This is a genomic window from Mucilaginibacter sp. P4_C11, from assembly GCF_056402115.1.
Map to the genome: position 1 here is coordinate 57,672 of NZ_JBFUIA010000026.1, position 43,037 is coordinate 100,708.

General features: G+C 44.0%; 37 protein-coding genes (1 of these 37 only partly in view). 15 read left to right on the plus strand and 22 right to left on the minus strand.

Annotated elements, in window-relative coordinates; translation table 11 throughout:
* Nucleotides 1-1,499, minus strand: the 5' portion of a protein-coding gene (locus AC1DU2_RS21970; protein WP_477386886.1) for a WG repeat-containing protein. 397 nt of this gene lie to the left of the window's left edge; only the first 1,499 of its 1,896 coding nucleotides appear in the window; it begins with the start codon at nucleotides 1,497-1,499; its stop codon lies beyond the left edge, outside the window.
* A gap of 326 nt (nucleotides 1,500-1,825) precedes the next feature.
* Here AC1DU2_RS21970 and AC1DU2_RS21975 point away from each other — a divergent pair, with 326 nt between their 5' ends.
* Both AC1DU2_RS21975 and AC1DU2_RS21980 read left to right on the plus strand, forming a co-directional pair.
* Complete coding sequence (locus AC1DU2_RS21975; protein ID WP_477386888.1) at nucleotides 1,826-2,371, plus strand: peroxiredoxin; 546 nt, start codon at nucleotides 1,826-1,828, stop codon at nucleotides 2,369-2,371.
* A gap of 482 nt (nucleotides 2,372-2,853) precedes the next feature.
* Nucleotides 2,854-3,438, plus strand: a complete 585-nt coding sequence (locus AC1DU2_RS21980; RefSeq protein ID WP_477354499.1) for a carboxymuconolactone decarboxylase family protein — start codon at nucleotides 2,854-2,856, stop codon at nucleotides 3,436-3,438.
* Nucleotides 3,439-3,704: 266 nt separating this feature from the next.
* Here AC1DU2_RS21980 and AC1DU2_RS21985 read toward each other — a convergent pair whose 3' ends face one another.
* The 4 genes from AC1DU2_RS21985 to AC1DU2_RS22000 are packed head-to-tail and all read right to left on the minus strand — an operon-like array spanning nucleotide 3,705 to nucleotide 8,346.
* A complete protein-coding gene (locus AC1DU2_RS21985; RefSeq protein WP_477354502.1) occupies nucleotides 3,705-5,255 on the minus strand; it encodes a DHA2 family efflux MFS transporter permease subunit in 1,551 nt (516 codons plus the stop codon).
* Between the two features lies 1 nt (nucleotide 5,256).
* Nucleotides 5,257-6,321, minus strand: coding sequence for an HlyD family secretion protein (locus tag AC1DU2_RS21990; protein WP_477386890.1), 1,065 nt, complete (start codon nucleotides 6,319-6,321; stop codon nucleotides 5,257-5,259).
* Between the two features lie 20 nt (nucleotides 6,322-6,341).
* Complete coding sequence (locus tag AC1DU2_RS21995; RefSeq protein WP_477354508.1) at nucleotides 6,342-7,715, minus strand: TolC family protein; 1,374 nt, start codon at nucleotides 7,713-7,715, stop codon at nucleotides 6,342-6,344.
* Complete coding sequence (locus AC1DU2_RS22000; RefSeq protein ID WP_477386892.1) at nucleotides 7,699-8,346, minus strand: TetR/AcrR family transcriptional regulator; 648 nt, start codon at nucleotides 8,344-8,346, stop codon at nucleotides 7,699-7,701. The genes AC1DU2_RS21995 and AC1DU2_RS22000 overlap by 17 nt, the downstream gene beginning before the upstream one ends.
* Nucleotides 8,347-8,841: 495 nt before the next feature.
* Here AC1DU2_RS22000 and AC1DU2_RS22005 point away from each other — a divergent pair, with 495 nt between their 5' ends.
* The gene (locus tag AC1DU2_RS22005) at nucleotides 8,842-9,006 is read left to right on the plus strand and encodes a hypothetical protein (RefSeq protein WP_477354514.1); all 165 of its coding nucleotides are present in this window, start codon (nucleotides 8,842-8,844) and stop codon (nucleotides 9,004-9,006) included.
* Between the two features lie 9 nt (nucleotides 9,007-9,015).
* Here AC1DU2_RS22005 and AC1DU2_RS22010 read toward each other — a convergent pair whose 3' ends face one another.
* The gene (locus AC1DU2_RS22010) at nucleotides 9,016-9,813 is read right to left on the minus strand and encodes an NIPSNAP family protein (protein ID WP_477386894.1); all 798 of its coding nucleotides are present in this window, start codon (nucleotides 9,811-9,813) and stop codon (nucleotides 9,016-9,018) included.
* A gap of 184 nt (nucleotides 9,814-9,997) precedes the next feature.
* On the opposite strand from AC1DU2_RS22010, the gene dinB reads away from it, so the two are divergent.
* Nucleotides 9,998-11,119, plus strand: a complete 1,122-nt coding sequence (gene dinB / locus AC1DU2_RS22015) for a DNA polymerase IV (protein ID WP_477386896.1) — start codon at nucleotides 9,998-10,000, stop codon at nucleotides 11,117-11,119.
* Nucleotides 11,120-11,167: 48 nt separating this feature from the next.
* On the opposite strand, the gene AC1DU2_RS22020 is transcribed toward dinB, so the two are convergent.
* The 6 genes from AC1DU2_RS22020 to recJ form a co-directional block, all read right to left on the minus strand.
* The gene (locus AC1DU2_RS22020) at nucleotides 11,168-12,058 is read right to left on the minus strand and encodes a hypothetical protein (RefSeq protein WP_477386898.1); all 891 of its coding nucleotides are present in this window, start codon (nucleotides 12,056-12,058) and stop codon (nucleotides 11,168-11,170) included.
* 53 nt (nucleotides 12,059-12,111) lie between these two features.
* On the minus strand, nucleotides 12,112-13,335 hold the full coding sequence (locus tag AC1DU2_RS22025) for a family 16 glycosylhydrolase (RefSeq protein ID WP_477386900.1): 1,224 nt from the start codon (nucleotides 13,333-13,335) through the stop codon (nucleotides 12,112-12,114).
* Nucleotides 13,336-13,586: 251 nt separating this feature from the next.
* A complete protein-coding gene (locus tag AC1DU2_RS22030; protein ID WP_477386902.1) occupies nucleotides 13,587-15,461 on the minus strand; it encodes a glycoside hydrolase family 30 beta sandwich domain-containing protein in 1,875 nt (624 codons plus the stop codon).
* Between the two features lie 645 nt (nucleotides 15,462-16,106).
* The gene (locus tag AC1DU2_RS22035; protein WP_477386904.1) at nucleotides 16,107-17,630 is read right to left on the minus strand and encodes a GH3 auxin-responsive promoter family protein; all 1,524 of its coding nucleotides are present in this window, start codon (nucleotides 17,628-17,630) and stop codon (nucleotides 16,107-16,109) included.
* Between the two features lie 12 nt (nucleotides 17,631-17,642).
* A complete protein-coding gene (gene lptB / locus AC1DU2_RS22040) occupies nucleotides 17,643-18,383 on the minus strand; it encodes an LPS export ABC transporter ATP-binding protein (RefSeq protein ID WP_147053774.1) in 741 nt (246 codons plus the stop codon).
* Nucleotides 18,384-18,852: 469 nt separating this feature from the next.
* A complete protein-coding gene (gene recJ / locus AC1DU2_RS22045) occupies nucleotides 18,853-20,553 on the minus strand; it encodes a single-stranded-DNA-specific exonuclease RecJ (protein WP_477386906.1) in 1,701 nt (566 codons plus the stop codon).
* 85 nt (nucleotides 20,554-20,638) lie between these two features.
* Between recJ and AC1DU2_RS22050 the strand changes: the two genes are divergently transcribed.
* A complete protein-coding gene (locus tag AC1DU2_RS22050; protein WP_477386908.1) occupies nucleotides 20,639-21,415 on the plus strand; it encodes an MBL fold metallo-hydrolase in 777 nt (258 codons plus the stop codon).
* Here the strand turns inward: AC1DU2_RS22050 and AC1DU2_RS22055 are convergent.
* Nucleotides 21,412-21,831 (minus strand): response regulator, encoded by a 420-nt coding sequence (locus AC1DU2_RS22055; protein WP_147053777.1) that lies wholly within the window; start codon nucleotides 21,829-21,831, stop codon nucleotides 21,412-21,414. The two genes, AC1DU2_RS22050 and AC1DU2_RS22055, sit on opposite strands and share 4 nt — an antisense overlap.
* 605 nt (nucleotides 21,832-22,436) lie before the next feature.
* Here AC1DU2_RS22055 and AC1DU2_RS22060 point away from each other — a divergent pair.
* Complete coding sequence (locus AC1DU2_RS22060; protein WP_477386910.1) at nucleotides 22,437-23,171, plus strand: acyl-CoA desaturase; 735 nt, start codon at nucleotides 22,437-22,439, stop codon at nucleotides 23,169-23,171.
* A 226-nt stretch (nucleotides 23,172-23,397) separates the two neighbouring features.
* A complete protein-coding gene (locus AC1DU2_RS22065) occupies nucleotides 23,398-24,654 on the plus strand; it encodes a pyridoxal phosphate-dependent aminotransferase (protein WP_477386912.1) in 1,257 nt (418 codons plus the stop codon).
* 127 nt (nucleotides 24,655-24,781) lie between these two features.
* Here the strand turns inward: AC1DU2_RS22065 and AC1DU2_RS22070 are convergent, their stop codons facing one another.
* The 4 genes from AC1DU2_RS22070 to AC1DU2_RS22085 form a co-directional block, all read right to left on the minus strand.
* Complete coding sequence (locus AC1DU2_RS22070; RefSeq protein WP_477354546.1) at nucleotides 24,782-25,783, minus strand: glycoside hydrolase family 43 protein; 1,002 nt, start codon at nucleotides 25,781-25,783, stop codon at nucleotides 24,782-24,784.
* A gap of 99 nt (nucleotides 25,784-25,882) precedes the next feature.
* Nucleotides 25,883-26,869 carry a helix-turn-helix transcriptional regulator gene (locus tag AC1DU2_RS22075; protein WP_477386914.1) on the minus strand — a complete coding sequence of 329 codons (987 nt, stop codon included), beginning with the start codon at nucleotides 26,867-26,869 and terminating at the stop codon, nucleotides 25,883-25,885.
* A 384-nt stretch (nucleotides 26,870-27,253) separates the two neighbouring features.
* Nucleotides 27,254-27,757, minus strand: coding sequence for a cupin domain-containing protein (locus AC1DU2_RS22080; RefSeq protein WP_477386916.1), 504 nt, complete (start codon nucleotides 27,755-27,757; stop codon nucleotides 27,254-27,256).
* Between the two features lie 46 nt (nucleotides 27,758-27,803).
* Nucleotides 27,804-28,877, minus strand: coding sequence for an alkene reductase (locus tag AC1DU2_RS22085; RefSeq protein WP_477386918.1), 1,074 nt, complete (start codon nucleotides 28,875-28,877; stop codon nucleotides 27,804-27,806).
* Between the two features lie 236 nt (nucleotides 28,878-29,113).
* Between AC1DU2_RS22085 and AC1DU2_RS22090 the strand changes: the two genes are divergently transcribed.
* Both AC1DU2_RS22090 and AC1DU2_RS22095 read left to right on the plus strand, forming a co-directional pair.
* Nucleotides 29,114-29,782, plus strand: a complete 669-nt coding sequence (locus AC1DU2_RS22090; RefSeq protein WP_477386920.1) for an MgtC/SapB family protein — start codon at nucleotides 29,114-29,116, stop codon at nucleotides 29,780-29,782.
* Between the two features lie 171 nt (nucleotides 29,783-29,953).
* Nucleotides 29,954-31,903: a hypothetical protein gene (locus AC1DU2_RS22095; protein WP_477386922.1), complete on the plus strand. Its 1,950-nt coding sequence runs from the start codon at nucleotides 29,954-29,956 to the stop codon at nucleotides 31,901-31,903.
* Between the two features lie 102 nt (nucleotides 31,904-32,005).
* Here the strand turns inward: AC1DU2_RS22095 and AC1DU2_RS22100 are convergent, their stop codons facing one another.
* The 5 genes from AC1DU2_RS22100 to AC1DU2_RS22120 all read right to left on the minus strand — a co-directional run bounded on the left by AC1DU2_RS22100 (nucleotide 32,006) and on the right by AC1DU2_RS22120 (nucleotide 35,870).
* Nucleotides 32,006-32,860, minus strand: coding sequence for a hypothetical protein (locus AC1DU2_RS22100; RefSeq protein WP_477386924.1), 855 nt, complete (start codon nucleotides 32,858-32,860; stop codon nucleotides 32,006-32,008).
* 74 nt (nucleotides 32,861-32,934) lie between these two features.
* Nucleotides 32,935-34,233 carry a DUF3570 domain-containing protein gene (locus AC1DU2_RS22105; RefSeq protein ID WP_477386926.1) on the minus strand — a complete coding sequence of 433 codons (1,299 nt, stop codon included), beginning with the start codon at nucleotides 34,231-34,233 and terminating at the stop codon, nucleotides 32,935-32,937.
* Between the two features lie 25 nt (nucleotides 34,234-34,258).
* Nucleotides 34,259-34,480 carry a DUF4266 domain-containing protein gene (locus AC1DU2_RS22110; protein WP_477354571.1) on the minus strand — a complete coding sequence of 74 codons (222 nt, stop codon included), beginning with the start codon at nucleotides 34,478-34,480 and terminating at the stop codon, nucleotides 34,259-34,261.
* A gap of 12 nt (nucleotides 34,481-34,492) precedes the next feature.
* The gene (locus AC1DU2_RS22115) at nucleotides 34,493-35,446 is read right to left on the minus strand and encodes an FAD:protein FMN transferase (RefSeq protein ID WP_477354574.1); all 954 of its coding nucleotides are present in this window, start codon (nucleotides 35,444-35,446) and stop codon (nucleotides 34,493-34,495) included.
* Entirely contained in the window at nucleotides 35,433-35,870 is a 438-nt protein-coding gene (locus AC1DU2_RS22120; RefSeq protein ID WP_477386929.1) for a thioredoxin family protein, read from the minus strand. Before AC1DU2_RS22120 ends, AC1DU2_RS22115 begins: the two co-directional genes overlap by 14 nt.
* Before the next feature lie 852 nt (nucleotides 35,871-36,722).
* Here AC1DU2_RS22120 and AC1DU2_RS22125 point away from each other — a divergent pair.
* The 6 genes from AC1DU2_RS22125 to AC1DU2_RS22150 form a co-directional block, all read left to right on the plus strand.
* A complete protein-coding gene (locus AC1DU2_RS22125; RefSeq protein WP_477386931.1) occupies nucleotides 36,723-39,482 on the plus strand; it encodes a glycoside hydrolase family 2 TIM barrel-domain containing protein in 2,760 nt (919 codons plus the stop codon).
* A gap of 167 nt (nucleotides 39,483-39,649) precedes the next feature.
* Entirely contained in the window at nucleotides 39,650-40,288 is a 639-nt protein-coding gene (locus tag AC1DU2_RS22130) for an O-methyltransferase (RefSeq protein ID WP_477386933.1), read from the plus strand.
* A 3-nt stretch (nucleotides 40,289-40,291) separates the two neighbouring features.
* On the plus strand, nucleotides 40,292-40,828 hold the full coding sequence (locus AC1DU2_RS22135; protein WP_477354586.1) for a glycoside hydrolase family 73 protein: 537 nt from the start codon (nucleotides 40,292-40,294) through the stop codon (nucleotides 40,826-40,828).
* Between the two features lie 48 nt (nucleotides 40,829-40,876).
* Nucleotides 40,877-41,737, plus strand: coding sequence for a glucosaminidase domain-containing protein (locus tag AC1DU2_RS22140; protein WP_477386935.1), 861 nt, complete (start codon nucleotides 40,877-40,879; stop codon nucleotides 41,735-41,737).
* A gap of 248 nt (nucleotides 41,738-41,985) precedes the next feature.
* Nucleotides 41,986-42,744, plus strand: coding sequence for a hypothetical protein (locus tag AC1DU2_RS22145; protein WP_477354592.1), 759 nt, complete (start codon nucleotides 41,986-41,988; stop codon nucleotides 42,742-42,744).
* Nucleotides 42,745-42,920: 176 nt separating this feature from the next.
* On the plus strand, nucleotides 42,921-43,037 hold a 117-nt coding region (locus AC1DU2_RS22150), incomplete at its 3' end, for an IS1/IS1595 family N-terminal zinc-binding domain-containing protein (RefSeq protein ID WP_477356830.1).

The window sequence follows — 43,037 nt, forward strand, 5'->3', positions numbered from 1 at the left end:
TAAGGCCCCTCTATAATAGTCCCGTCGTTTAGGAGGCCCTGGTCAAATTCCGATGTTGTTTTAAACTCAAACAAAGAATCATTAATTGCTTTCAGGGAGTTTTCGTTACAATTACCAGACAGGTTTCCGCCGCTTTCTGCTCCCCCATAATAAGTACCCGCTCTAAATCCCATGATCCGGTTTTGCTTTTTATCTACTATCAATAAATTCTTGTTTGTATATAGGCCTCCGCGAGCGCCCAAATATTCACCAATAATCGAATAAAATGCACTTTGAAACCAGCTTTCATCTTTGTTCTTGGCCCCCTCAAAACTAATAGAGATGCTTACATCACCTTCCCCGTCATCGTTCATACTTTGCACGTTTTTTCGCAAGGGGTTTTGAAAATCAATAACCTTAGATAATATTTGCCAGTCAACAAGGTACGAAGGAGGAATTACTACACAATTTGTACTTTCCCTATCGTTATACTCCATTATATTTTTCGAAGATTTATCAGAAAGGTCAAACGATTTACCATATGCTTTTATTTGAGGAAGTACATCTGCTATTTTAAAGTCGGCTAACTTATCGGTCACGGTTAAATCTTTTTTCAAATAAAAAAAGTCGCCGTTGATTTTAAGCAGGGCGAGGTTTTCGTTATCCTTTAAAGGATAAAGCTGATCATAAATTACCGGCACTACCAATTTACCCTGTAAATCATAAAAGCCCCGCTTACTTCCTTTTTCAACTTCAATTAAGCCTTCAATGGTACCCCCAATGTTGTGGATAAGGTCATATTCGGGCGGTATAATTTCTTTCAACCCGGGGTTTACCAAGCCCATGGTATGAGTGGGTATTTTTCCGGTCTCGTTTTCATAAACCCAGGAAACACGCTCATCTATATTTTTTACCACATAAAAAAAACTTTTGTTGTTTATATGTTCAAACCACAAAACACTATCGTACCTGGCCTTTAATTGCCCGGCTGTTTTAAATGCAGCAAGCGTTATAGGATCAAAAATATCCTTTTCAGGTACTGTTTTGTTTATTACTTTAGTTTGGTAAGCCATGTATCCTTTTACAAACCCACCGGCGTTTACAGCAGATATTTTATATTGTTTACCGGCAGCTTTGTGAATGGTAAGTATGATAACTGATTTTACTGCCGGCATGCCATCATAACTAAAGGTTGCAGTTACAGTTGCTTCGGCAAAGTCGTTATTGATCCCTTTAATCCTGCCGTCGTCTGTATTCAGGGTTACTTTAAAAAGGGGCTTGCCCTTGCCCAGGTTAGTTTTATTGGCAAGCACGCCCAGCAATATTTTTACGGCCTTGCTATCCCTGCCCACCTCAAAATAATTACTTGCCGAATCGGCATTGCCCGCTTTCAGTTGGGCGTTAAAGGCATTTAAAAAATGTGTAATGTCGCCCGTTTCCGCATTCGATTGGCCTTTACAACGGATAAATACTATCGAAGCAATCAATGCTATTATAACCAGAATAGGTTTGGTTTTCATAGTACCAATATATCAATAATTTGAAATACAATAGCAAGCACTTTTGTTGTGATTGTGCAGCACTCGGCATTTTTAAAATTGTAACCGGGCATCCTTTTAAAAAATGGATTCAAGTAAAAAAACACCGGGGTAAAACTTTAAATTTCGACTTCGTCCTTGTTTAATCGCGCATATATTGAAGTATATCAATGGGCATTTTACCTAAATAGACAAAACAAATTTCTTAAAAATTAACTATCAATAAAATCTATATGGTATAGATTTTTAGAATGAGAGGCTGACTTTTAAATCAGTATATTTGCATAAATAATAACAAAAAGACACTTATGTTAACGATAGGACAAAAATTCCCCCAGTTTTCTAAAACGGCCGTAGTTAGCCTTGAAAAAGGAAAAGAGTTTGAAACACTTACTTCTGAGTATTTGGTGAATGATGATAACGTTTGGACAGTAATGTTCTGGTGGCCAAAAGATTTCACTTTTGTGTGCCCAACTGAAATTGCTGAGTTCAACAAAAACTATGGCGAGTTCCGCGATCGCGAAACCCGTTTAATTGGTGCTTCTACAGATTCGGAATTTGTACACGCTGCCTGGAGACGCGATCATGACGACTTGCGCGATTTGAAATTCCCGATGCTTGCCGATACTTCAAAATCATTAGCCGAAGATTTGGGCATATTGGAGCCAACTGAAAAGATTGCTTACCGCGCTACTTTCATTGTTGACCCTACCGGCGTTATCCGTTGGGTTTCTGTTAACGATTTAAGCGTAGGCCGTAACGTTAAAGAAGTTTTACGTGTGCTTGATGGTTTACAAACCGACGAACTTTGCCCATGTAACTGGGAAAAAGGCCAGGAAACACTAACTGTTTAATTCCCCCTACTACATATGTCCCCGTACAGTTAATTTATTGTGCGGGGATTTTTTGTAAGCCGGGAATAAGCTGAAAGCTTAAGGCGTAAAGCCTAAAGCTAAAACAGACCGTCAAAAAGCAGACCGTGATGGCGAGTGCCCACCAGCCTATGCTTGAAAAAAAAGGAATGACATAATTGTAAACGGGGCTTTTGTAGAGACGCAACATTTTGCGTCTGCCGCATGCAAATCACACATGCAAATTGAGCCTGTAAATTTTGAATATCCTGGGGGAGACGCAAAGTATTGCGTCTTTACATTAAAAAACAACTCTGATAATCAACAGCTTAAAATCATGCCATTATAAGGCACGAAGCAATCCCGAACTATGTGGGACTTAGCATGTAGGGGATTGCTTCGTACCTCGCAATGACGACACGGATTAAATTCACTTTAAAGCTTTAAGCCTTCGGCTTTCTGCTTTAAGCATAAAAACAAACACCATGAACGAAAGTACCGAAGTGATCCAGGAAATACTGGAAAGTATTGGATTAGATAAAGATTACCGTACAACCAGCCTTACCCTGTTAGAAAAAGGCGAATCTCGTTATTTACGCGACTTGAAACTGAATTTTACCAGCACACTTACATCGGCCCATTTAACGGCTAAAGAATGCGCCTTATTAGGTTTAACTATAGCGGTTAATAACAATAATACGCCGCTTACCAGCTACTTTACCAAATACGCCGAAGTACAGGAAGCTACCGCCGCCGAAATTGGTGAAGCGGTAGGGTGCGCATCATTGCTGGCTTCAAATAATGTATTTTACAGGTTCAGGCATTTTACGCAGAAAGAAAAATACACTCAAATCCCGGCACGCATCCGCATGCAGCTGATGATGAAACCCGTTACCGGAAAAGAGTTTTTTGAGTTGATGAGCCTGGCTGTTTCCGCTGTAAATGGCTGCGAAATGTGTGTAAACGCCCATGAAGATTCGCTGATCAAATTAGCCACAACCGAAGAGCGGATTTTTGATGCGGTACGTATTGCGTCGTTAGTTACAGCTACCGGGAAAGTTATTTTTTAAGTATCAACAGTATTTTAGCATAAAAAAAGCATGAGATTTAATAATTTCATGCTTTTTTCATAAATAACAGTTTATTACTTAATAAAATTTGCGTTTGTTAATTAAAAACTTCTAAATTTATGCCTAAGATTAAACAAACCTCGATTACACTTATTTTTATTGAAAATCAATTGTATCTCGGGGAGAGTTATTAAATTTTAATTGTTAATTTTTTTTGGGGAAAGCCGTTCCAGGTAATAGTGGAACGGCTTTTATCGTTATGAATTTTAATGCGCGTCTACCGGCATTTTTGCATTCGATTTCCTGAATGGCTGCAGGTACAGCAAAGGGATTGAAAACAACATCACCAGTCCCGATATCCAGTAAGCATCGTCATAAGTCAACAACAGCACCTGTTTGGTTAACGCGCCTTCAATGGCGCCATACGCCATACGGGTAGCATCAATTAATGAGTGCCCCTTGGCCATAAAGTTGTGTAACGAAGCGTTAAACCGCTCAATAAATGCCGGGTTGGTTGCCGTAATATTTGTTAACAGGTTACTACGATGCACGCCCTGGCGTACGTGGATAATGGTAGTTAGCGTAGCGATACCAAAAGAACCGCCCAGTTGGCGCATCATGTTGTTTAAGCCTGTTCCTTGCCCTACCTCGGGCCCTTTCAAGTCGGCAATGGCCAACGTGGTTAAGGGTACAAATAACAAGGCCATACCTACGCCCCGGATCATTAACGGCAAAAAGAAATTAGACGGCCCCATTGCCATGGTGGAGTTACTGAGCATTGTGGTAAATACAAAGAACAGAAACATACCCGCGGTGGCCATAAACTGTGCCGGAATACCCTTATTGAGCATCTTACCAATAAAGGGCATCATTACAATGGTACACAACCCACCGGGGAAAAGGATCTCGCCTGTTTGTTGTGCTGTAAAACCTAACAAATTCTGGCAAAATACCGGGAACACAAACACCGACCCATACAACCCAAAACCAAGCACAAAGGATGTAAACATCCCCACAGCAAAGCTTCGGTGCCTTAATATTGCAAAATTTACTATCGGGTAGTTAATACTCATCTCGCGCCATATAAACAGGATCAATCCTAATACTGCAGAGATAGTTAATACCGTAATGTAAGGAGTTGCAAACCAATCTTCCGATTCACCTTTCTCCAAAATGGTTTGCAAGCTGCCTACAGCTATAGCCAGTAAGCCAATGCCCCACCAGTCAACAGGTTTCCCTTTTTCGTCTTTAGGCGTTTCGCGCACAAAGGTGTAGGCAAAAAACGCTGCCAGGGCACCAACCGGAATGTTCACATAAAATATCCACCGCCACGATGAGTGATCGGTAATATAACCACCAATGGTAGGCCCTACAGTTGGCCCTACTACCGCACCTAAACCAAATAGCGCTGTGGCGGTTCCAATTTGTTCGCGTGGCCATGTTTCAATTAATATGGCCTGTGAGGTTGATATTAGCCCCCCACCTGCAATACCTTGCAGTATCCGGAACATAACCAGCTCATTAAGGTTTGTGGCATTACCGCATAAAAACGAGGCGATGGTAAACACGATAATGGAAGTTATGAAATAATTTTTGCGCCCGAACCTGCTTCCCAGCCATCCCGACATAGGGAGCACAATTACGTTTGCTACAGCGTAACCGGTAACCACCCAGGCAATATCTTCAAGGGTAGCACCAAGGTTACCCTGTATATCGGGCAGGGATACGTTCACAATCGTGGTATCAATAAGCTCCAGCAATGAAGCTATGATAACCGTGATGGTGATGATCCATTTTTTAAAGCCTGTTTCAGCCATTTTATTCTCCTTTAATTACAGAAACTTTTACGCTCATACCTGGGCGCAATTTGTCAAGTACGTCTTTTGAGGCGTTTAATTTAATTTTAACAGGTACACGTTGCACTACTTTTACAAAGTTACCGGTAGCATTATCTGGCGGCAGCAATGAAAATTTGGCGCCGGTTGCCGGGCTAAAGTTGTAAACTGTACCTTGTACCTTCATATCAGGGTAGGCATCAACCTCAACATCAACCTTCTGGCCGTTTTTCATATCATTCAGCTGGGTTTCTTTAAAGTTGGCGGTTATGAATAAGCTGTTATCATTAACAACGCTAAACAAGGTTTGCCCTGCCTGTACCAACTGGCCTAACTGTACGCTTTTTTTGGCGGCTAAACCGCTTGATGGCGCTTTTATAGTGGTGTAGCTTAATTGCAGTTTGGCATAATCAATATCAACCTGCTTTTGGCTTACGCCGGTATTAGTAACCTTTAACTGGCTGCGGGTGGTGCCAATTTGCTCAACCGCTGCTTTGTATTGGTCTTGCGATGCCCTTAAGTTTGCTTTAGCCACATCCAGATCGGCCTTAGCCTGGTCAAATTGTTGCTGGGTTACCGATCCGTCTTTTATAAGGTTTGCATAACGGGCATAATCTTTCTGCACTTTATCTAAACGGGCAGCATTTGATTCAACCTGCGCTCTTGCGCTTGATGAGTTTGCCTGTGTAGCGTAAATCTGCGATTGATTTACATTGATACCTGCGCTTGCACCAACCTGGGCTGCCTGGGCCTGTTCTAATTTCACTTTGTAATCGCGGTCATCAATTTTAACTAAAGTTTGACCAACAGTTACGTGGCTGTTTTCTTCAAAATAAATAGAGTCAACATATCCGCCTACGCGGGCAACTACCGGGCTTATGTCGCCATCAACCTGCGCATCATCTGTATCAATGTGCTTGCCGTAGTATATGTACTCTTTGATACCGAAAATGATACCACCAAGAAGCAATACGCCTAATATGATAGGGATAACTTTATTTGGTTTCTTTTTTGGTTCCTGTTCCTGTGTTTCTTGTGCCTTTGCCATTTTATTATCTGGTTTAAGTATTATTTGTTGTTGATTTTTCCTGTTGATTTTAGTAAAGTGTAGTAAGCCAGGCCTGCATCGGCTTTAGCTAACTCCAGGTTTATTTGTGCCTGGTAAAGCAATGTTTCGGCGTCGGCCCTATCGGTAGCTGATGCTATATTGCTTTTGTATTTTGATTCGAGTATCTTATTATTTTCGCCCGCTTGTTCAATTGAGGTTTGTAAAAGCTTAATCTTATCCAAAGCCATTGTCCAGTTCTGGTAGTTTTGGTTTACTTCGTTTTTAATGCGGTCAACCGTGATGGTTTTGTTGATGGTTACCTGCTCGCGCTGAATTTTAGCTTCGGTAACCTTGTTTTTGTTTGTCCACAAGTTGCCAAAGTTCCAGGAAAGGGTTAAGCCAACTGATATTGGGGTTATAAACTGCCCGCTTTTAGGAATCGGGTTTGAGTTTACATCCACATAATAGGCGCTTCCTGATGCTGCCAATGTAGGCAAAGTGTTAGCCTGTATGTTTTTGATGCTGGTTTCGGCAACTTTGCCACGTAAATCTGCCTGCTGCAATTCAACACGGCTTGCATAAGCTGTATCCAGGTAATTGCTTAAAGGGGCAACAGGCCTGTCAACCTCGGTTATCTGATCTATATTAAGCTGGGTGCCTTCGGGTAAGCCTAACAAAACATTCAGACTATAGTTGATGATACGACGATTAGTTTCCAGGTCGATACCATTCAGCTCAACATTTGAACGTTGCAACTGAAAACGTAACACATCATTTTTGGTAACCAATCCCTGGTCAAAAAACCTTTGCGATTGTTTGATCTGCGCATCGATGGTTGCTAAATTTTGCGCTACTACTTTTTTGCTTTGCAGCACCTTATAAAGGTTGTAGTATGAGTTGATGATATCGTAAGTAATCTGGTCTTTATCATTAACCACATCCAATCGGGCAGCCTGGGTAAGCAAATCTGTCGATTCGCGGGCATATTTGTATTTACCACCTGCGTAAAGCACTTCGCTTAATGATAGTATACCCAGGTAAGCATCGGCCCTATCAGGCAAATTGAAGCTGCTTTCGCCAAGCGAAAGTTTATTGGCAGGTATTTCGGCGTGGTTGTAACCATAGCTTACTTTACCGGTAGGCAAAGCCTGGTCTTTAGCCTGGTTGTATTGCGATACAGCCTGGTCAATTTTGGCCTGCGATAGCTTTAATACTTTGCTGTTATCAAGGCCCAGCTTAATGGCCTCATCTAAAGTAATAGTACGGTCCTGGGCCGTTGCTGTTCCTGCAAACAGCAAACCTGATACCGCCAGGGCGGTGCCATACCTCCAAAACGCGCTAACTGTGTGTTTCAACAGTTTAAGGTGGTCGGTTTTATTATTTTGAGTTGTCATGTTCATTTACTAAATAAGCTTTTAAAAGTCTTTTCATGTATATTTTAATCCTTGGCTTCAGATCTTCTTCCATAAATTTTTCGTCACGAACATCGTGGCCCAATATTAAGGATGATAACTGCGGCATGTTGATCACGTAATTTTTTGTGCCGAATATGGTTGCTATTACCATCGGGATATCAATGTCCTGATAAAAGCTGCCATTATTAACGCCCTCTTCAATTATCTTCCTGATCTCGACAACGTTTACCATCAGAATTTCGATTATCTTATCGGTAAGTCCCCAGCGTTTGTTCATTGATATTTCGCGGCTGATCAATTTTTGAAAGCAGTTGTTCACAATAATGCGCTCTACATAATTGTCGATGCATTTATCAAGCTTACACCAGGCTGTCATGCTGTCGTCATTACCAATATTTTGAAGCAGTGTGCGGAATGACGAGATTTTGCGTTCAAAAATTGCCAGGAAAAGGCCTTCTTTTGAACCGAAATAATAATTGAGCATAGCCATATTAACACCGGCCTCGCCCGAAATTGTCCGGGTAGAAGCCCCATCAAATCCATAGTCGGCAAACACGCGTTCGGCGACGTCAAGGATGTGGTCTTTTTTGTCTATTTTATCTTTGTCCATTGTTTTAACGGCACAAAATTAATCAAACGATTGATTAATCAAAGAGGTTCAGGGCCAAATCATTAATCGATTGATTAATGATTACTATCGAATGACAAAATTGTTTTTAAAGCAATTAAAAATTTCGAGCGTAGTAGTTATATGTTTAAACTGCTATGTTTTATAAAACAGAAGATACCCGATTTTTCGGCTTGCCTTTTCTGAACTTTTGCGCAAAAAATCTCCGTTTTATTTTTGTGTAAATAAATGTACTATTTGTATCAATAAATATCGCATTTGTTACCGAAAAGTGTGAATTAATTACCTTTTTGTAAGCATTTGTGCATGAATTAAAGGCGGTTTGGAAATACAAAAGGAAGCCGGTAAATTTGTACTATATATCAACATAAAAAACAGTTTCTACATTGTTTTCCACAGCATTATTCGTGGAATTCGTTTTATTTGTATGAATTATTGCCTGTTAATTTTCACCGCCCACACTAAAAAACAACTGTTTTGAACTGCTCAAATACGCTGAACCCTGAATGGATTCCATTAGCTTATAAAGCAACTGATGCAGATAATGTTAGGCCGGTTAAAAACGGCACCCGGCAAGATCACCAATTAATAAAGCCGTTGGTAAGGCATACTTATTCAAAAAAGAAAACCAGCGGCAGGTAACTTATTGCCTTATATCTGCGAATAAGCTGTGGGCGCCAGCATAGTTGATGTTATTTTGCTTACGAGTAGGGCATCCGCATATTCGGGTACGCTGCTTATCTTTTTCCATTGCGGGTCGCTGCCGAAGGCTTTCCAATGGGTATCTTTAGCGGCCAGGTCATCAAAGGTAATCATGTACGTGAGGTTGGGCCGCTGGGGGCCGATCACTGTTTCGCCCCAGAAAACGGGGTTGAAACCAAGACGTTTAAAAATATCTATTTCGCCCTGGTCGGTAAACATTTCTATCTTTTTTTTGCCGGCTGCTTCGCTGGCGCTCTGGTACTGGCGCAATTCAAAAATACGCGGCTTCCTTCCGGGCGCAGCAGTTAGTATCGTATGAGGAAATGCTTTAAAAAGGGAGCTTTCTATCCGTTCATAAGCAGGCGCGGTGGCCGGGGCATTAAGGTAAGCGGCAGCGCTGGCAATATAGTCTTTATCACCGCTGATCAGTTTTTGAACCCTATCAATTTGGGAAGTGGAGACATAAGGAATAAGTACAAACACTTTAGTTTGCCCCTGGGGTTTTAGTTCGGTAAATACACCGGCCCGCTTTATGGTGTGACGATTTAACGCTGGTATTAATGCATTTTGCAAATAATCTTCCACCAAGCTCTGCTGACTTGCATCTTTTAAACTATAAACCCGGAGTTCATAATATTCTTCTATTGGCACTTCGGTATGCATGGTATCAGCGTTACTTACAGCGGGTAAAACGGTTGCGGTTACAGCACCCATTAGGGTTGATTTTACAAAAGAGCGTCTTTTCATGAAGGTATAATTGAAAGTTTAAATATAGTATTAATCCTCCGTCTGTTCACCGCTAAAACTATATGTTTTACAAATTTGAGTCCATCGCCTGCCGGCAACTACAGGAAGCAACAAGACCAGTAAAAACTACTATTTACTATATTTACATTTGGTATACTTCTGTGTAACGGCCACTAAATTATCCATGCAAAATCAACCCACACAAATCATCCGCAAAATTATCCATATTGATATGGATGCATTTTACGCATCGGTTGAGCAGCGGGATTTCCCGGAGTACAGGGGTAAGCCTCTGGTGGTAGGCGGTTTACCCCAGGGCCGTGGCGGTGTGGTGGCCACGGCAAGTTACGAGGCCCGTAAGTTTGGGGTACGTTCGGCAATGTCATCAAAAAGGGCTTTACAGCTTTGCCCGGATGCCCTGTTTGTTCGGCCGCGGTTTGCCGCATATAAAGAGGTTTCGCAACATATCAGGGAGATCTTCAGCCGGTATACCGATCTGATTGAACCCTTATCTTTAGATGAGGCCTACCTTGACGTTACCAACGATAAACTCAACATCGGCTCGGCAATTGATATAGCCAAACAGATAAAACAAGCTATAAAGGATGAACTTAACCTTACGGCCTCCGCCGGTGTATCTATCAATAAATTTGTAGCCAAAATCGCTTCGGATATTAACAAGCCCGATGGATTGAAGTTTATCGGCCCGTCAAGCATAGAAAGCTTTATGGAGCAATTACCTGTCGAAAAGTTTTTTGGTGTAGGCAAAGTCACCGCACAAAAAATGAAGCAGATGGGCCTGCATACCGGAGCCGACCTTAAAAAACTAACCGAGGATGAAATGACCCGGCATTTTGGCAAACCAGGCCGCTTTTACTACCAGATAGTGCGCGGGATTGATAACCGGGAAGTACAACCCCACCGCGAAACCAAATCACTGGGTGCAGAAGATACTTTTGCCTATGACCTTACCACCCTCCCCGAAATGGAAGCCGAACTGGATAAAATTGCATTGGTGGTATATGACCGCCTACTCAAATATGAACTAAAGGGCCGAACGCTCACCCTCAAAGTAAAATACAGCGATTTTAAACAGATCACCCGAAACCAATCATTCACCACGGCTTTTAATGATTTGGAGACGATATGCAATACAGCAAAACAATTGATGGCAGCCACCAATCCAGGCGATGATACCCGCATCCGGTTGCTGGGGATTTCGCTGTCAAATTTTGGTGATATTGTGCCGAAGCAAAGAGAAGAAAAAGAGGCCGGGCCAGGCGATCAGCTTGCACTGCATCTGTAATTATTTACCCCACCTGCGCCACACTGCCGGCATACCGTTGATGCTCCTTTACCACCCCAAACTCACCCCTCCGGATACCCCGAAACCAACCCGCGACACACCATTCAATTGCGTTTTGTCAATTTGGCTGTTATTGAGGTAAAGTTGATCGGTGCCGTTGCCGGTTTGCCAGGTAAAATAGCTGCCGCTAATTTGGATGGCAAGGTGACTGGTGATATTATAACTCAATTTGCCACCGGCTTCAATGCCATAACCATTGGCATGGTGGCGATAACTTACCGGGTGCTGAAAACTGGTGATCAAATTCCAGTTGCCGTTGCTGTTGTAACTTACCTGGTGGTAGGTAACATCAGCCTTGAACTTTAATTTGGGAGCCATTATTACCGACGATACAACTTTAAAAAAGCCGCCTTTCCATTGAGGGGAATAAGAACTGTTCAAATCCGGAAACATGCCGGCCCGGTTAAGCAGGCGGAGAAACTCTTTATTCTCGCCATAACCAATATAAGGGGTTATGCTAAAACAATATTTATTAAAAATGATATACCCCGCACCCAGGTTCCACAAACTGGCGCTGCCTTTATTGGCATTGAAGGTTTGGTTGTAGGTATTGTTGCTGCGGTTATCGGAGCCGTAATCGCTATCGTTTACCGTGCCCGAGGATATGAACTGCCGCGAGTAATCGCCGTAAACAACAAATCGTTTCCAAAAGTTATAGCTGATGGATGCGGCTGCATTTTGGCCGCCAACCTTCATCCATTTAAGTTCCGAAAGCACGTTGGGGTTTTGACCGCTGATATTGCCCGATATAGACCATCGAAAGTTCTCCTGCCGGTAACCGGTGCCAACATCAACTTGCAGTTTGTTTGCTACCTGTTGCGCATGAACCAGGCAGGCGCTAATCATCAGTATAAAATAAAAGCTTGTAAACTTTTTCATCAGGTAAAAATTGGCCTGCCCTACGCAAAGGAACAGGCCAATATAAATGTTAACTATTGATTTATGCCAAATGATTCCCAGCCCGATGCCGTTGTACGGGTACAGGTCATGGCCTGCGTGCCATTTTCGCTCGAAATAAATTTGCCATTATTACCTCTCAGGGTAACCTTCCCATCCGAAGTAGGTACCCAGTCGAATTTTTCCCAATCGCCAATGGTGGTACGGTTACAGGTGATGGCTTGCGTACCGTTTTCGCTCGATACATATTTGCCCATGCTTTGCAGGGCTACCTTGCCGCCGCCTGCGTCCACTACGGTAAAAGTTTCCCAGGCCTGGGCGGTTGGGCGGTTGCACCACATGGCTTGTGTACCATTCTCGCCGCTTACGTATTGGTTGTTAAATCCTTTCAGGGTGATGTTCGATCCAATTGGCGGCGATGTGCTGCTGCCCGAAAGATTGTATACCCGCACATAGTCAACCACCATATTGCAGGGCAAAGCGCCATCGTTAATGGTGTTGCCGGGCAGGTCGCCGCCTATGGCCAGGTTAAGGATAATAAAGAAGGGGTTATGGAAAGCGCCTGTATTGTTGATATTGCCTGCAATATTACCGGTAACATACAGCGTATTATCTACATACCATTTGATAGAATTGGTATCCCACTCTACCGCGTAGGTATGGAAACCGGTTGGCGTAGTAGTAGTACTGCCACCATATTGCGAGTGGCCGTTAACATACCAGTGCATGGTACCCAATATGGTGTTGGAGGTGTTAACTTGTTCCATAATGTCAATTTCGCCGCATTGGGGCCATCCTACGGTGCCTATATTGGCGCCCAGCATCCAGAATGCCGGCCAGGTACCTTGTACTGCAGGCAGCTTTATACTGGCTTCAATACGGCCATAAGTTGGCTGAAATTTACCGGCAGTAGTCAGCTTAGCCGAGGTATAGGGCTGGCCGCCCACGGTTTCTTTACGGGCGGTAATGGTTAAAAAACCGCCGGATACTGTAGCATTTGCCGACTGATAATACTCCTTCTCGTTATTAACATTGGGGTTACCATTGTCAATATTCCAGTTTGCGGTGTTAACGCCGGTGCCGTTAAACTCATCGCTCCAAACAAGTGTTGCCGCCCTGGGTGTGGTAGTTTGATTAGTTTCGGCAGCGGCGATGGTGGCGGGTGTTTGCTTGTTGGCATCCTTTTTACAGGAAATGGCCAAAGCAGCCAGGGCAACTATTGCGAAAGCGCCCTTTTTTAAGTTTAGAATTGATTTCATTAGATTGGTATTTGTTTATAATTGATTGATTGCGTATTGTTAGTACTAAATGAAAAGATTGTCATTTCGAACGAGCCAGCGTCGGAATGAGCACAGGGGCGAGGAGAAATCTTGTACGCCCTGCATCCAAAAAAGCCTATCGGAATGCACAGCGTACAAGATTTTTCGCTATCGCTCAAGAGACAGTTTCTCTTTCGCGCTCCCGCACATCCCCACCCCGCTCTCTCGAAATGACAATTTTTATACGTTTTCTACTGGTTCACCCCAAAAGCTTCCCAGCCCGATATCGTGGCGCGGTTGCAAGTCATCGCTTGCGTTCCGTTTTCGCTGGATACATACTTGCTGTTATTGCCCCGTAGTGATATTTTGCCGTCGGCGTTAACTACCCAGTCAAATTTTTCCCAATCGCCAATAGTGGTGCGGTTACAGGTGATGGCTTGCGTGCCGTTTTCGCTGGATGCATATTTACCCATCCCTTGTAAAGCTATTTTACCGGCACCGGCATCAACCACGGTAAATTGCTCCCATGCCGATGCGGTAGGGCGGTTGCAGTTCATGGCGGCTGTGCCGTTCTCGCTGCTTACATACTGGTTGTTTATACCCTTCAGCGTAATAACCGAGCCTATTGGAGCACCTGATGAACCGCTTGACTGGGTACCACTCCATTTAAAGGTAGCCACCGCGCCGGCTGCCAACGAGTAGGTAAATGACTCGGCACCCCATTTTACCTTAAAGCTAACCGCAGATGAGCCGGTATTAAGGGCGATAAGTACCTTGCTGCCGTCGGAGTTTTTAAAAGCTACGTCCTGGATGCTGCCCGATACGTTTGATGAAATGCGAACAGCGCCCGGCCGTACAAAACGTGCCGCGTGGCCAATAATGTAATAACCTACGTTGCGGGTTATTGATGTTCCGCTTACGGTAATGGCGCCCAGGCAAGTGCTGCAGCCTCCGGCTGTATGCGGGTTATAATTAACATCGGCCGCCAGGTTCCATTCCAAAACGTTGCGGCTCCAGTTGCGGGTAGCACCAATAACCAGGTTATTAACATGCCATGACAAGTCGCCGCCAAAATTGCTTGGCGCGCCAACCCATTGCTCGGTGAAGTACACATTTTTGTTAGGGTATGCATTATGCACATCGGTTAAAGAAGCAATTGAGCCCGCATATAAGTGAAACGCCGATCCATCAACATAAGGGTTTGCACCACCATCGGCCAAAACAGCCTCCGGATAGTCAATCCTATCGGTATTATGGTCATAAGCGATGATCTTGGTAGCAAAACCGGCCGCCCTTATCTGCGGACCAAGGTTATTTTTTATAAAAGTAGCTTCCTCGCTGGCCTGCATCACCATACTTGGGTTATTGTATGGGTTAAGCGGCTCGTTTTGCGGTGTAATGGCGTCAATGGTGATACCCTGTGCCTGCATGGCCTGCAGGTATTTTACAAAATAACGGGCATAAGCGTCGTAGTACGCAGTGTTTAAGCTGCCGCCGGTATAGCCGTTGTTGCCGGTTGTATTAACCTTCATCCAGGTTGGGGCCGTCCAGGGGGTAGCTATAATTTTGATGGATGGATTGATGGCGATAATCTTCTTGAGGATGGGCAGCATATCGGTATTTTCCTGGCTGATGCTGAAACTGTTCATGTTTACATCGCCCGCCACCTGGTCGTAAGTAAAATCGCCCGAACTAAGGTCAGATGCGCCAATGCTGATACGTAAATAGCTGATACCTATCTGGCCGTTTGCCGTGCCAAAAAGCTCGCTTAAAACGGCAGCCTGGTTGCCGCCCAGCCCGTTCAATAAACTGGCGCTGCCGCCGGTTAGGGTAAAACCAAAGCCATCTATGCCCTGGTAGGTGGTATTTTCGTCAACAGTTACGGTCGTGGCGTTGGTGCCTGCATCGGCAGCAAAATTGAAGCTCGCCTGCGCCTGTAACAGTTTTGACTGATCGGCCGTGGTTACCCAGGCGTTTACAACTTCGTTGGCGGCGCGGGCTACCGTGCTGTTGGTTTGTTGTGCTTTGGCTTCGCCGGTGTTGGCATCCTTTTTACAGGAAAACAGCAAGGCCGCAGGTAGCAGGGTGAGGGCTGCAAGCCGCTTTAAATAGTAGTTAATGTTCATAAAATTTATTATTTGGTTTAATTGATTGCACAAAAAATCCAAGGCAAAAGGCCTGTTACGCATTGCTAAATCGCTTTACCAACTTAACTAATGTTTAAAACACCCTCAATTGAACGCAGGCAAAACAGCATCGTTCAAACTAGTTTTTCAGGAATACAGGCTTATGTATGGTTTATTATTACAAATCAAAAATAGGCTATTTAAAATGTAATAAACAAATAAAACTTACATAAATAACTGATATATAGTATATTACATAAGTTTTGATACGCTTGTATCACATGAACAATAAATTAAAAATATAGGTTTAAGCGCGGGGTTAAAGGATTTTTAAAACGTAAAAAATAATTATGATACGCTTGCGTCACAGTTTAATTTTAACAGCGATATTTCTATGACCTAAGGGGGTAAATTGGGCTATAAGATTTAACGACGTTTTGGGAGGGATAAGTCCGAGGGAAAGGGCGGGGCAGGTTTTACGAACTGCCGCGATGTTCAAACTCGTGGCTAAGCATGATTTCAGCTTTTAGTTCAACTGAAGCCAAAGGCTTCAACCAGTTTTACCCACGAGTTACGCAACGCTAACTTCGCGGGAGATTCAACTATTTATTTTTTGTCTTGCCTCTTGATTCTAACTTCTTGGCTCTATTCCACCACCAGTTCCATCACCTTTAAAATGGCATCCACGTACTCGCGGTCGTTAGCCAGGCGGGGTACTTTGTGCTGGCCGCCTAACTTACCTTTTTCTTTCATCCAGTTAAAAAAAGTGCCTTCGGGGGCGCGGCGTACTATGGGGCGGCGCAGGGCCAGGTCTTTAAAACGCTTGGCATCGTAATCGGAGTTAATGCGGCGGAGGGTTTCATCAAGGATATCCACAAAACGTTCAAACTCGTTAGGTCTCTTTTCAAACTCAATTATCCACTCGTGGGCGCCACAATCTTTACCATTAAAATAAACAGGCGCGGCAGTATACTCGCAAATGACGGCGCCGGTTTGCTGGCAGGCCTCTTCCAGGGCCTGCTCGGCATTGTCAATAATCACTTCCTCGCCAAAGGCATTAATAAAATGTTTGGTACGGCCGGTTACCCGGATGCGGAAAGGCGTTAAAGAGGTAAACTTAATGGTATCGCCTATCATATAGCGCCAAAGCCCGGCATTGGTGCTAATGATGAGCGCGTAGTTTTTATCAAGCTCCACCTCATCCAGCGTAAGGGTATGCGGGTTTTCATCGTGCAGGTTTTCCAACGGTAAAAACTCGTAAAAAATACCATAGTCAAGCATCAGCAGCATGTCGCCCGGTTCGCGGGTATCCTGGATGCCGAAGAAGCCTTCGGATGCATTGTAATTCTCCAGGTAATACATGTCATCGCTGGGAATTAACGCTTTAAACTGGTCGCGATAAGGGCCAAAATTAACCGCACCGTGAAAATACATTTCCAGGTTGGGCCAAACTTCCAGCATGTTTTTTTTGCCGGTTATTTCCAATATGCGTTTAAACAGCACCAAATTCCAGGTAGGTACGCCGCCAATGCTGGTTACGTTTACATCCTTGGTGGCCTGGGCTATTTTTTCTAATTTTTCTTCAAAGTTATCCAGCAGGGCAATTTCCAGTTGCGGTGTACGGTGAAGCTCGGCCCAAAGGGGTAGGTTCTTCATGATCACCGCCGATAGGTCGCCAAATGAAGCATCCGGGTTTATGGTGCTCACCTGGTGGCTGCCGCCCAGCGTAAGTACCTTGCCGGTAAACATGCGGGCATTGGGCTGGTTGTTAAAATAAATGGTAAGCACATCCTTTCCGCCCTTAAAGTGGCACTCCTCCAGGGCTTCCTCGCTCACAGGGATAAACTTGCTCCTGTCGTTAGTTGTCCCCGATGATTTGGCAAACCAGCGGATCTCTGACGGCCACAACACATTTTTTTCGCCTTTGAGCATGCGCTCAATATAGGGCTTCAGCGTATCGTAATTTTGGATAGGTACCCGCTCCTTAAACTGGGTAAGGTTTTCGATGCTTTTGTATTGATACCTGCGGCCCCACTCGGTACTCTCGGCCATAGATATCAGCTGTTCAAACCATTCCTCCTGTACTTCGTTGGGATATTTCATAAAAAGCTCAATCTGGTGAATGCGCTTTTTCATGAACCATGTAAATACGGAGTTAAATATTGTCATACAGCTGGTTTATTATTGGGGGAATACTTTTCTCTTCAGAACAAAGTTAGCACCTAAATATACTTTCCGCACCATCTCATTTTCGGCCAATACCTCGGGCACGCCTGATTCTAATATTTTACCTTCAAAAAGCAGGTAAGCGCGGTCGGTTATTGACAGTGTTTCCTGTACATTGTGGTCGGTAATCAGGATGCCTATGTTGCGGTGCCTTAGCTTGGCTACCATCGCCTGTATCTCTTCTACCGCAATAGGGTCAACCCCGGCAAAAGGCTCATCCAGCAAAATAAAGTTAGGCTCGGCTGCCAGGGCGCGGGCAATTTCGGTACGGCGACGCTCACCGCCGGATAGCAGGTCGCCCCGGTTTTTGCGCACTTTGTGCAGGCTAAATTCGTCAATTAATTCTTCCAGCTTGTCTTTTTGCCTGTCTTTAGGCATGCCGCCCATCTCCAGCACAGCTTTAATATTATCCTCAACAGATAGTTTGCGAAACACCGAAGCCTCCTGTGCAAGGTACCCTATACCCTTTTGCGCCCGGCGGTACATAGGGTCCTGGGTTATATCTTTATCATCCAGAAAAATAGTGCCTTCGTTAGGTTTTATCAACCCAACTATCATATAAAACGATGTAGTTTTCCCGGCGCCATTTGGCCCCAACAAACCCACAATTTCGCCCTGCGCCACATCAAACGATACATCGTTAACAACGGTGCGCTGTTTGTACTTTTTTACTAAATTTTCTGCTCGTAGTATCATTTTTCAAATTCAAAAGTCAAAATTCAAAAGTAAAAACCTGTCGCTTTACCTTTGCTTTCAACCTATATCTTGTAATCCTCCAGCCAAAATTTTTGACTTTTGAATTTTTAATTTTGACTTTAACCCGGGCGTTCCTCCGGCCGGGCTTTGCGTTCATACGCCTGCAGGCCTTAGTCACGGCCCGGTATCCACTTCAATCCCTAACGCGTTTTACTCCGACTTGAACGCTGGTCACAACTCAACCCGGCTACGCTGCGCTGGCCGACCCTCTCTCCGGCTTACGCCGCAAAGAGGGTAAAACCCATTTTTTATTTTTTCGCCGCTCTATGCGACGCAGTCGGAGATAGGGGCAGACGCCCCGATATTTTATCGGGGTTGTCGGGGAGAGTCGTCGCCGCCATGCGATATCCGCCATTCGTTCGCCAATCCCCAGCCAAAATTTTGACTTTTGAATTTTTAATTTTGACTTTTAAAACCTTATCCCCTTTATATTCAACTGTATGTTTCTTCGTTCGCGCCAAATGTTTTCTTCAATACTGTAGCAAATATCAAAGGGCACGCCTGGTTTTAATTGCGGCAGGTATTCGCCGTGGTTAAAGGCAATACAATCAAAGACTGCCGTACCTTCCTGCATTACAGCCATTTTAATATGTGCCTGCCCCACCAGGCCTGCATTACCGCTAACATACACATTTTTACTTATGAAAACCGGCGCCATGTTTTCGGGCCCGAAGGGCGCAAACTGGTTCAATATCCTGAAAAATTTCGGTTCTATCTGGCTTAAACGTAATTCGGCGTCAATTTGTATCTGCTGAATCAATTGTTCAGGAGATATCGTAGCGCTCACCACTTCTTCAAACCTGTCTTTAAACGCCTCAACGTTTTCGGGCAGCATGGTTAAACCGGCCGCGTACTTGTGCCCGCCAAACTGAATGAGCAGATCTTTACACTCGCAAAGCGCCTCGTAAAGATCATAACCCAGCACAGAGCGTGCCGAACCGGCCACATGCCCGTTTGATTGGGTAAGCACAATAGTGGGGCGATAATATTTTTCGGTAAGGCGCGATGCCACAATACCAATAACGCCTTTATGCCAATCCTTATTAAATACCACTGTTGATTTTTTGCCTATCAGCACCTCGTCACTGTCAATTATCTCCAGGGCTTCGTCGGTAATATTTAAATCGTGGCCTTTCCGCTCCTGGTTACGGGAGTTTATCATCATGCCTTTTTCTTTAGCCGCTTTTTCATCGCAGGCTATCAGCAATTCAACCGCGTGTTTGGCATCATCAATACGGCCGGCAGCGTTAATTCGGGGGCCTATCAGGAACACCACATCAGATATGGTTAGGTTTCCCGGAGTTTTACCAGCAACTTCAATCAGCGTTTTTACGCCAATGCATGGGTTGGTATTTATTTTTTGCAGGCCAAAGTGTGCCAGCACCCGGTTTTCACCGGTGATATGTACAATATCGCACGATATGCTGATGCAGGCCAGGTCGATGTATTCGAGCACGGCTTCAAACCGGATGCCATTTTTTTCGGCATAAGCCTGTATCAGCTTAAAGCCAATGCCGCAGCCCGATAATTCTTTATAAGGATATTCACAATCGGCACGTTTGGGGTCAAGCACCGCTACGGCGGCAGGTAACTGAGCACCGGGCAAGTGGTGGTCGCAAATAATAAAATCTATCCCCAGGGTATTGGCGTAGTCAATTTTATCAACCGATTTAATGCCGCAATCAAGTGCTATAATAAGGCTAAAACCATTCTGGGCCGCATAATCAATCCCCTGGGTTGATATGCCATAACCCTCTTTATACCTATCCGGAATATAATATTCCATGTTTTTATACTGCTTGCTAAAAAAGCTATAAACAGTGGCAACGGCGGTAGTACCATCTACATCGTAATCACCATAAACCAGTATCTTTTCGCCGGCGGCAATGGCGGTTTCAATACGTATAACCGCTTCCTCCATATCCTTCATCAAAAAAGGATCATGCAGATGCCGCTGATCGGGCCTGAAAAAGTACCGGGCACCTTCAAAATCACTTATCCCCCTGTATACCAGCAGGCTGCTTAAAACGGTATCAATATTCAGTTCGGCAGATAATTTGCTTACCAAATCCTCATCGGCATTATCCCTTATCGCCCAACGTTTATTCATATCTTTGCAGCTTTTATAACAGTAAATATAATTTTTGGCATTTTAAACGGCCAAAGTTACGTTCAAAATCTGACACATCGCAGCTATGGAAATTTTCGCGTTAGGAGAAGGCTCATATTCAGTTGATTCGACTAAAAAATTCATCCCCTTTAACCCCGAAACCGACAATTTCAGGGACCGCCCTGGTTCATTGTTCATCCATGTAAACCCATTCCTGATAAAAACCACGCATCACCTTATTGTGCTGGATACCGGCCTTGGTTTTAAAGATACCCGCGATGAATTGCTGCTGCACCAGAATATCCGCAACGCGGGGTTCGATCCGGATGATGTAACGCTGGTGTTGATGTCGCACCTGCATTATGACCATTCGGGTGGTTTGGTGGTTGAGCGCAACGGCAAACTGGAACCCAGCTTTCCGCAGGCCAGGCACGTAATACAAAAAGGAGAATGGGAATTTGGCATTACGGGCAAATCATCATCATACCATAAAGAGATTTTTGAAGCCCTTGATGGCACCGTAGATATAACGTTTTTAGAGGGCAGCGGCGAATTGATTCCCGGTATCCGTTATGAGCTATCAGGAGGGCATTGCCCCAATCACCAGGTATTCTGGATAGATATGGAAGGCACGAAAGCGCTGTTTGGCGGCGACGAACTCCCCGAACCAGAGCAACTGATACGAAAGTTTATAGCTAAATATGATATGGATGGGCGCAAAGCGATGGAACTGCGCCAGGAATATGGAAAATTAGCATCCGAAGAAGGATGGACCTGCCTGTTTTATCACGCCAAAACATTTGCTATAGGCAATGTAAGCAGTGAAGATGGTGGCGAACACTTTAAAGTAACGCCTGCTTAGTCTTGTGGCTGAACTTCAAAAAGCTCTTTAATTTTTTCGACGTTTAGGGGTTTGCTTATAAAATCCTTTACCAGTGGGTATGAGCGTGCTTTGTTGATATCGTTGCTGAAAACTGATGATGAAATAATAAAGATTTTGCTTTTGCCCAGCGGATCGAGGTTTAAACGTTTGTACTCGTCTAAAAACTCCCAGCCGTTCATAATAGGCATGTTAATATCCAGCAAGATATAATCGGGCAGCTTGGCCGGATCTTTTCGCTGAATTTCAGACAACTGATCAATAGCAAATTTACCATTTAAACAGGCCATAATCTCGGTATTTAATAAAGCTTTCTTTATTAATTTGATAGAGATAAAATTATTGATCTCATCATCATCAACCAATAATACGCTCACGGATTTAGTGTTAATTGTCATAATTCGCTTAAATCGATACGCTTTATACGCAACGTTAAATTAAAAGGTTATCCCCGGAAAACGGTATTTTTACAAAATATTTCATGCCTCCATAATATCCCGGCAATAATGACGATTATTTGATAAACAGGGCTTCATTGAGGAGGTAAATAGTTGATTCATAGCGCGAAATTACAATACCGCACTCCCGGGCAGCATCCGGCATGGCTCAGAATGATCTCAAAGATCGTTGAACGATTGCATTTTAAAGCAGCAAAGTTCATTCAATAGTAAGTAATAAATTTGTTACAATTATTTACACATAAGCAAAGCAACTGCGAGGGCATACAAATTAAACTACAGTAACGCCCCCCAATTATGACCGTTACCATTTGCGAAGATTTTGACGACAGGTAATAAATACGCCAATTGCCGACTCAACAATTTGAATTACAGCAACAAAGCAAAAAAAATATTTCAGGCAAAAAGGGCGTTTATATATACGTGAGCAACCTTTATTGGATATAAAATAATTTCAAAAACAAATAGGGTAAAACTTTTTATGCGTTTTAATCGTATCTTTGGAAAGATTATAAATAACAGTTCATTCTAATCATTCTAATTCAGTGGTAATAATAATTTTCTTCATCGGGCACTGGTTCCTGTCGCTCTTCTTCCAAACGTTCTTTTTACACAGGTATGCATCTCATAAAATGTTCACTACCAACAAATTTTTTGAGGGAACATTTTATCTGCTGACGTTCATTTGTCAGGGTTCATCGTTTTTAAACCCGCGTGCTTATGCTATTATGCACCGCGAGCACCATGCATACAGCGATACCGAGAAGGATCCGCATTCGCCACATTTTTTCAGGGATGTTTTCCAGATGATGGTGTATACGGCCAAAAGTTACCGCATGCACGAAAAAAGATTAAAAGATCCCGAAGAACGCTTTAAAGGAAACATTCCGGAATGGCGTACGGTTGATTACATTGGTTCGTCAATGGTTTCGCGCCTGGCATTCGGCGTTTTATATATTGCTTTTTACGTGGTGTTCGCTACTTCACCTTGGTTTTATCTGTTAATTCCGGTTCATTTTTTAATGGGCCCTATACATGGCGCTATTGTTAACTGGTGCGGTCATAAATATGGTTATGCCAATTTTGATAACGGCGACAAATCAAAAAACACCACTCCGTTTGATTTTTTAATGCTTGGCGAATTGTTCCAGAACAACCACCACAAACGCCCTAACCGTGCCAACTTCGGCGCCAAATGGTTTGAAATTGACCCGGTTTACCCAGTAATGAAAGTAATGCACTGGATGCATATCATCAGGCTGAGGAAAGCATATTTATAGAAGGTAAAAGGATAAAGGCGAAAGGTAAAAGGTTTTTTGCCCATATATAAAAGCGAAAAGTGATCTGGTTGGATTGGCTTTTCGCTTTTTTGTTTTAAGCCAATTTTAGCCTGATCCCCTAATAACCACCTTTAGCCTGCTGACTTTCACTTTTTTCACCTTTCGCCTTTAACCTTTAGCCTTTCACCTTTTTCCCCCTATATTTGCCGCTCATAAAATCCACAACATGCGTGTTTCTAAATTAGCTCAAAATTTACGCGGCTCGGAGATCATTAAGATTGCGGGCGAGATAAATGAATTAAAACGCCAGGGGCAAAATATTGCCAACCTAACTATTGGCGATTTCGACTCCAATATTTATCCCATCCCTGCCGACCTAAAAGACGGTATTGTTGATGCTTATAACCACAACCAAACTAACTATCCGCCGGCTGATGGTATGCTTAACCTGCGCGAAAGTGTATCGGCATTTTTAAGCAGCCGCATGGGTTTAAACTATAAAGCTAACGAGATATTGATTTCGGGCGGCTCGCGTCCATTGATCTACTCAACCTTTCTGGCCCTGGTTGATCCGGGCGATAAGGTTGTTTTTCCGGCGCCATCATGGAACAATAACCACTACAGCGACCTTACCAGTGCCGAAGCCATTATTGTTGAAACCAAGCCCGAAAATAATTTTATGCCTACGGCAGATGAAATTGCACCGCATTTAAAAGGCGCAACTTTATTGGCGCTTTGCTCGCCCCTGAACCCAACAGGCACCATGTTTAATAAAAAAGACCTGGAAGAAATTTGCGACCTGGTAATTGCCGAAAACAAAAGCCGTGCAGCCGGCGAAAAGCCGTTGTACCTTTTGTACGATCAAATTTATTCGCAACTAACCTTCGGCGATTTTAAACATTATGATCCGGTTACTTTGCGCCCCGAGTTAAGGCCATATACCGTATTTGTTGATGGTGCATCTAAATGTTTTGCATCTACAGGTGTACGCGTAGGCTGGGGTTTTGGCCCGGCAAATATTATTGATAATATGAAAGCCATTGTTGGCCACATGGGTGCATGGTCGCCAAAGGCCGAGCAGGTTGCCATGGCTCATTTTATTACAGATACCACTGCTGTAGACACTTACCTTGATGATTTGAAAGAAAAAATCCGCGCCAGCTTAACAACCTTGCATGAAGGTTTCCAGGCATTGAAAGCCGAAGGTTTCCAGGTAGATTCTATAACCCCAATGGGCGCTATATACCTTACCCTTAAAATTGATTACACCGGCAAAACCACACCCGATGGGCATGTATTAAAGGATTCGGCTGATATTAACTTTTACCTTATTAAAGAAGCCAAAGTTGCCCTGGTGCCGTTCTCGGCCTTCGGTACAGATGATTCGGTTAACTGGTTCCGTGCATCTGTAGGTGCAAGCACGCTGGAGGATATTGAGCAATTGGTGCCGAGGGTGAAAGCGGCTTTGGGTAAATTGAAGTAGGTAATTTTTTCTGAACCGGAATTTGTCGAATTTATTGAATTAACAGAATTCTAAAAATTCTTTAATTCGATGAATTCCGGTTCAGATGATTTCATTTGCACATCTGAAATCTGCAATCTGCACATCTCTACCGCAGCACCCTTGCCGCAACGCCTTCGTTGGTTATCTTCACCGGCTGTATCATGCCGTCTTTATCAAAGTACATTTTATCAATGCACATTACGCGGTGGTTGCCGTCGGTCTCGGTCAATGGTCGGCGGTGGTATACAATGTACCATTCATCCGTGCCAGGCACGTTAATAACCGAATGGTGGCCCGCGCCGGTGGCAATGCTGGCATCCTGCTTTAAAATAGTAGCTATCCGCTTAAACGGACCGAACGGGGTATCGCCTACGGCGTAAGCTACCCGGTAATCGGGGCCTGTCCAACCGCCTTCGCTCCACATAAAGTAGTATTTGCCTTTGCGTTTAAACATTACCGGTCCCTCTACATAGCCCTCGGGAGTTATCTTTCTGTAGGTAACACCATCTTCAAAAGGCACCACGCCGGTAAAGTCGTCTTTTAGTTTTACAATATTACATTGGCCCCAGCCGCCGTATATCATATAGTATTGGCCGTTATCATCCTTAAAAACAAACTGATCAATAGGCTGTGCTTTGTTAATAATCTGATCTATTAGCGGCTTGCCCAGGTAATCTTTAAACGGGCCAGCCGGGTTATCGGCTACGGCTACGCCGATACCACCTTTTTCGTTATTGTTCTGAATATCGTTAGCACCGAAGAAGATATAATATTTACCACCTTTTTCGGTAACTGCAGGCGCCCAAAGCGCCCGGCGAACCCATTTTACCCCGACGGTATCAACAATGTGGGGGTGCTTGGTCCAATGTACCAGGTCGGGCGACGAGAAGGCATCCATGAAAACCTGCTCGTTGTATTTAGCCGAGTAAGTTGGATATAGCCAATATTGTTTATTAAAAATTTTAGCTTCCGGATCGGCATACCAGCCCTCAACAACCGGGTTGCCCGATGTTTTTTTATCCTGGGCCAAAGCATGCCGGGCCGGCACCGCCATAGCGGCTACTATCACCGCAGTTAAAAAGGTTTTATGGTAAATACCCGTTTTCATAATGAAATTGATGTTTTTGAGACCGCTAATATAACAGCTAAATTGGTTTAGTTGACACGGTTTCTGCAGATCATATGGCCGGCTATACCCGCGATAACTTTACCTCAACGCCAATCCATCTTTATATCGCTTGGGTTTTACCTGGAAGTGCCTTTCAAACAAGCGCCCAAAATGGCTCAAATTGGTAAAGCCAAGCTGGTAGCCGGTTTCGGATACAGATTGCATGGCCAGTAAACGGGCGGCCTCGTTCATCCGGGCCGATTGGTAATAGTTATAAATACTATCGCCAAAAATCTGCCGGAAAAGCTGTTTCATTTTGGTTAGGCCGATACCTATTTTGCCCGATAACTCGGGAAGCTGCGGAGTTAAGCTCAGATCGGCTAAAATGGCGGCCCGCAGTTTGTATATCTTTTCGGCATCGGCCTGGTCTACCGTGATAGACGCGGTTTCGGCGCGGTGCATCAGCTTGCTGAACAGCAGGTATATGAGTTCCTCGGCCTTGTTTTTGTAAAGCAGCGTGGCCAGCGTGGTAGTTTCATCAATGCGGCTTAATTGTTTTAGCGCGCGTTCCATCTCTAAAGTCATCACCTCGTGCAGCACAAACGATGGGCTTTCCTGCAACAGCGATGCTATGGTGCAGCCGGCCTCCTGCAAATCTAACGTATTGATGAGCGTTTGACGGGATGCGCCAACAACCAGGAAATTAACATGCTGATTGGCCGGAACAACCATTTCTGAAAAAAAGTTGCCGGTGCCCAGTTCAACCTCGCAGCCATTACTGCCTGTAAATAAAGGCCGGTTCGGTAATTCCGCCTCCTCCACCGGGATGCGCCTGCAATCAAACTTTAAAGTGAGCATGGTTGATGATGAAGCTGCCAGTCGGCGCAAAACAAGATCATCCTTAAGCCAATACCGATGAATGCACAGGGATAATCCGTTATTCAGGAATACTTCCTGTATAAACCCTTCGCCTATTGATTCGGGCAGCGTTACCCGGTCATGGGCTATTTGGGCGTCAAAACGCCCGGCAAAAGCCTGGCCAAAATGAAAACCTTTGCCTACTTCAAATTCAAATTCTATCGGCATAAAATATATTTAAACGGTTGTTATTGAAAAGCCTGTTATCCGATTTTCCCGTCAATCCTGAGGAACGAAGGATCTATCAACTATGCGTGACCGATAGAAAAGGTCGCGAATAGATACTTCGTTCCTACCCATTACATGTTTCATTTTCGAGGTGCGCAGGCCTGTCACCCTGAGCCTGTCGAAGGGTCGCGCGGAGAGGCCTTTGCCCGTTATAGTTCGACAAACTCAACATGACAGCCCTTTTTTACGATGTTTCCTCCTTCAGAATTTCGCGAAATTTTACCAATTATGACAGCCCATTTCACGATGTCATTCCTCCCTTCAGAATCGCCGACATTGCATTCTCACTTGAAAATTTTACACCCTCAGCATCACAAAAGAAGCCTACTTATCCAGGTAATCTGGCGGGAATATCCTTTGCCCATACTTTTCGGCCAAAGCGCCCATTTTGCTTTTTAACTCGTTGGTCATTGGCGGCGGCGGTAAAAATGTGCCGAAAGGTGCGGCTTCGCCAGCTTCCGTAAAAAAATCTTCCATGCCGGCAGGCATTACCGTACAAAGCAAATGAGCCATTTGGTTGGATTTGTTGCGGAAGCAATGAACAATACCCCCGTAAGGGATATTTACAAATGAGCCTTTGCCTGCAATGTAACTACCCGCTTCAGATTTTACCTCAACTTCGCCATCAACAACGTAAAAACTTTCCTGCACATCGGGGTGGGCGTGCGGCACCGGGCCGCCACCGGGCGGTACCAGCATATCTATCAACGCGTATTTACCATCGGTTTGCCTGCCCGATATTACTACCCGGTACGAGTTGCCTGCCATGGCAATCCCCGGCCCGTCTTCCGGGCCAACAAATGTTACTGTTTTTTGTGTGTTTTCCATCGTCAATTAAAATAGATAAATGTAATATAAGTATTGCCGGCCATTATCAGGCCACAGCCATTACCGGGTAATCGGTATAGCCATGAGCATCCGGGGTATATAAAGTTGTAAAATCAACCTCATTCAAGGGCGCGTTTTGCTCCATACGGGCCACAAAATCGGGGTTAGCCAAAAACGGGCGACCAAATGCAAGTACATCGGCAAAGCCTTTGGCTAAGGTATCTGCTGCTGTAGCGGGTGTATTACCGTTACAAAGTATAATGGTTTCCTCAAAGGCACTACGGATGGCATCAAATGTTTTCTGCGGGATTTTTGGTGAAAAGCCAATATGAATATACGTGATACCTATTTTATTTAATTCCTGCGCCAGGTAGGCATAAGTATTGTGTACTTCATCCGCATCATACTCCTGCAAATCGCCGAGGGTTGAGAAGGGCGAAAAACGGATACCTACTTTTTCTTTACCAATTGCATCGGCAATTTGCTGTACCACTTCCAGCGCGAAGGATGCGCGGGCTTTATAGTCGCCGCCGTATTGGTCGGTACGGTTATTTATGTTGGGGTTTAAAAACTGTTCAACCAGGTAGCCGTTGGCGCCATGTACTTCAACACCGTCAAAGCCTGCTTCTACTGCATTTTTTGCCGCCTGCACATATTCTGCAATGGTTGCTTTAACAGCTTCGGTAGTAAGGGCTACAGGAATAGGGTAATCCTGCATTCCCATGCTATCGGTATGCATCTGGCCTGCCGCTTTTATGGCAGATACGCCTACAACTGTAGCCCCCGCGGGCAAATTGGCCTGGTGGGCTATGCGACCTGTATGCATTAGTTGTACAAATATTTTACTGTTACCGGCATGTACCGCTCCGGTAACTTTTTTCCAGCCCTCAACCTGCTCGCCGCTAAAGATGCCGGGGATACGGGCGTAACCCAAACCATTGGACGATGGCGATGTACCTTCGGTAACAATAAGGCCTGCGCCGCTGCGCTGGTGGTAGTATTCGGCCATTAAATCGTTAGGGATATTGCCAATGGCCCTGCTACGCGTCATTGGAGCCATTACCAGGTGATTTTTTAACTGAAGTGTTTTTGTGCTGTATGGAGCTAATATAGTGTTCATGTTTTTTTTGCTTTGATATTCTATATCAAATGTCGGCACATCCATGAACTTAAAATAGCCATAAAAGATTTAAAAATAGTCTGATCGGACGGAATACATTGTGATTTTGAGGTATTAGTTCATAAAATCTGGCTTTCGTAACCACAATAAAAATATAATAGGTAGTTATTGTTTTAAACTTTTACTTTTAACTATAGTTTACAACTATTAAACCGAATTGCCAATATTAATTACCCATGAATTTTGATAGCACCGTTTTACTGAACCCTAACCATAACATATATGGCCACGAAATACTAAAACTGTTTTTGGCAATTGTAACCGGCTGTATTCTTGGGCTGGAACGGGAGATAAGGGGCAAATCGGCGGGGTTCAGAACGTTGGCGCTGATTTGCCTTGGGGCTACTGTTTTTACCATATGCTCCTATATGCTGGGGGTTGAAACCAACCGCGACCGGATTGCGGCCAATATTATTACCGGTGTGGGCTTTATTGGTGCAGGGGTAATATTTCGTACCAACTCCGCTGTGTCGGGAATTACCACAGCAGCATCTATATGGATTTCGGCGGCCTTAGGGATGCTTTTAGGTATTGGCGAATTTGCCCTTGCCGCGCTTGCGCTGGTCGCCACCCTGTTTGTATTGTACGCCCTTGATTTTATCCAGATTTGGATAGATAATAAATTTGAACACCGCCATTACCGGCTGGTTTTTAAAAACACCTGCCAGCTAAGCACCCTGTACAACCAGGTAAGCCCGCTGAAGCTGAAAATAGTTAAAATGAAAACTTCACGTAAAGATGTGCAAACCATCCTGGAGTTTGAAATATGGGGCAGGGAAAATAACCTTGCTTTATTTAATCAATGGCTTATAGATAGTGAGGAAGTCTTGTCGTTTGAATGGTAGGATGGCGGGCCAACTGGTATTCATTTGATAAAAGCTGATACAAAATAAACCGATAGACATGATGCCGTGTTTATTGAACTATATTGGACAATTCTATTTTAAACAGGTTAGCGAAATTTGCCGAATCCAAAATCGCCGATCACACCAATATTCAAATAGTTTAACAGCATCATGAATCATCAATCTTCGGGATATATAACCAAAACCATCTTTTTCCTGGCTGCTATATGCACGCTTGTTGTTCAAAAAAGCCAGGCCCAGGCCGAACTGATGCCCTACGGCAACCTGAACGGCATTCGCGTACAAGGCCAGCTTATGGATTTTAACAGCAGTATTGATGTGGTTGGCAACAGTTGGCACAAAATAAACGCGACAGCAAAGGAGCGCCAGCGGCCGAAATTTAAAAGAGATGGCGATGTTGAAACTGTAAATACCGCCATTGATAGCCTGGTATTTACAGAGACTGTTACCGACATAGGCAAGGGCAAAATCAAAATAAATATTACCTGCAATGTGCGCAGGGATACCAGCATTATAGGCGTTTACCTGGGCCTGCGGTTGCCCAAAGCGGCATATACAGCCAGCCAGGTTACGCTAAAAGACCAGGCCTTGGCAACAGAAGTACTTAAAGATGATATGCCTACGGTAACGGCTAAAGGCATTACCTTTAAATCACCCATGCAACAATTCAGCGTCAGCACTAATGAGGCTGCGCTTATTATAAGGCCGCAAAGCGACGATTTAAAATACATCCAGCTGTACTTCCCAATTTGCGAAGGCACGCTAAAAAAGGGTGATTTATTTGAGAAAACCTTCGAGATTAAAGTAGCCGGCGATATCGATAACACCGATGCAACTATCCAGCTGAATACCGCCGTACAGGGCCGCGAATTTGCCGGGCTGGGTGGCAACTTCCGTTTACAAAACGCTAAAACCGACCCGCAGGTAATAGATTACTGTTTGAAAAATCTGCGGGTAGCCTGGGGCCGGGTAGAGATGCCCTGGCGCGATTGGCAACCGGATATCAGTACCGATCCTATAGCTATGGCCGACAGTGGTAAGCTGAATAACCACGTCAAACAGTCGATGGAGATGGCGCAACGGCTGGGCCAAATGAACATGCCGGTAGTTTTAACGGCATGGGCGCCGCCGCAGTGGGCAGTTGTTGGTAAACTAAAATACCGCCCCACACCGGATGGCGTTTGGGGTAACCCGCTTAATAATGATAACACCCAGCAGATTTACAAATCAATTACCGATTATATTATCTACCTCAAAAACCATTACAGCGTTGAGGTTACTTACTTTTCGTTCAATGAATCGGACCTGGGTATCAACATCCGCCAAACAGGTCAGGAGCACCTGGCGCTGATAAAAGGCCTGGGTAAATATTTTGCAGATAAAGGCTTAAAAACCAAATTGCTGCTGGGCGATAACTCAGATGCCACCACCTACAAATTCATTTACCCGGCCATGAATGACCCGGAAGCCAGGCCATACATCGGCGCGTTATCCTTTCACTCCTGGCGCGGCTGGGATACCCCAACCCTTCAAAAATGGGCCGATGCCGCCGCCAAACTAAACCTGCCCCTTTTGGTTGGCGAAGGTAGTATTGATGCCGCCGCATGGGAATATCCGGCCTACTTTGAAGAGCAATCATACGCGCTTGAAGAGATTAACCTGTATACCCGACTACTGGCTATATGCCAGCCATTATCTATTTTACAATGGCAGCTCACGGCAGATTATTCGCCTTTGAGCGGCGGCGGTATTTTTGGCAATAACGAGCCATTGAAACCAACCCAGCGTTTTTGGCAGCTAAAGCAGCTGGCTTCAACCCCGGCTGGCCTCAAAGCCCTGGCGGTAACAGTTGATAAACCTGCTATATCATGCGCGGCTTTGGGCGATGCTGGCCAGCGCAAATACGTTATCCACATGGTAAATAACAGTGCCGCGCGTAAAGTTTATTTAAAGGGCTTACCGGCATCTGTTACCAGGCTTAAGGTTTACGTTACCGACAAAGACCATAACGTTAGTCAAAAACGCAATATTGGGGTTAATAACAAGCAGGCAGTATTTAAGCTGAGCGCCAGGTGCTTTACAACGCTGGAAAGCGAGTAGGGCTAGGTCTGGAGTACTAAGTCAAGAGTCTTAAGTTCTAAGTCGAAAGGTATTTATTCTCTTTTGACTTAGAACTTAAAACTTCCGACTTAAAACCTAAATTCAGGGATATTTAAACCCTGGGAATACAAGATGAAAAATGCTCCACCAATTGCCTTCCAGGGAAAAGTATAGTTTAAATGGCCCTTCAAAATGAATGGTTTCGTTGTTTTCCAGCACGGCATCATATTTTACCGATCCCTCGGCATGGCCAAGGCCCGAATTTGAGCCGGGTTGCAGTTGAAAACCGATGTCGTAAATAAAATATTCTTCGTTATTAAAGGCCGTGTAAGCGTTAAAAATATTGTTAAGCTGGTGCACTATTTCAACCCTGCTGTAGGTTTTCCTGTCGGGAGCCACAAACGAATCGCCCAGTACCCAGCTTCGCTCGCCAAAATTCTGTTTAAACCATTCCGATAAAAACTCCAGGGCCTTATTTTCAATATTAGCTGTATGGTTAGGATGAAACTCTTCATAATCAAAATGGCTTGTCATGCCCGGAATCGAGAAATCGTCAGTCTCGTGATCAAACAACTCTTCAGTAATAAAAACATATTTGGTGCGATCGTCCAAATCGTCAGAAAAATCGACAACAATATTTTTGCTGAAGAGCAGGTCGGTTATCTGCTGCAAGGCCTCGGTTATCTGTACATCGTTTAATCTATCTGCTGGTATAAATTCGGGCTGCCCAAGCAAATCATAAACCTTAATCCGTTTTGAATTGGCGTAATTATGCTCAAAATCAAAAATGTTCTTTAAAAAAATATTTTCAATTTCCGGGTCAACAGGGTTAATCATGTGCGGATCGGCGCCCAATTCGGCCTGCAATTTTAAACGCAGCAGTTCGTTTTCCATCCGCAGGTTTTCTTCCGGGTCGTCGCTCAGCGGTTTGTCAAAAAGGTCGTCGGTGTTTTCCATAGTGACGAACAAAATAGGTAAAGCCCGGTAAAATTTAAAACTTTACCGGGCTTTTAATTTTGATAGTTGTTATCTTATTTAAACCCAAGGCTTACCGATACCACATCAGATACCAAACCCACATTTTGCTTGTAATGGCCATATCTTAGTTCCAATTCGTGTAAGTTTTCCCAGCCTAACACACCTTTAGGGGGCGCTATCCTAAAACCGGCGCCAAAAAACTGGCTGTTGAACTTTGCATATTCGTAATTACTGGTAAAATATGCCTGCGTTGGGCTGTTTTGCTCATAAGGCGCAAAGTATTTGGCCGCTGTTTGCGTATAGTACCTGTAAAACGGAGATATGGAAAAGAATGGCGTAACCTTGTATGCTATTTCAAGATTGGCAGTATTTGATTTGCTGCCCCAATTATCGGTATAATACCGGTAGTACGACCGCAGGATAACATTATCGCCCAGGAAGTAATTGGCCCTGAAGCCTAAAGGCAGCTTAAACCGCGATGATGGCAGCCTTTCTATCGTATCTTTTCCATTCGAAAAATATACCCGGTGAAATGGCAGGCTTAAAAAGCCATGCTGGGTAACCACATCGGCCAGGAACATGATCTGCAACCTTGAGGTTACTATTTGTGAGTAGGAGAATGACGCCGTATAAGTGTTTCTTGGGCTTGATGGAATATTGGCTTTGCCACCACTTTCAGAACTTGATGAATTGCCGCTTGCTGTTGTAACCGTGGTAACCGTTGTAGTTGATGTCGGAATAAACTCCGATGGATAGATCAGCTTAACATGGTCAAAATAGCCCTGTAGCTTTACGCCAAACTCGCCCATCCGGTTTGCTGTTTTGGCCGAGAAATGTAAATCGGCGCCAAGCGATTGGTAATTATACTCGCCGGAATAATAGCTTCCTACGCCGAAGCTTGTCCCTTTTTTGGTGTTTTCAACTGTCCAATCCAGCGATGGATATACCCGGCTGCCACCGGTATTTGACGCCCCCGTTTGCGAAACATAGGCAGCTGACGCCGAGGTGTGATGATCAAACCCAAGGCCTACGGATAGCGTGTTTTTATTTAATGTATTGCCCAACCATACCAGTTTCAGGTCGATGCCATTTGCAATATCCGTTACGTTTTCGGTACCAATGCCCCCGGTAACCGCCGAGTGGTTACCATTTTGTTTGTAATAGCTTGATACCAGGTTAACTTCATCAACCCTTAACCTCCGCGGCCGGTATGCGTTGGTATCCTGACCGGTTGATGATGCCAGGCTGAAACCCGGGTTAAGGCGAATAATGCTATCTTTTGATGTTTGTGCATACGCACTCATCCTGCATATCAGGGAAAACCCCAACACGGATAAATATATTTTCTTCATGGAATTACAGAATCAGGGTTTAATATTAATTGCAACCGCAGCCACCGCCGGTTTTACCTGCGTTGGCACCTGATGCCGCTTCACGATAGGATTGAAAATTTAATTCGTTCCGCTCCACTTTTCGGTTGCTCAATGCCATCTCCGAATCATTGATCCTGCTTTTTTGATACTCCTTAAGGTGTACACACGATGTAAGCGATGTTGCCAGCAAAAGGCAGCCGGCTATTTTAACCAGTTTATGAGTCATTTAATAGGGGTATTAAGTTAAATTAATATTATTTGAGGTATATAAATTATCGTCGTCGTCAATTATTATGGCTTCAATGTCATTCATCTGGTTTATCAGGTCGAGGCCGGCATACACGCCCATGATGGTAACGGGGGTAGCCATTGCATCGGCTATTTCGGCGTTGGTAGTAATAATGGTTACGCTTTTAATACCCGCCACAGGCATACCTGTGCGTGGGTTAATGGTATGAGAATACCTTTTGCCATCAATAATCACAAACTTTTCGTAATTACCAGAGGTAGCAACCGCCAGTCCCGAAATACTTAGGTATGAAAAAATCTGGTTGGAAGCATCGGGATTGGCAACACCTACGGTCCATTTTTTTCCATCGGGCTGATAGCCCCAGGCTGTAAGGTCGCCAGAGGCATTTACAACCCCGCTTACTACGCCTTTATCCTGCATTATTTGTTTGGCCCTTTCGGCCGCGTAGCCTTTTCCAATCCCGCCAAAGCCTATCCGCATTCCCCGCTCGCGTAAAAAAATAGTGCAGTTTTGTTCGTCAAGTACAATGTTGCGGTAGTTGATCAGGCGGACCATACTTTTTGCGGTAACAGGGTCGGGCAGCGAGGTCATTTGCTGATCGAAATTCCACAACCGTTTATCAACTGAACCATAGGTAATATCAAATGCCCCCTGGGTTACATTTGATATCATGATGGAGCGTTTTACCAATTCAAATGTTTCGCGGCTTACTTGCACGGGCTTAATGCCTGCATTGTTATTCACCTGGTTGGTTTCGCTATCATTGTTAAATGTAGTAAGTAAAGCTTCAATACGTTTTATCTCCCCAACCCCGGCATCAATACACTCATTGGCCCATTGCTGGTTATCTGCAACTACACTTAACTCAAAGCGGTTGCCCATCAGTCGCAAACTGCGTTTGTGCAGCGTTGGAGCGCCTGCTTCAACTTTAGTTGCTACCATTGGCAAACTGATTTATCTGTTCAATAAATTTTTCAGGCGTTTCATCAGGGTAACCATCCCATTGTTTTAAAACTTTGCCATGTTCATCAACCAAAAGGGTGAACGGAAATTTACCTTCGGCGTTATATTTATCGGCCAGTGCCTCATTTAACTTTACCTGATCTTTACTTAGCTGGTTTTTCTTTTGGCGCGGAAAATCTGCACGCACCAGTAAAAGATGATCTGCTGCATAGTTTTCAAATACCGACGATTCAAGGATCTCTTTTCGCAGCCTGATACATGGCCCGCACCAGTCTGATCCTGAAAAGTTTATCAATATTAATTTGTGCGATTGTTGTGCCTCGGTCCGGGCTTTGCTAAAATCGCCAAGCCAGTTAACAGGCGATGAAATAAGAAAGAAAAATACCATTGTTAATATTTTCATTTAACGCATAATTAGGGGAAAAGAATAATAACACTTAAAGTTTAAATACCGTTGTTAACCACGAACTTGCAACTATAAACCCGCATTAATAACCAGGTGCGGATGAATGCCATTATTGTGTCGATTAACCGGGTAAGGATAACTTTTACCTCAATATTAACTGAACAATCTGTAGTTAGAATGAAAATTGAGGGATTTAACAGATTTTAACAACTGATTGACAGTGTGATCATTCCGCTTTGACTGAAAATTTTTGGATCAATGACTTGTAGTGTGGGTGTTAAAATTAACAGACAATAATTCACAAAATCAGAGCGGATTTCACAAATCCAATCCTGGGCAAAACAATATAGAAACTGTTTTTCTGTGCTGATAAATAGTACAAATTTACATGCTTCCTTTTATATTTTAAAACCGCCCTATATTCATGCATAAATAGTTAAAAATAAGGTATTAATTCACACTTTTCAGTAACTAATGCGGTATTTATTGATACAAATGGTGCATTTATTAACACAAAAATAAAATGAAGATTTTTTGCGCAAAAGTTCAGAAAAAGCAGCCTGAAAAATCGGGCATCTTAGGTTTTAAAACTGCCAACTTTGCCACCGCCCTACTCCTGGGCCGATGGATAAATTAAACCATGCCAATAACACAATTAAAAATGGTGGCCCATACAACCCGTCATCGAACCAAATTTTTCAGTGCTTTTGATTTTGCCCTTGTAGTTTAAATTATTTCCGGGAACGATTRCACAGTTTTATTTGGGGATATTTTTTTTTAATCGCTCAGGAGTAATTAACCTTGTTTACTGATTGAACCTGTGCCATCAATTTCCATACAATCAAAACTATGAAAAAGATATTTCTGCCCTTATTGTTCATGCTCCTTTGCTTCGATGTGTTTTCGCAGGAAACCATTGTTAAATACTTGTCGGGAACGGATAAAGACCATACCATACCCTGGGATTTTTATTGCACCGGGGGAAGAAAAAGCGGCGTATGGACAAAGATCCCTGTACCATCAAACTGGGAGTTGCAAGGCTTTGGCACCTATAACTATGGGCACGACAAAGTTAAAGGCAACGAGCAGGGCTTATATAAACATGAGTTTTTTGCTGATAACCTAACCGGCAAAAAGGTTTATATCGTTTTTGAAGGATCGATGACCGATACCAAAGTTACAATTAACGGCAAACTGGCCGGCCCGGCACACCAGGGTAGTTTTTATCAGTTTAAATATGATATAACCGATTTGGTAAAACCTAACGCGCAAAACCTGCTCGAAGTAACGGTTGATAAAACATCGGCAAACTCATCGGTAAATGATGCCGAGCGCCGCAATAGCGACTTTTGGGTTTTTGGGGGAATTTACCGGCCTGTTTACCTGGAAATTGTTCCGGAAACTTTTATTGAAAGGATGGCGGTAAACGCGAAGGCCGATGGCTCTTTCCGCTTAGATGTATATGCTCAAAACTTAAAGGGCGATGAGCTGATTGAAGGCCAGGTACAAACCCTTAATGGGCAAAATGTAGGCAAGCCATTTAATGCTAACGCAAACCCGGCAGCCGACCATGTTGAATTACAAGCCAATTTTGCTAAACCGTTACTATGGAGCGCGGAATTCCCCAATTTATACCAGGTTGTAGTTACTGTAAAAAACAAAACGGGCACTGTTCACCGGGTTAAACAAAAATTTGGCTTTCGTACTGTCGAGCTGCGCACCAGCGATGGTTTGTATGTAAACGGTGCAAAAATAATGATGAAGGGTAGCGACAGGCATAGCTTTTGGCCCGAAACCGGGCGTACCCTGAGCCATGGTGTTCACTTGATGGATGTGAAGCTGATGAAGGAAATGAATATGAATGCAGTCCGCATGTCGCACTACCCGCCCGATCGTGATTTTTTGGATGTTTGCGATTCGTTAGGCATATATGTGTTGGATGAGCTTACCGGCTGGCAGGCTAAATACGATACTGTGGTAGGCCGTAAACTGGTTAAAGAGTTGGTAGTACGCGATGTAAACCACCCCTCCATCCTGTTTTGGGATAACGGTAACGAGGGGGGCTTTAACCGGGGGCTTGATAATGACTATGCTTTATATGATCCGCAAAAACGCACCGTGATTCACCCCTGGGAAAAATTCAATGGCACCGACACCAAACATTACCCCGATTACAATTACATGGTTAATGCAGCGGCCAACGGACAGGAAGTTTTCTTTCCCACAGAGTTTATGCACGGCCTATATGATGGCGGCGCCGCAGCCGGGCTTGATGATTTTTGGGGGCAGATGGTAAAACATCCGCATGGAGCCGGTGGTTTTATCTGGGCGTTTTTAGATGAGGCCGTAATCCGTACCGATAAAAACAACACCTATGATTCTGACGGTAACCATGCCCCTGACGGCATTGTTGGGCCACATCGCGAAATAGAGGGTAGCTTTTATGCCATAAAAGAAATCTGGTCGCCGGTTTATATCAATCCGCAGCCTGTTGATGCCGGTTTTGATGGTAAAATAGCTGTCGAAAATCGATATTCGTTCACTAACCTTAATCAATGTAGTTTTAAGTGGAAACTGGTTAAATTCCCATCGGCACAAAGTAAAACTACCACCGCTATAGTAACGGCCACCGGTTTACTAAAAACCATTGCGCTTAAACCGGGCGAGAAAGGCACCTTGAATTTAGCGCTGCCTGCATCATGGAAAAAAAATGATGCGCTATACCTAACAGCTTACGGACCCGATAAGAAAGAAATATTTACCTGGAGCTGGGCCATTAGCACACCGGCCGCTATTGCCTCCAAAATCGCTGCGTCGCCGGCTAAATCGGCTATAAAAACAACAGAGACAGATAAATTATTAAGCATCAAATGCGATGGCATTAGCTATGATTTTGATAAGGTTACCGGTTACATTCAAAAAGTGCGTAAACCGGCAAATGCAATTTCATTATCGGGCGGGCCGGTATTGGCAGGTGTTAATACCCAACTAAAACAGTTTACACACAAAGCCGACGCCGGAAAATATGTTGTAGAAGCCGACTACCAGGGCGCGGGCTCATTACACGTAACCTGGACTTTCGCTGCCGGGCACCCTATTAAACTGGAGTACCAATACGTACAACAGGGCGATGCCGATTTTATGGGTATCACCTTCAATTACCCCGAAGAAAAAATTACCGGCATGAAATGGCTTGGCCGCGGCCCCTACCGCGTTTGGAAAAACCGGCTGAAAGGCCAGCAGTTTGGTATTTGGCACAAAGCTTATAACAATACCATTACCGGCGAAACCTGGGGATATCCGGAATTTAAAGGTTATCATGCCGAAGTTAATTGGGTAACTATCGAAAATAAGGAGTCGCCGTTTACTGTTTACGCTGCCGATAAAAACACTTATCTGCAAATGCTGCACCCGGCAAGGGAAAAAGATGCGTTGAGCAATAACAATGTGGAGCCGGCTTTTCCGGAAGGAAGTATCGGTTTTTTAAATGCCATTGCTCCTATCGGTACCAAATTTCAACCGGCAAAAGTAATGGGGCCGCAAAGCCAAACCAACCATGCCAGCGGCGATAAAATAACCGGAACGCTTTGGTTTGATTTTATGCATTAATACCCAAAAACCGGCCTTTTAAGTGAGGGGCAAAACAGCGTTACCAACTGGAACACATTTTGCATCTCAACAGTCATTTTTATTTAACAACAAACCACAACTAACTGTATATCAACATACAAATTACCGTATTGCTGCATTAAAAACAAATTCCTTACCTTTGCGGCATGGATATTCTCCCTATAGCCCTCCAGGCGTACTTAGATGACCATTGCGATCCGGAGCCGGAAGCTTTGCAGCAACTGAACCGCGAAACGCATTTAAAGGTGCTGCGCCCGCATATGTTGTCGGGTCATTACCAGGGGCGGCTGCTGAGTTTTTTGAGCAAACTGGTGGCCCCTAAATGTATCCTGGAGATTGGCACCTTTACCGGCTACTCGGCCATTTGCCTGGCCGAAGGATTGGCAGAGGGAGGCATCCTCCATACCATCGAGGTGAACCGCGAAATGGAGGATATCATCAATTCACACTTTAAACTAACAAATGTTGAAAATAAAATAAAGCTGCATTTTGGGCAGGCAGAGGCCATTATTGCTGATTTACAGGCTGATATTTTCGATTTGGTATTTATTGATGCTGATAAAAAAAATAATTTTACTTACTTTCAATTGGTTTTTGACAAAGTCAGATCCGGAGGATTAATAATAATTGATAACGTTTTGTGGAAAGGAAAGGTGTACGGCCCCGAAAATGATGCCGATACGCAAGGAATTCGCAAACTAAATGACCACATAGCTGTTGATAACAGGGTAGAAAAACTGATCCTGCCTGTACGCGACGGCTTACTGGTTATCAGAAAAAAATAAATTATGAAGAAAATCTTACTGATTACCGCCCTGTTGATTTCAACAATTGCTGCTTCAGCACAAAAAAACACTTCACAATCTTATATCGAGAAGTTCAAAGATGATGCCATTCGTATTATGCACGAAACCGGTATCCCGGCAAGCATCGTTTTAGGTGTAGCCATGCATGAATCCGGCTGTGGCAACAGCACCATAGCCCAAAGCCTTAACAATCAGTTTGGAGTAAAGGGCGGAGGCAGTGTAGTTTTTATCAAACACAACAAAAAAGTACGCTCATCCTATAAAAAATATGATTCGGTTTTAGATTCATTCCAGGATTTTGCCCGCATCATGACCGAGCGCAAACAATTCAGCCACCTGGCCGATGCACTTAGCCACTATGATTACACCGGCTGGGCAAAAGGCATCCAGCGCAGTGGTTATGCCAGCAGCCGCAAATGGGCAGCACAGGTTTTAGGTATCATTAAAAAATACGACCTGAACGATTTGGACGAAAACCCTGCAACACAGCCTAAAGAATTAGCAGAAGCCAAACAATAAACCTATTTTGGCATTTTAATAAAAATGCCAAATACCCGGTTTAGCTGTATGAATAAAACGCGTTACTTTTTTTTAATTGGTGTTATTTGTTTTACCTCATGCTCGGCACGTAAAACAGTATCATCTTCAAAAAACTCCAGGAACTCTATCTCCAACCGCGATGTACGTCGCAACAACAGCAATATCCAAAAAGCCAACAGCGCTTCTATGGCGGGCTATAAATCGCTGTCGAGTTTAGATTATATTGATCGTTTTAAGGCCATTGCCATACAGGAAATGAACCAGTATGGCATTCCCGCCAGTATTACACTTGCCCAGGGCCTGTTTGAATCGGGCGCCGGCAACAGCGATCTGGCCCGCTTTGCCAACAACCACTTTGGCATAAAATGCACTGCCGACTGGAAAGGAAAAAGCTATTATAAAGATGACGACCAGGTTAACGATTGTTTCAGGGTGTATGATAACCCCGAAGACTCATTCCGTGATCACTCTACCTTTTTAAAACGGAAAAACTACGCCAAACTATTTGAGCTGGATAAAAACGATTATGAAGGCTGGGCCCGCGGTTTGAAGGCAGCAGGCTATGCTACCAACCCCAAATACCCCGAACTGCTTATAAACCTTATTGTAAAATACAACCTGGACCAGTACGACCGCGCCGAAGGCGAAGCATCCAAAATTAAACGCGAAGACCGTGTGCTATCGCAAATTAATGACAACATTGGCAAAGCCAACACAGATACCCTTACCAAAACCAAACCCGACGATAAGATATACACCGTAAAACAGGGCGATACACTATACAACATATCTAAACGTTTTGGTATAACTGTTGACGAGCTAAAAGCGTTAAACAGTATACCAGATAATAATATCCACATTGGGCAAAAACTGGTAGTAGTGAAGTGAGGGGGGAGGAGAGAATCAAGAGTTAAGAATCAAGACAGGAGAAAAATTTTGCAGGGAGCATTGTTTTCGACGTACGATGCAATCAGGCGCCAATGCTAATTTGTATACTTTAAGCACACCAAATGAGTAGGCTACGGACAAAAGTCTTAACTCTTGATTCTTAACTCTTGATTCTTTCCCCTCCCCAAAAGTTAATTGTTGTTAAAAACACGGCTAATTAAAGCCTAAGTTTTATTTTTGGCGCCACAATGAAAGTATGGTTGTTCCTGTTTTTCTGCACGTTATCTGTTCGGCTTTTTGCACAGCAAAAACAGCTGGAGGGTATTGTATTTGATAAAGACAGCAAAGACCGTATTGCCAAGGTAAATATTGTGAACGCCACTACAGGCAAATCTTTTTACAATAACCTTAAAGGCGAGTTTTCCATAGATGCCCAGCCCGGCGATATGCTGATATTTATTAAGGCCGATCATTACAGCGATACCCTGAAAGTACCAGGCAGTAATGCCATGGCAGTTTATATGAAGCGGTCGGCTATCATGCTCAGGGAGGTATACATTCGCGATACGCTGCTTACACCCGAGAAGCAATTTGCGGCTACCAAGCGCGATTTCACCAAAATTTACGGATCGGAATATAGCCAAAGCCTGTTGTCTGTGGCACCCGGCATGGGGGCGGGCATAGGTATTGATGCTTTGTACAATGCCTTTAGCCGCAGCGGCCGCAATGCCGCTAAATTACGTACAACGATAGAAGAAGATTACCACCAGCGCGAGATTGATTTCCGTTTTAACCGCGCGTTTGTGGCCAGCGTAACCCGCCTTAAAGACCAGCAGCTTACCGATTTTATGCAACGTTACCGCCCCGGCTACTTCCTGGTAAAAACCGCCACCGATTACGAGTTTATCACCAGCATAAAAACCAATTTGCGCCGGTTTATGCGTTCGCCCCGTAAATCATCGTATACCCTGGCTCCGTTAATTACACCAGGGATAACCAATAATTAAAGCCGATTTGCCGGATTTACACCGATGCGCTAAATCTTTTTAAATTTGATATAATTGCCAAAAATAGTTGGTAGAATATTTGTAATCGACTGTAATAAAGGAATATACATCAAGCAAATTGAAATCGGTTTCAATTTGCTTTTTTTGTTATATGAAATCGTCAAAAAAAGGCGTGTTTGACCTGTAAGAGCACGGATGTAATAAAGTGGGGCAAGCAGAATAAAAAACAGCGATATAAGTGTAAATCATGTGGGCAATTGTTTATTCGGCAGCACGCTGGTGTAAGAGATAAG

Excerpts from the sequence above, each read along its gene's own strand:
- AC1DU2_RS21975 (WP_477386888.1), top strand. The coding sequence starts at position 1,826 with ATGTTAACGATAGGACAAAAATTCCCCCAGTTTTCTAAAACGGCCGTA.
- AC1DU2_RS21980 (WP_477354499.1), top strand. The coding sequence starts at position 2,854 with ATGAACGAAAGTACCGAAGTGATCCAGGAAATACTGGAAAGTATTGGA.
- AC1DU2_RS21985 (WP_477354502.1), bottom strand. The coding sequence starts at position 5,255 with ATGGCTGAAACAGGCTTTAAAAAATGGATCATCACCATCACGGTTATC.
- AC1DU2_RS21990 (WP_477386890.1), bottom strand. The coding sequence starts at position 6,321 with ATGGCAAAGGCACAAGAAACACAGGAACAGGAACCAAAAAAGAAACCA.
- AC1DU2_RS21995 (WP_477354508.1), bottom strand. The coding sequence starts at position 7,715 with ATGACAACTCAAAATAATAAAACCGACCACCTTAAACTGTTGAAACAC.
- AC1DU2_RS22000 (WP_477386892.1), bottom strand. The coding sequence starts at position 8,346 with ATGGACAAAGATAAAATAGACAAAAAAGACCACATCCTTGACGTCGCC.
- AC1DU2_RS22010 (WP_477386894.1), bottom strand. The coding sequence starts at position 9,813 with ATGAAAAGACGCTCTTTTGTAAAATCAACCCTAATGGGTGCTGTAACC.
- dinB (WP_477386896.1), top strand. The coding sequence starts at position 9,998 with ATGCAAAATCAACCCACACAAATCATCCGCAAAATTATCCATATTGAT.
- AC1DU2_RS22020 (WP_477386898.1), bottom strand. The coding sequence starts at position 12,058 with ATGAAAAAGTTTACAAGCTTTTATTTTATACTGATGATTAGCGCCTGC.
- AC1DU2_RS22025 (WP_477386900.1), bottom strand. The coding sequence starts at position 13,335 with ATGAAATCAATTCTAAACTTAAAAAAGGGCGCTTTCGCAATAGTTGCC.
- AC1DU2_RS22030 (WP_477386902.1), bottom strand. The coding sequence starts at position 15,461 with ATGAACATTAACTACTATTTAAAGCGGCTTGCAGCCCTCACCCTGCTA.
- AC1DU2_RS22035 (WP_477386904.1), bottom strand. The coding sequence starts at position 17,630 with ATGACAATATTTAACTCCGTATTTACATGGTTCATGAAAAAGCGCATT.
- lptB (WP_147053774.1), bottom strand. The coding sequence starts at position 18,383 with ATGATACTACGAGCAGAAAATTTAGTAAAAAAGTACAAACAGCGCACC.
- recJ (WP_477386906.1), bottom strand. The coding sequence starts at position 20,553 with ATGAATAAACGTTGGGCGATAAGGGATAATGCCGATGAGGATTTGGTA.
- AC1DU2_RS22050 (WP_477386908.1), top strand. The coding sequence starts at position 20,639 with ATGGAAATTTTCGCGTTAGGAGAAGGCTCATATTCAGTTGATTCGACT.
- AC1DU2_RS22055 (WP_147053777.1), bottom strand. The coding sequence starts at position 21,831 with ATGACAATTAACACTAAATCCGTGAGCGTATTATTGGTTGATGATGAT.
- AC1DU2_RS22065 (WP_477386912.1), top strand. The coding sequence starts at position 23,398 with ATGCGTGTTTCTAAATTAGCTCAAAATTTACGCGGCTCGGAGATCATT.
- AC1DU2_RS22070 (WP_477354546.1), bottom strand. The coding sequence starts at position 25,783 with ATGAAAACGGGTATTTACCATAAAACCTTTTTAACTGCGGTGATAGTA.
- AC1DU2_RS22075 (WP_477386914.1), bottom strand. The coding sequence starts at position 26,869 with ATGCCGATAGAATTTGAATTTGAAGTAGGCAAAGGTTTTCATTTTGGC.
- AC1DU2_RS22080 (WP_477386916.1), bottom strand. The coding sequence starts at position 27,757 with ATGGAAAACACACAAAAAACAGTAACATTTGTTGGCCCGGAAGACGGG.
- AC1DU2_RS22085 (WP_477386918.1), bottom strand. The coding sequence starts at position 28,877 with ATGAACACTATATTAGCTCCATACAGCACAAAAACACTTCAGTTAAAA.
- AC1DU2_RS22090 (WP_477386920.1), top strand. The coding sequence starts at position 29,114 with ATGAATTTTGATAGCACCGTTTTACTGAACCCTAACCATAACATATAT.
- AC1DU2_RS22095 (WP_477386922.1), top strand. The coding sequence starts at position 29,954 with ATGAATCATCAATCTTCGGGATATATAACCAAAACCATCTTTTTCCTG.
- AC1DU2_RS22100 (WP_477386924.1), bottom strand. The coding sequence starts at position 32,860 with ATGGAAAACACCGACGACCTTTTTGACAAACCGCTGAGCGACGACCCG.
- AC1DU2_RS22105 (WP_477386926.1), bottom strand. The coding sequence starts at position 34,233 with ATGAAGAAAATATATTTATCCGTGTTGGGGTTTTCCCTGATATGCAGG.
- AC1DU2_RS22110 (WP_477354571.1), bottom strand. The coding sequence starts at position 34,480 with ATGACTCATAAACTGGTTAAAATAGCCGGCTGCCTTTTGCTGGCAACA.
- AC1DU2_RS22115 (WP_477354574.1), bottom strand. The coding sequence starts at position 35,446 with ATGGTAGCAACTAAAGTTGAAGCAGGCGCTCCAACGCTGCACAAACGC.
- AC1DU2_RS22120 (WP_477386929.1), bottom strand. The coding sequence starts at position 35,870 with ATGAAAATATTAACAATGGTATTTTTCTTTCTTATTTCATCGCCTGTT.
- AC1DU2_RS22125 (WP_477386931.1), top strand. The coding sequence starts at position 36,723 with ATGAAAAAGATATTTCTGCCCTTATTGTTCATGCTCCTTTGCTTCGAT.
- AC1DU2_RS22130 (WP_477386933.1), top strand. The coding sequence starts at position 39,650 with ATGGATATTCTCCCTATAGCCCTCCAGGCGTACTTAGATGACCATTGC.
- AC1DU2_RS22135 (WP_477354586.1), top strand. The coding sequence starts at position 40,292 with ATGAAGAAAATCTTACTGATTACCGCCCTGTTGATTTCAACAATTGCT.
- AC1DU2_RS22140 (WP_477386935.1), top strand. The coding sequence starts at position 40,877 with ATGAATAAAACGCGTTACTTTTTTTTAATTGGTGTTATTTGTTTTACC.
- AC1DU2_RS22145 (WP_477354592.1), top strand. The coding sequence starts at position 41,986 with ATGAAAGTATGGTTGTTCCTGTTTTTCTGCACGTTATCTGTTCGGCTT.